This window comes from Legionella gratiana (assembly GCF_001467695.1).
Classification (GTDB): Bacteria; Pseudomonadota; Gammaproteobacteria; order Legionellales; family Legionellaceae; genus Legionella; species Legionella gratiana.
The window spans coordinates 336,681-394,351 of record NZ_LNYE01000020.1; the positions used below are offsets into that span (position 1 = coordinate 336,681).

Genomic DNA, 57,671 nt, shown 5'->3' on the forward strand with positions numbered 1-57,671 from the left:
CGATTCAGAGTAAAAGCGGGAATGCGCAGCATTTATACGGGATCCAGTATCACTTTATTTTTTATATCGAATTGACGTTAAGTAGTTCCAGGCAATCGCTCTAAAGCATTACATTTATCTAATGCATCAAGAAAATCTGCGGGAGATAATGCCTTTAGTTTTTCGTTAATAGGTAATTGCAGTAAAAGTGGGGGTATTTCTTGTACCCCTTTATTTTTTAGCTCCTGTGTAATCTGAGCATTTAACTTCTTGATCACCTTAACCGTACACATACCTACAAATGGAGAACAAATAAGCGTAGCAGGGTTTTTCTCTTCAGAATGAAAATGTTTCTCAGCGGACGATCCTTGCTGAATACTTACATGATGAATAGGTCCAATTAATTCAGCATCGTGGATTTCACGTTGAATCGCACTAAACTTCCTTTCTAATTGTTGCAACCAATTATCACCCAAATGTTTTTTTAAGTACCTTTTTGTTTCATCATCTTCAATCAATTTATCCAACTTAATTTTATATACTTCGCTATACAGAAACTCTGTTAAAACAAACTCATCTTTTCGATAATTCATACGTGGTACCATGGGCGCACCTTTCATCGCTTTAATTTCAAAAACCATATCAGAAGAAGCAGTAAGTTCTTTAGAAAAACCTTCTTCTGATGCCTTCTTAGCATCCATATAAATTTGGGACAAAGAAGAAGTATCGATTAATAACCCCATACGTTCAAATATCGCCAAATCAGATACAAGAGATGCAAGATCAAATAAAATCCCGCGTTTCGCTAAAGTTATATGCTCATATTGGCTAAAACGAAGTTTCTGCCAGTGTCTCGACTTAAATGTTAAATGCCGTACTATACGGTTCACATTAAAACTGATTCCTGTATCTTGTTGTTCTAATTTTCCCAACTCCAGTAGTTGTTTGTTTAATTCCATATTGCCTATCGATTTTTCTAAAAAAGCAATAGCTTGATTCTTTTCCTCAGCAATTAACTCATCCTGTTGCTCAGAGGTAATTGCCCTATCCAATAAACATAGGCTATCCAAATCATCGCTACTAAGCCCTATTGCCTGAATTATCTCTTCTCTTTTCATAAATCACCTGATTCAACAAATGAGTAATAACGAAGCATAATTTCTTCTACTAAATTGTTAACAAAATTAATAAGCAAGCTAGGGAATAGCTCATCATTAATGTTTTCTTGGGCTTGAAAAAGTAAGTACTGCTGGGCAATAAAATTAACCATCTCATTAATCCGTTCAGGTTTTGCCAAATAAAAAAAACAATCGGGTAATGCAATCACAATTTTATTAATTAATTTCTGAGCATCAGTATCTGAAATACCTAGAACAAAAGATATGGCAGAAATTGTGTGATACTTTGCATGTATATTTGCTTCGCAATATTGATCTACAATTTCATAAATCTCTCTGGCAGACTGCTCTTTTCTTGGGTGCATAGGCGTTACTCCTATTCACTTGCATCTATCCGTATAATAATCCCTAATAATTCAATTTTAGACCAAATTTCTGAAAATCCTACTTCGAGATTATCTGCATTGAACCTAGAAAAAGTAGTTGGTGCCGTAGCGAGCGAGTTAAAGATGCTGAAGATGTTTTTTCTAGGTTGAATCAGACTTAGAATCTTCCACTGCGAAAATCATCCATGGCCTGTATTATTTCTTCCTGGTTATTCATCACAAAAGGTCCATGTCGCATTATAGGTTCATGAATTCGAGCAGCTGCAATCATGATACATTGACAGGCGGTCTCTCCTCTTAAAAATAAAACCTCACCTGAACCCAACTTTGCCAAAGTATCGTGTTGAACCAATTGTTCGTCAATATGAACGGTTCCTGAGATAACAAGAAGAATAGCCTGGTAATCATTAGGAATATGTTGTCGCATACTCGCCCCAGGAGGCAAAATAATATCAAAAAATAAAGGATCTGTTGCAATGCCACTAATTGGTGAACTTGTACCCCTATCCGTTTGACCGGCAATGACCTTAATTTGAGCTCCAGAATCATTTGTTTCCACGGGCAATTGCCCGCTTAACATTTCTTGATACCGTGCTGGTTTCATTTTTTCTACTGCAGGTAAGTTCAACCATAGCTGCAAACCATGTAATCGACCATTAGCTGAAGGCATTTCTGAATGAACAATTCCTTTTCCAGCAGTCATCCACTGAACATCTCCCGCACTAATAACTCCTTTATGGCCTTTATTGTCTTCATGAGTAATACTGCCATCAAGCAAATAAGTAATCGTTTCGAAACCACGATGAGGATGAGCGGGAAATCCTGCCATGTAGTCCAATGGATCAGCACTATTGAAATAATCAAGCAAGAGCAGAGGCTCAAAATCATTGGTTTGTTCTATACCAATATAGCGGTGTAATTTTACACCGGCGCCCTCGCGCACTAGAATGCCTTTAATTAATCGCTCTACTTTAATTTCGCGCATGAATACACTCCATGTTGGCAATGACTCTAATTTCCTAATCCTTTTCTATAGCATAGTCCAAAATAACCAAAAATTTGAATTTACATACTAAAATTAATTACCTTTGATTCTTGCAAAATAATCCTAGAAAAAGCAGTTGGGTCCGTAACGAGCAAGCTAAAAATACGGTAGGTTCAGTGCTCTTAGCTCGCATAGTAGGACCCAACTGCTTTTTCTAAGATAATACTAAAGCTCGCTCCATTTAATATTTTCGAATCCTCTATTGAAAGCATCCCACCATGCAAACTCACTATGGATTTCGTAATCGATAAACCAAGTCCAATATGTTTTCCTGTAGTGTCACTTGAATTTAATGTTGTAAATGGCTCAACAATTTTTTCTCTATCTCGTTTACGTACTCCTGGGCCATCATCATCTACGCGGATCGTCGCTGATTTATTTTGATATTCCAAACTTACTCGTATCTCTTTATGGGCGTATTTAAGCGCATTACTAATGAGATTATTTACTGCGTGGTACAACAATTTAGGATCAAATAATATAAATTCATTATCATTTTGTTGGTAATTAAATAATACCTTTATTCCATAAGATTGATGATTTTTTAACAAATTCTCCAGCCATTGACGTAAATTAAGCTGCTCCTTGTTTATTTTAAGTTCGTTTGTGGCGCTTTGTGAGTATAGTAAAAAAGTGCTGACCAACCTATTCAATTCTTGCGCATCTTCTTCGATGCTTTCAAAGTGTTCTTGTTCTTCACTGGACTGAGTTTTTAATTTTTTTAAAGAATCAAGAGCTAATTGTATGGTATATAAAGGCGTGCGAATTTCATGGGCGACAAATCGAGCCATATTTTGTTGTGACTGCATGAGTTCATTTATTTTGTTACCCATAGCAACAACATTTTCATAAACGCCTCTTAAGGTTGAAAAGCGATTTAGGTTCACATCATAATTAAAGTGACCTTGGCTATATTCCTGCGTTAATTTATATATTTTTGCGCTGTTTCTACTAAATAACCAGGTGAGAAGCACCACAGCAAAAACAGTCAAAAAAGTTATCGTTATAACAAAATATAGTTGAATCTCAGATAATCGAAGTGAAAAATAGGGATAGTTTAATGGCCCCACAGTTATTATTTTATCACTATCAGGAATTTTAAAATAAACTGTTGTTATAGGATTTTCACCAGATGGAATATCATAAACTACATCATTATGTATTAACTTGTTTCTTGCTATATAAGAACTATTTTTATTATGAACTGATGTGAGTTTTAAAGGAATTTGATACTGATGCTGGAGCTTATCTACTGCCTCCTCCCATTTGCTCATTGGGATAGTCGTTAATGTGCTTAAAATAAGAGTTCGCATCAAATAGGTTGCACCTTGAACCATATCATTGATTGATGCCCCCATCCGTACTTTTAAAACAGAAGAACTCTTGTTAATCCGTTTGTAGGCATAAACATCATGAATACTATACGTCAAAAACATCAGATTTTTTGCATCTTTATAAACAATTTTACCTGCCAGCAATTGTTCTTTTTCTGTATCTGAGAAATGTAGGGAATTCAGATCAACAACTTGCGCAATATTCTGATTGTGTGAAAATAACTTTTTTAACTCCTCATTAGACCTATTTCGAAACGCTGCTGTAGCGAATGTCGCAACAGATTTATTTGACTCGTTTGACTTTAGTAGTATTTGCTCTAGCACGGAAAAATTACCTACTCCTAAAATGTCCTGAGTTTTTTGAGACATTATTCGTATTGAGTGCGTAAAGGATAGATAAAAACCTAAAAGAATAATAAAAAGGATTAACAAGGAGACGAAAATTGTTTTTAAGTATAATTTCATTATTTATCGTTCCATGAATCCGATAAAAATAGATATCCTTTACCATAAATCGTTTTAATTCGATAAGGATGATCGACATTATCGCCCAATATCTTTCTTAATCGTGAGATCTTAAGGTCAATACTTCGGTCTACCCCATCGTATTCTCTGCCACGTAGCGCATAAGCAATATTATCTCGACTCAAAACAGTATCAGCATTCTTTGCTAATAGAGTCAGTAGTTCATATTCACTTGGACTTAAATCAATAAGTTTCCCAGAATAACTTACGCTTTTTTTGATTAAATCAATAAATAAATTATCAAATTGAATTTTTTTAGGAGCTACAATTAAATTTGGTCTTCTTAAAAGCGCAACTATTCGTGCTTTTAATACCTCTTCTTTAACGGGCTTAGTTATATAGTCATCCGCTCCAAGTTTAAGGCTAGTTACCTCGTTTTGCGCTGTGTTCAAAGCAGTTAACATCAATATCTTACCGTGATATTCATCACGTACTGTTTCACAAATCTGCTCCCCATTCATTCCTGGCAGCATGATGTCAAGAATCACTAAATCGGGTTGCTCTCTAATAATACGGTAGACAGCGCTATCACCTCGAGACTCTGTAGCAATATCATACCCCTCATCAGTAAGCATTTTTTTTAAATACTTGACTAATTTGAGGTTATCTTCAACCAACAGGATGTTTGCTTTCATAGTTTCCATTTCGATGAGGATTAATATTATTGTAGTACTACTTTACCCTCAGATTTGGACAAGTGTACGGCATGAAACTCCTTAAGTGCTAGGCAATTCGATCTATATTTGCTCTTACAAAACAGTTAAATATTCTTGAAACAGCGTTGTAGGCAAATGCTGGCCTTGGCCAAATAGATTCATAAGAATAACAATAGTTGAATCGGTTTGAGGATGATACATCACCAATGAGGTATACCCTACAAATTCACCGGTATGTCCAATCCATTCATCAATTTCCCCAATACCCATCCCATACTTATCGTATTCAGGGCAATTAACTGGTCCTCGTCCAGGAACAGTATCGGCACAGGGTGAAAACACAATAGGCATCAAACTACCTAGGCGTATCGATTGCATCGCCGGGGTCAACAATAGACCTTTTCCTAAAGCAACGCCCCAAACGTGTAAATCTTCCAGACGTGAAATCATTGCACCTGAAGCGGCTGCGCCTGTAGGGCTGGTATTAGTAAGATCTTCAAGTGGATTAAAGCCATAACCATGAGCAAAAGGCTCAGGGATAGGGAGTGTATTTAGATAAAACGTATTCGATAATTTAAGTGGCAGAAGTAAACGCTGGGTAATTTCATTCGCTATTGGACGATTCGTCACCATTTCAATAATTATCCCTAAAATCACAGTGTTCGTATTGGAATAATGCCAATTAGCTCCGGGAGAAAAATAAGGAAGATTAGTATTTGCAATTGAAACAAGCTCCATGGGCAACCAGATTCGTGTTAAATCACTGACAAACTCATTCACAAAATTAGGATCTTCCGTATAATTAAATATACCACTGGTCATTTCAGCAAGTTGTGCCATGGTTGAATTATCATTTTGCAGACCAGGTATAAATTGACTTAAAGGAGTGGTTAATTGCAGTAATCCTTCTTCAATTAATTGCAACATGACTGTCACAGTAAATGATTTAGTGATACTGCCTATTCGGAAATGATCGGCGCGGCTTATCGGTCTTAAAGTTGCCAAATCCGCGACCCCTTCTTCTATAATTAGTTGCCCCTGTCCGCCAATCCAGACGCCAGATACGATCCCAGGAACCCCATATTGTTGTTTTATATGCTTCGTCATTGCACGTAATTGAGCAGCTGTCGTATCAGGTAAACATCGGCCCGGGAAACAAGGAGCAATATGGACACTCAATTGATCCTGGAAACTGGGTCGAGAACAGAGAAATGAACTCGGACTATTATCTCCTTCGCCTTTGGTTTTACAAATCACTGGTCCAGTATGTGTGGATTTCATAAGACCTGCATTTAATTGCAGAGTGAGCAGACAAGACTTTTTGGGAGCGAGTAAAAAAGGATTACTGCATAATCCATCGCCTGTTAGTTGCGTCACTCCACGAATTGGAGCCATAGTAAGTAATCGAGTTATTTTGGTGTTATTGGTAACCTGATACTGCGCAGAACTTATCTCATTGGCAAGTAGTCTATTAGGCGCTTTTTTTATAGCAACGATAGAGAATGTTGGTTTTGCAACTGTATTGCTTGTGCTTGCTTGCAGCATAAAAGAAGCAAGGAATAGCAAGCCGCCAATAAAATAGTGTAATCGCTTTTGATTCATTTTTCTTATACCAAAGTTGGATTCTATCAATCTTCTAAGCAGGATAATGGAGAACCAGGTTTTTGTTTTTCAATCCACGCTGAATGATTTCTCATTATTAATAATACAGATTATCTACGATTACCGAATATATCAATAATTCTTTCACCCAGTTTTGTGACAAAATAAGGCCAATTGATACAAGTATTATACAATTAATGATTTGTGTTTCAGTATAATGAATTTATCAACGCATTGAACAGTAACACCCAGGAAACATACATGAAAGAAAAAATTATCAAATTAGCAACTTCACTTGTTGACTTAAGTTCATTGACCTCTAAGCCGCAATCTGATGTAGAAAAAATTAGGAGGGAAGCCATGATATCGCAAGTAAGTGTGGCTACAGTGATAGGCAATGGCTCGCCTATAACCCATGGCTATGGAGATGTAGCCGTAGACACTGTTTTCGGAGCTGCATCACTGAGCAAACCCGTATTTACTTACCTTGTATTAAAGCTCATAGACGCTGGAAAACTCTCTTTAGATATGAATGGTCTCAATAACATTTTGCCTTTTAAGGCTTTTTGTGAAGAACATGGTTTTAAATGGAACAATGATGAAGAAATTAATGAAGAGGATATTTCACGTATTAATGCATTTACCCCTGCCATGATTCTCTCTCATAAAACTGGCTTTGATTTAAGCCGAACAAATCAAGTGAATCATCAATTTGAACCGGGACAAGAATATTATCGATATTCAGGGCTCCCCTTATTTTATTTGCAAAAAGTAATTGAAAAACTTCACGAACCGGAAAACCTTGAAGTACTTGCTCATAAATATGTGTTCGATCCCTTACACATGGACCATAGCAGTTTTGGTGAACAACCATGTGCCGCTAATAGCTTAACGACTACTGCTCAAGATTATGCGCTTTTTGTGCAAGCATGGATGAATGATAAAAAATTACAATATGCTTTTAATGAGCGAATTCGTATGACACAGGATCCCTGGGCGAAAGAGACTGTGTCCGATCAAAGGGATTTAAACTACGTGGCTGAATGTTTGGGATTTCAACTTGAACTAGATGAACAGGGTAAACCTCTTACTGCGTTTAAGACAAGCGATATGGGACCGTGGAGAGGATGGGTTGCAATCGATTTAAGTGATGATTTAAAAGAAAGAAAAGCAACCGTATATTTTGCAAAGGGCCCAGATCCTGATGGCAACGGACATATCCTCGCTGAGGCATTAATGAAACCGAATTTTCAATTAGACCATGGGCTTAGGTGGTTTAAAGAAAAATATGGCTTTGCCACTGGTTGGGAAGAAAACTGGGATGTGCTGCAAAAGGTACGATGTAACCGCGGAATGAACTATCAAGAACAATCACCGACATTGCCCAAATCAGAGCAAAAAGTCATTGAACCTATTGAGAGCACTCAAAAAATGTTTCAGTTAATGCCACCTACCCCAAAACCAACACTAAAAACGATGCAATCTCAAGAGCAAGAAGCAAATTCAAATCAACCTATTCAAGAAGTTGAGGAAACAAGAAAGGATAATGAAACACTAGAGGAGCGAGAATTTAATCTCACACTATCCTTTTGATCCTTGAAGTCAACTTTTTGTCGTTATTTACTTAATCCTCTAAGGGCGCAGAACCTAAGCGCCCTATTAAAATTTTAAAAATTACGGAGTTTAGGAGTTAAAACCTGCTACAAGAGCCGTGTTTTACTGTAAGCAGCAATTCTACCTCCAGACTCTTTATCTAATGAAGGTGTTAAACTAATCACCAATTTACCAGACTTAATGTCCTTTAAAGTTTGATCGGGGGCATTTTTTATATTTTCTGCAAATTGGTGCACTAAAAATTCAATAAGCTTTTCACGTTTCATCTCATCATACCTTATCTATACTGCATCAAGAATAAATTCATGATGTTCTACAACGGACAACTAATAGATTAAAAGCCTTCGCAGCTTCAACAATCTATACCTATATCAGTTTTAGTATAGCCTATACCATTGAATAATGCTGAAGAAGCCAAACGAACGTTCATTTATTTAACTGCGAGTGTCGGATCAAATCTAAATTTTTATAAGCCGTTCGCTACTGTAACTCAGTCTCCCACCTGACTCTTTATCGAATGAAGGTGTTAAACTAATCACCAACTTACCAGACTTAATGTCCTTTAAAGTTTGATCGGGAGCATTTTTTATATTTTCTGCAAATTGGTGCACTAAAAATTCAATAAGTTTTTCGCGTTTCATCTCATAATACCTTATCTATACTACATCAAGAATAAAATTCACGATGTTCTACAATGTACGTAGATTAAAAGCCTTCACAGCTTCAACAATCTATGCCTATATCATTTTTAGTATAGACAATACTACTAGTAATGCCTGGATCTCGTTTTTTAAAATGCTTACGACATGTCGATGAATACATATCATTACCCCCAATCACGACCTGATCGCCTTCGGTAATAACCTGTCCTTGTGCACTTAATCGTAAGATCATCGTTGCCTTGCGACCGCAATGACAGATCGTTTTAAGCTCAACAAGTTCGTCAGCCCATGCTAAGAGATACTGGCTGCCTTCAAATAATTCACCACGAAAATCGGTACGTAAGCCATAAGCAAGAACGGGGATTTCCAATTGATCAGTAATTTCTGTTAATTGATGTACTTGAGCTCTTGTTAAAAACTGTGCTTCATCAACCAAAATACACGCATATTTTTGGCATTGTTTAACCAATTTCTGGTACAGATCATCGTTTGCATTAAAAATTAAAGCCTCTTCAGACAATCCAATACGAGAATGCACTACTCCTTGTTGATAACGATTATCTATAGCAGGCGTAAATAACAAGGTTTGCATGCCTCGTTCTCGGTAGTTATAACTGGATTGCAAAAGTACCGTACTTTTTCCTGCATTCATCGCTGCAAAATAAAAATAGAGTTTTGCCATGAGAGATTTCTATTTTTTTTAAATTGCAGCCATCATAGCATTTCTCTGATATAGTGCAAAAAAATATATTTTTTATTGTTACCCTATCTTTTGCACACATGAGTTAGCTATGAATACAAAAATAAAATCTTTTTTTGCTGTTTTAATTTTAATGGCCGTATCATCAATATGCCAAGCAGATGTGCAGCTTAAAGACATTCAAGGGAACACCATTTCATTTTCATCTTTAAAAGGGAAATGGGTTCTTATTAATTACTGGGCAGGCTGGTGTAAAACGTGTATTGATGAAATTCCTGAACTCAATCGCTTTTATCACAAACATGAAAAAGATCCTGTTGCATTATTTGCCGTAAATTATGACGAATTACCCTTACATAAACAAAAAAAGCTCATCAAAAAATTCAATATCCTCTATCCTTCGCTAGCATTTAATCCTGCATTCGCATTAGGTTTAGGAGACATTATCGGCGTTCCTGTCACTTTTATCATCAATCCAGAAGGCAAGCTCGTTAATACACTGTATGGTGGGCAAGATATAAAAACTTTAGACTCAGCGATAGAAAAAACTTAATCCATTGCTGAACAAGCTTTTGTCCCTCGTCAGGCTCACTACTTTTGACTTAAAGAGCTTGTCGTCGTCCTTGCGAAAACGGTGACCCATTTTGATGTAGGCACAATGCTCCAATAGAAATGGATTTCCGCTGTCGCTAAAATGACAAATCCTTAAGCCAATGAAGAGCTCCGATGAAAAAATAAAAACCCAAAACATACAAGGAGTTTAAAATGCCTTACTTAGCTACTATGTCTCCAGAAGATGTCATTAATGTCGTTAAACCAAAAATGGATAATCTTCAAAGAATAATGACACTCAATACTCAGATCATCGTCGATACCAATTATGATATTAATATTGGTTTAAAGAGACTCTTCAAAAGTGGAAAAATAGAAGAGTCTCGTTATGAAGAAGAGCTAAAGCAAAATAAAAAAGAATTAAGTCTTAGGCAAAAGGCTCACAATAAACTAGAGCTCCAATTACAACGGATTAACCGACTCCAAGAAGAGGCTCAAGGTGAAACGCTTAGTTTTGTTATAGAAAAGGATATCCATCCAGATGAGTTAAAAAACTTAATTGTGCTCACAAAAATGAAAATCGCTGGAACTGAAGATAAAAATGAGAAACTATTTTTAAGCATTATGCTGCAAACAGCCCTATCCTGCAAAACGCAATTGAATGAACAAAGAAGCTTAACAACACAAGAGATCCCTATACTTAAAAATGAAAAGAGATATGCTTCTAATTTATTAGAAGAACTACAAAACTTTGGACTTGATCAATCAAAACCACCAGCAATTATCCCCAAACTGGGTAATATTGGCTTGATTAAACCTGCCGCTAACGAAGAATCACTCCCCGAAATAAGTGCATTAGAATCACAAATGACCTCTATTAGCACTGGATTTAAAGAATTCATTAATAGGATTTGCACCACCATAAATAAAGAACCTGTTTTTAATATTCCTGATGACTCAATAAGCACTAAAGTACCGGACTTTAAAGAGCAACTGAAATTAATAAAAACAGAAACCGATCACATGGAACAAAGCGGTGAGATAAGCAATGTTATGGGATTAAATTCTAAATAAAATCAGTTCGATATAAAAAATTGCATTTATTTTTTATATCGAACTCACGTTAAAATAAACACAGAAAGTCGAATATTAATCATATAAATTGAAGGATATACCCTATAGGGGACATATCCAACACTTCGTTCATACTCAGTTTATAGATGACTTCCTCTATTGCTCAGAGTGGGCCAAAAACTTATTGGCGTTGAGTATATACTTACAAATATCCATACCTCTTAATTTCTAAAAAGGACACCTAGGATATATCCAAATATTCTAGGAGCAATTGGACGGACCCCCATTGTAAAAATTAATCGTCTTAGCTCAAGACTGTGTTGTGATCTCTATGCAAAATGTGAATTTTTAAACCCTGGAGGTTCATTCAAAGATCGAGTTGGATATGAGATGGTCAAACATGCTCAAGCTAGGGGAGAAATTAAGCCAGGTGATACTTTAATTGAACCTAGTTCTGGCAATACAGGTATTGGCATAGCTCTAGCAGGTATTGTAATGGGTTATAAAGTTATTGTGACCATGCCGGCTAAAATAAGTTATGAGAAACAAATTATTTTAGAGCGCTGTAATGTGGGCCGCTTTAAAAGCAGCTAAACATTTAAAAAAAGATCAAAAATGCTTGGTAATTTTTCCTGATTCCATTCGAAATTACATGTCAAAATTTGTAAGCGATACTTGAATGAAAGAAAATGGATTACAATAAGCCTAGAACAATTTAGATTCGATTAAATTGTTCGCTTCTTTCAGAGGCATTGAGGACACTAAGAAATAAGGAGATAATGTGTGAGTATATCAAAATTAGCTCAAGCTTATTTAAGAGGAGGCGATTTTTCTCATCCAGGAGAAATCGAAGCGATACACTATACTATGAATCCAATCATTAAGAACCCAAAGCAATTATTACTTGATGTAGGATGTGGATTAGGTGGAACAGCTTCTTATATCCAACAAAATGGATGGGGAAAAGTCACAGGGATCGATATTGATCAAGAAGTATTGGATTATGCTAGAAAACATTATCCAGAGAGTTCCTTTTTTAAATGCGATGCATCACAATCTCATAATTTTTTTCAAGATAAAAAATTTCAAATTATTTATTTATTTTGCTCCTTTTTCTGTTTTTCGAAACAGGAAGAAAGTTTATCATCTTTGTCTCATGTTGCTGCAAGAGATTGTAATTTAATTATTTTTGATTATCGTCAATTCGTCGATTATCCACTCGATGATCCATTTGTTTGGTCAAAGAACTCTCCTCATTTTTACCCCATTGATTCTTCTATTGAAACGAAATTAAAAACTTCTGGATGGTGTATGAAGAAACAGGTGGATATCTCAGATAAATTAAAAAAATGGTACGAACATTTTATAACGGAGTTTGATAAAAAAAGAGAGGGCTATATTAAACAATTCGGAGAAGAGCTTTTTAACAAGATGCATTATGGTTATAGTTGTTTGCTCGATAATATTTGCCAAAGGAAAATTGGTGGCTCCATCATCTATGCAAAACTTATCAACTAGAGCATACTATGGGCTTTCATTGGCAAACAGGCGTTGTTTTTGCGCCTTTGTAATACGAATTTTTAATAGCCAATCACCCTCATCATTAATTGATTCGCTTAAAACAGAACCTAATTGGTATAATTGTGCCCGTAACTTTGCTTGGGTCGCTTTAAGTACTACTTCTTCAGTAGAAATTTCACCATGTAATTGAGTACTAATTGCCTCTTTTAATAAATCCAATCCCAAATTTGATGCAGCAGAGATCCAAACTTTACATTTTTCTTCTTGATAATCAACTTTAGGCTCGTATCCTTCTTTTAAATCAATTTTGTTGAATACCTGGATTATTGGAACATCATGAACATCTAACTCATCCAAAACTTGCTGAACTGAAAAAACGGTATCTCGCCAATGAGGATCAGAAATATCAATGACATGGAGTAATAAATCAGCTTGTTGCGTTTCCTCCAAAGTAGCACGAAATGCTTCCACTAATTGATGGGGTAAATCACGAATAAATCCAACTGTATCCGTCAAAATCACTGAGGAAGATCCAGGTAAATTAAGTTGGCGCATAGTTGGGTCTAAAGTAGCAAATAATTGATCCGCTACATAAATACTTTCTCCAGTTAATGCATTAAATAAAGTTGATTTACCTGCATTGGTATAACCCACCAAAGATACCGTACGTAAAGAGGCCTTTCGTCTTGACTGGCGATTTTGATCGCGGCTACTTCGCACTTTTTCCAACCGTTTATTAATGTATTTAATGCGTTCTCGCAATAAACGACGGTCTGTTTCCAACTGCGTTTCACCTGGTCCGCGGAGTCCAATCCCTCCTTTTTGTCGTTCTAAATGGGTCCATCCGCGAATCAAGCGGGTTGATAAATGTTGCAATTGAGCAAGCTCCACTTGCAACTTTCCTTCAAAAGTTCGAGCCCGTTGTGCAAAAATATCGAGAATTAGTCCACTTCTATCAACTACCCGACATCCCAACAAGCGCTCTAAATTTCTTTCTTGTGATGGAGATAATTCATGATTAACAAGAACCAATTCTGCATCATAAGCCTTAACCTTTTGGGCAATTTCCTCAGCCTTGCCTTGACCAATATAATACTTAGCATCAGGGGTTGCACGAGTACCTAAAACACAATCTAAGACTTCGGCATTGGCTGAAAGTGCTAATTCTTCAAATTCTTGCAATGCTTTACCTGCATCAATTCCTGGTAACGCTAATTGTACCAACACGGCTCGCTCACCACCTTGAGGACGTTCAAACACTAACCACTGCTCCTTAATTTAAATGACAAGCATCACTCTAATGCCTAATTCTCAATAAATCCGGGCGAGCTGTCTACGTCTTTATTAATTTATCATATCAATTATCATTTTTTCTTGATAGCTCAGAATAAAAAAATTAAGCCTTATTGTGTTGATGTAAATTGAGTATTAACGAACTTCTGATACTTTTGAAAAGAATTTATACATATAAATGTGCCGAGCAATTTTACATGATAAATTACTAAATCATTAGGATTTGATAATGATTTATTGGACTATAAAATTCCATATTGGAATGGATCAATACAACTCCTTTGCCCATTTTCAGGAATAGATGCTTGAATAACCTTGATCTCCTAATATGCTCTGTAACACATGTTAGACTCAGAATAAAATTTCTGAGTCTAACAACTAAAGATACAAGCAAAATTCAACCTATAAATGAACTATTTTTCTAGTCAGCGATCGTTCCTTCAGTTCCACCAGCTTCATCGTCTGCAAGCATTTTTATTGCACGTGAAGGAACTACCGTAGAAATCGCGTGCTTATAAACCATTTGAGTAATCGAATTCTTTAACATCACTACATACTGATCGAAAGAATCCACGATTCCATGCAACTTAATTCCATTTACCAAAAAAATGGATACAGGCACCTTTTCTTTACGTAATTCATTTAAAAAAGGATCTTGTAATAAATGATTTTTAGACATTGCCCACTCCTTATTGTTATTGTATTTATTAAAGGCAAAACATGCATCTGATCAGTAATTCGACATTTTTTCGTAAAACTTTAGATTAATTTCATGACAGTTCAATTTTAATCCGTTACTATTTGCAATTTAACCTTGAAGCCTAAAGAAAAAATACATGCAGAACAGTTTTCTAAAAAATCATGGCAGTAAAATAAATTTCGGTGGTGTTCACCGAAAAGGACAAAGGAGATGATACGAATGATTTGTACGGGGGTGACTCCTTTGTATTGTTGTTTAGTACCCCTTTCCCATCTTTAAATTTAAGGAGGATTAAATGCCATTTACTTATGAAGAAATCATTGAGCTAGAAAATCCCTATGAGCAACTTAGCAACGGTGATGCATTAGCTGAACATGCAAAAGTACTCAATCAGTTAAGCGAAAAAGAACAAAAGACGCTTGCTACAAAAATCATTGCAGCCTGTCCTGATTCAAAATTTAAACAATATGGCCGATACATTGATGCATTGAGAATTTTTGAAGCCGACGGGTTTCATGCGGTACTGTTTGACGCTTATCAAGTAAAGCACAGGATTTTTACTTTACTCGATCCTAGAAATAAAAGACCTCAGGCCTTATTTTTAGAAGAGTTTAACCCCGATATTTTTAATAATTTTAGCGAGCTCGCCAAAGAAGTATTAAAAGGCAATGAACAAGCAATTGCAGAACGGTTAGCGCTTTGTACACCAGAAGGATCGCGCAGCAAACTCGCTCGAAATATAGAGATTACTTTCCCCCACAGTACTTTTGCCACAAAATCAAAAGCGGCTTTTGCCATACGTCACAATATCGATATATTATTAGGAGAAAATCCAGAACAGTTTTTTGAAAGTCGCGATTTTAATAAAGATGCTTACAATATGTTCCCAGGCATATTTCAAACTTTATTAAAAGGACAAGAAGAACAAATTGGTAAAAAACTAAAATCTGTTGATAGTAAAGTCAATATTAGACACCAATTGGAATTACTTCACACTGAAGTATTTGATGAAGCCAATCCCTTTAAACTCATTGCCGAAGCAATGGGACCAAAAGTAGAACAAAAGAAGGTTTCATTTCAAGACACAAAGCCACATCATATGTTTCACCATTCACGAAGATCGTCTGTAAGTCCAAAATTCTTTAATGAAACGCCTAAGGTGAGTAATGAAACAGATGATAAAAAATCTGAGGAAGAACATGAAAAATCTTCTTTCAGTTGCTAATTTAAAACTCAATCGCCCTTACAATAAAGTAAGGGCTCTTTTCTTTGATCCTTAATTATAGAGGTAACTTAATGACACACGAAAAACTCACAGTTGCATTAGTGCAAGAAAAATGGCACGAAAACCCCAAAGAGCATCAAGACAAACTGGCTGCCGGAATTCTTACTGCAGCACAACGAGGAGCCAACGTTGTTTGTTTACAAGAACTTACCTTAAGTCCTTATTTTTGCACTCGCCCAGACGTAGATCCAACTCCATTTATGGAAGATATTCATACCGGCCCTACTGCGCAATTTGTCAGTAAACTAGCGAAGGCAAACAATATATGCATTACCGCCTCTCTCTTTGAAAAAGCAGGTTTCAATACCGCTGTAGCTTATGACAATAAAGGTGATCTTTTAGGAATAACTCGAAAACAGCATATTCCCAGTGGGGAAAAATACCATGAAAACTTTTACTTTAAACCCGGAGACTCGGATTATCCCTTACATCACCTCGCAGGCCATCAATGGGGGTTACCGACGTGTTATGATCAATGGTTCCCAGAGCTATCCCGAATTTACGGTTTAAAAGGAGCAGAAATTTTAGTTTATCCCACTGCGATCGGAGGTGAACCTACCGCTCCAGATGTCGATACTCAACCTATGTGGCAAAAAGTAATGGTTGCTCAAGGAATTATGAGTAATACATTTATCATTGCAGCAAATCGAATTGGCTGTGAAGATGGATTGGAATTTTATGGAAGCAGCTTTATTAGTACACCTATGGGTGAAATTTTGGCGCAAGCACCACGTAACAAACCAGCGGTATTAGTCGTCGAGTTAGATTTTAGCCAACGCGCATTGTGGGGAAGATTATTTCCTTTTGGACAACAACGCGAGCCTGAAACCTATCACGAACTAGTAAAAGCACGTTAACCCCTTTGGAATATCGACATTATGAAAATCAGCGCACCATCTGAAGAAAATTTGTATAATATTAAAAACTGGGGTGAGGGGTACTTCAGTATTAACGCCAAAGGAAACATAGAAATTAGTAAGTCTCCAGGCAAACCTGGTGTTGAACTGCAAGCTATCGTCAATGAAGCAAGCAGAGCAGGATTGCACTTACCCTTACTTATTCGTAGTCCAGATATTTTACATGATCGGGTACATCGTATTTATGAAGCTTTTGCCCAGGCTAAAGAGGAAAATGAATATACTGGGAATTATAAGCTTGTTTATCCCATTAAAGTAAACCAAGAACAAAGCGTGGTTAGGGAACTATTAAAATCACCCCGTCACACTATAGGTCTAGAGGCGGGTTCAAAACCTGAACTCATGGCAGTCATTGGTATGCTCAGTAATCATCAGCACAGCACGATAGTCTGTAACGGCTATAAGGACAGCTATTACATACGCACTGCATTAATTGCCCAACAAATGGGGCATAAAGTCTTTATCGTTGTCGAAAAAATCTCTGAGCTTGCTATTATTTTAAAAGAATCTGCCCGCCTAAAAATAAAACCAACTCTTGGCGTTCGTATTCGCTTAATCAGTAAAAGCGCAGGAAAATGGGAACATACGGGCGGGGTCAAATCGAAGTTTGGCCTCAATGCAAAACAAGTTCTTGAGTTAATCAATCAATTAAAAACCCATGATATGCTTGACTGTCTTCAGCTCATGCATTGTCATCTGGGTTCACAAATCGCCAATATTCATGATATTCGTCATTGCATGCAAGAAGTTTCCCGCTACTATGTCGAATTACGCCAATTGAATGCACCAATAGACACTATTGATGTGGGTGGTGGGCTCAGCGTGGATTATGAAGGAACGCACTCTAATCATGGCTGTTCGATGAACTACAGTTTACATGAATATGCCACTCACATTCTTTTAGCGATTCAATATTTATGCCAGGAATACAATGTTCCTGAGCCTAATATTATTTCTGAATCAGGTCGAGCGCTAACAGCGCATCATGCTGTCTTAATTGCCGATATTAGCGATATAGAAATGATCCATAAGATGCCTACTCTTCCGGAGATTACGAGTGAGGACTCACATGTGATTCGCGATATTTATGATACGTATCAATCAATTACCGATAGCTCACCTATAGAAATCTACAATTATGCAGAACACTCCTTAAATGAAGCTCATTCTTTGTTTAAACATGGAGTAATTAGTTTGCAAGAGAAAGCTAAAGTTGAGGCATTCTATACAAATATTTGCATGGAACTCAAAGAGCGACTTAATCTAGAAATTCCTACAGAAGAGGCTTTATTAGCAAAAATCAATGAAGATATGGCAGTTAAAGTTTTCTGCAATATTTCATTTTTCCAATCCATTCCAGATGCCTGGGCTATAGGACAAATTTTTCCTATAGCGCCTATTTCTCAGCTTACAAAAACCCCATCTATGCACAGCGTATTACAAGATTTAACCTGTGATTCAGACGGTACTATTAAAGAGTACTTAGGAAGCTCTTGTGTGAATTCCACTTTAATGCTTCCTCTTTATGACACTAGTAATCCTTATTCCTTAGGTTTCTTTCTTGTAGGCGCTTATCAGGAGATATTAGGCAATCTGCATAATTTATTTGGTGACACCAATTCCTTGGATGTCAAACTCTTTGATGATGGGCAATTTGAACTGAATGATTTAGTCAGTGGCGATACAGTAACTAATGTACTTAATCTTGCTCATTTTGATACTAAAAAATTGGTTCAATCCTATGAGAAACAACTCATTCATGCAGAATTATCCAAAGAAAAAACGCTACTCTATTTAAATGAATTAAGAAGTATTTTTTCTCAATTAACTTATTTAGATGAAAACATTCGGAGAAGATAAGATGACACCAAAACAAAGTGGCTTTTTTATGCCCGCTGAATGGTATCCACATGAACGATGCTGGATGGCTTGGCCTTGTCACCTTGAAACCTGGTCTAAAATAGGGTTACAAAAAGCACGCATAGCTTATGCACGCGTTGCGCAAGCCATAGCACAATATGAACCCGTTACTATGCTTGTTAATCCAGGAGATGAAGAATCCGCTAAAGACTTATGCGGGGATAGTATTAATTTATTTTCTCTTCCTATCAATGACTCCTGGACTAGGGACACGGGTCCCACCTTTTTGTTACATCCAGAGCATCACTTAGCGGGGGTAGATTGGATTCATAATGCATGGGGAGGAAATTATCAGGATTGCGCACTCGATAATCAAATTGCGTCCACAATTATAAGGCAAACTCATGCTTTGTCTTTTCGTGCCCCTTTGGTTATGGAAGGTGGATCTTTTCATGTCGATGGAGAGGGAACTATTCTGACTTCTCGTGAATGTTTACTTAATGAAAATCGTAATCCACAATTGAGCCAACAACAAATTGAAAATTATCTGTATGATTTTCTTGGAGGACAAAAAATCATATGGCTCAATAAAGGGTTACTGGGTGATGAAACAGACGGCCATATTGATGAGATCGCTTGTTTTATTGCGCCGGGCAAAGTGTTATGTCTTATGACACAGGATAAAGAAGATCCTAATTATGTAAATTTACATGAGAATTTTGAAATTCTTAAAACCACAACCGATGCAAAAGGGCGCAAGCTTGAAGTCTATACGGTAGAACAACCACCCGCTACTTATCTTAACGGCGAACGACTCACTTTATCCTATATTAATTTTTATTTAGCAAATAAAGGAATAGTGATGCCTGCATTTGGATATGAAAAGCAGGATAAAGCAGCATATGAGTTGTTCACTCAGCTATTCCCTAATTATCAGATTACTCAAATTGATGCGTTGGATGTATTTGCGGGAGGCGGTGGAATTCACTGTATAACGCAACAACAACCTAAGACAATGTCTTCTACTCTTTGAGATATTTCTTACATTCTGTTGCTCTATTCACGCAATGACAACAGCAGTGAAAAGGCTATACTGTATTTCATAGGGATGACACGGATTTGTCTGACAGGATGTCAACTAAGGGACCAGCACATAGGATGTGCTTCGCTGCAAGGATGCAGCACCGCTTAATATATCTTATTCTCCGTAACAAAGCACTACGCCCTTCACTTTGATTTGGTGAAGGGCTATCCGATTGAATGAAACAAATAGTTCTGTCGAACTCACGTTAATTAGGTACTCGAACCATAGACCGTACCATTAGGACCAGCAGTTTGACCACCACTTGAACCGAACATTGTTGTGCCAGTAACTCCTAAAACGGAAGGCAGAAACAATAAAGCCGCAGCGATAAAAACTAACGCAATTGGAGTTCCTATAGGAATTTGGGTGGGGTTATCTTTATGCTGTTTAAATTTCATAATTGCACCAATAGAAAACGCCAACCCTGCCAAATAGGAACCTGCGGTTATTAGTTTGGTCAGATTTGTAAATGATGATGTAATTTGTGATGCCATACCTCCCACGCTCATATCACCACCTGCAGCTGCACTTTGACTTACTAAAGCCAATACGCCCATGCAAGCAATGCTAACAAACCAATTTTTATAACTTACTTTACTCTGCTTCACTTTTTTCTCCTCAACTTAATCTTCATAAGTTTATTTACACCAATATAGTCAAATTTATGACTAATTTGTGCATAATTACATCATAACTCTCTAATATTAATTCATCATTATGTTTTTATTCCATTCACGAATGCAGAATTCTTTAGCACACTAATTGTGCGAATTGGTTGTTCATTGAAAAATGGTTAGAGGGATAAACTTTCTTTGATATCCATAGGCTCACGGAATTCATTCAATATATGCTTTTTTAGTACCTTTATAGCTCGATGATAGCGACAACTACTGTAACTTTTGAATAAACATTATTTTAGTCCAACAAATAAACTTTGTTATGTAATTCATTGGAATTATTAGAAGTAGCAGGAAAATGTTTTGCTAGCAATGCTCCCATTTCTAAAATTGCTTTTTTCAATCCGTACGCTAATTGATTTTTCTTAATGTCATGAATCACCAAATTTTTGATATGTTGCCAATCTTCTTGTGATAATTTTTCACTGATGGCGGTATCTCCTTGTACACAAACAATGTGTTCAAATAGAGATATATAGATCACCACACCGGTACTCGTGGGTGTTTTTGCAACGTGTAAATTAAAGAACGCTTGATGTGCAGCACGGGTTACCTCCTGCTGCATTTCTTTTTGCGAAATAAAAAATAATTTCAAATGGGGAATTAGTTCCGCAAAAAACAATCCTAAAATAAAAGAAGCCATTTCTGTAAATAAAAAAATGGGTAAACCAACTGAGAGAATATGATCGTCACTCCACGTAGAGCCAGGCTTCATTTCGGTCATACACCATAATGCGGCAAAAGCAATTAAAGAAAAAACAAACCCTACCATCATATTTGCATGGTGATAATTAGCAGAACAAGTAGCAATCACAGGAACAATTTCACCACTGGTGTTGTGTTCAGCATTAGTAATTGCCGCTTCTAATTCTTGAATTTGCTCGGCAGTTAATGAATGACTGGCCTTTTTCATCTCTTACTCCTTAATTATTATGAACCTATCATCACCAAGATCCTGTTGAACCACCACCGCCTGAAGATCCTCCACCAAACCCACCGCCGCTCCCACCTGCTTTAGCAGCAGCCCACAACAGATAGCCTATGAACGTAGCCAATATGATGATTAAGGCCCATCCCCATCCCCTTCGACCATTTTTAAATAATGAAACAATAACAGCAGTAATTAAAATGACACTGCCAATCATTAACGGCCAAGCCCACCAAGGTTGTTTTGGTAAGGGAATGCTTTGACCTCTAACGAGGGCAGCTAACCCACGCACACCTTCTGAAATACCTAAAGCATAATCATTATTTTTAAAATTAGGAATAATCAGATTTTGCATAATGTCTCTTGCTTCATTATCGTAACGATGATCATAGGCTTTCCCTAATTCAATACGCGCTTTTCGATCGCCTTTTGAAACCAACAATAAAATACCGTAGTTACGATCTGGTGAACCAATACCCCAGTTATTAAATAATTCTGATGCATATTGTTCGATGCTCACCCCTGAAGCCTCATAGTTAGCAAGAGAAGGAATGGTCACTACATAAATTGGAATGCGTTGTTCATTCCATACCTGAAAAATCAGCTCATTAATTTGTTTTGTTGTAGTGGGATCAATAAGATTTGCCTCATCAACGATGAAGCTATCACTCGCTGGCTTATTAGGAAAATTCATCGCAAAAACAGATGTCGTGATCACTAAAGAAAGCATAATAAACAATAATTTCTGCCAAGCCTGATAGTATTTTAACATCACGACTTTCTCCCTGTGAGCACACTGATATTATTATAGCATGTAGCATTTAATAATGATTAAATAGGGTGGTGAATTAGAAAACACTTAATTCAATGCGGTGATTCTTTGAAATATAATTAGCAAGTTGATCCACTACCCCATCACCCCAAACTGATAAAGTAATTTTATTGCTTATATATTCTCCAATTCGCCAGTATATCTTCGGTTGTTAGGTGGGCAATTGGGTCAAATAAATATTTTTAAAAGTCTAAAAATCAGCCTGATTAATACCTGAAGAAACGCCCCCTAATGAGAGAAACTTCTGTTTATTAGAAATAACTTATCCTAGAAAAACTACTATGCTAGTATCAAGGACTACGTCGTCTAACTATCTGAATTAAATATGGAAGATTCAATAATTAATAAAATTATTCAACAAGAAAAAAAACTCTTAGACAAAACGGACTCTTTATCAATTTTGGTCGATCTAATTGATGACGAGTTTATTGAAATCGGAAGTAGCGCAACTGAGTACAATAAAACAGCGGTAGTAGACTGGCTTAAAAGCAACGATCAATCTGAACGGACAGGTTCTTCTTTCAAAGCACATCAGCTTTCTGAAGACATGATTTTACTAATCTATATTAGTTCCATTAAAGATACACCTATTTCTGAAACTAAATACGCTACCAGATCATCTATTTGGCGTTTAAGAGATAACCGATGGCGTATGATTTTTCATCAGGGAACGCCTATTAAATAATCTTATCTATCACCAATAAAACTCAGAAAATGCAAGCAAATTTATCTCTGTTTGAAAGATACAAGGAGTAATAAATAAATGGATTTGCTCTTTCACGAAAATAACAAAATCTTGAAGGCAAAAAAACGACAGGATCGGGTATCCTATAAGCCTCAATTTTGACCTATTTTATAGGTTTGATTTATGAGAGGATATTGATGTTCGGGCCGATTCGTCGAAGAAAAAAATCGAAAAAATGAGGAAAAATATCCTGTTCTATTTTTACCTGAAGATTTTATCTCCGCGTTATCTTTTGTTTCTACCTCTAGATTATTATTTGTATCTAATTTGTGAAGATTATAAGCCATCATGATTTCAGGAACATAATTAGCATGTTTTTTTTCAGTTAAAAACGTAGTATATAGATGCTCAAACATATGGTGATTAGGATGAGAGAAAAAATAATCACGGTAATTATCATCCGATATTTCGTATCCAGTTAACTCGTACAAACTAAATTTTGTAAAAGGAATTTTCTTATCCTTTATTTTTTTATCTTTAAAAATAAACAGGGATGAGTGTTCTGTATCCAGAGATGTTATGTATTTTTTGGCAGGAGGATTTTTTTCCTGGTTAAAAATATAGGAAAAATAATTGCCGATGCCTATGTAAAGATTTGTTTTTAAATCAGCCGCAGGCCCTGTTGAATACATAATTAAACAATCATTATTGTGATTTAGCAACTTAGGGATTGAATCAAATAACGCTATATTTTTTACATAGTGATGAATATTAGTAAAATTACATAAAGTTAAACAGGCATTATATTGTCTGAGCAATTCAGCCAATTTATTACATGCGAATGGATCTCCCAAATCAAGCTCAATTTGTAAGATCGAAAGCTCTTGCAGAGCCCTTTTGCATTTTAAAAAATTTTTGACGCTGTGTAAAAAGTGATAATTTAAGAGAGATTGTGCCGGATAGTTTGCATTATTAAATACCCGTTTCAAATTATCTTTCGACATATTTATTAACTGAAAATCTGATGACTTATCTTGCCACTGGCCTCGATATAATGGATTGTTACTTTGTGCATACCTATCTATAAATTGTGCTGGCGAATCTGACTGCTTTAAACAATTTAACATAAACTTCAGATGCTTATGCTGACTTGGTTCTATATCTGCCAACAAAATCAAATCGGCCACGCCTGTTAATGCCGGTAACATCGAAATAAAGTTTGATTCACCAAATAACAAAGCCACTTTTATCTGCTGAGTATTTTGTGTTTGAATCCGCTTTAATTTTCTCATGACATTTCTATAACCCATCTCATTACAAAAAGGATAAAGATCGAATTGTTTTGTATCAAAATGAATAGGAAATTTTTGTGCAATAGCAGAAAGTAAACTGTTGCTGCGATTCAAGATCGATTCATTCAACGAATTTATATTAAACGTCTCATAATTAGCTAAAGGTTTCAACATATAGAACATGTCATCCAAAAGCACAATTCTAGACCATAAAGATAATAATAAGTACTGTCATAAAAGCACAGTTACGAAAATAATGATGAAAATATTCAAGAAGACATATACCCGCTAAAAGATAATTATTAATTCAACAGAAATAAATGAGCTTAATACCCTGAAGCCACAAAATAAAGTTTTTGAAAAACAAATAACCTTAGCTTTTTTAATCTATAAAGAAAAAACTCAAGCTAGAACAATCGCTCTTAGTGTACCTGCAAATGCAGAAGGTAAGCTTGCACTTTGTCCTGGAGTAGGGATATAAGAAAGAGCTGGTTCTACATAAATATTAGTGATTAGTTTTGCCTGATAGTAAATTTGATACATCAATTCGGTCGGCCGATTAGTACTGCGTTGGTTCAGCCATGCTAAAGAAAAACCAAATCCTATTGAATCAGCTTCTCGATTGGCAATCATTCCAAATGCCGTTAAACCTGCGCCAATAGATTTGCTCATGGATAAAGCACTTGAATTATTAATACTCAATTGGTAAAAAGCTGAAATTCCGCTAATATCATATCCAGGATGACGATACCATAAACGTTGTGATCCGAATAAATAAGCGCCTGTTGCTCCTGTTTCGATAAGATTATGCTGCCGAATAAGTCCTGTTTGATGCCATATTCCTATTCCAGAGGTTCCAGGCAAATGTTTTTTTCCTAAAATCCAGGCCCCACCTGTTTCAGCAACTTGGAAATAGTTTCCATTAAATGTTGGCCCAGACAAACCGGTTTGTTTGCCACTGGCTAAATTACCATCATAAATACCATAAGCCAGATACCATTGCTTCATTGGTGTAAAATTCAAGGTTAATCCATAAGCAGAGTTCGTATAACCGGGCATAACTCCATCTACAGCGGGATTGATAAAAATTGGGGTATAAATCAAACTGGTTACGGCAGGGATATTAGGTTCACCGGCACTCAGAGGAACAGGCTTGATTACGTTATTAAAATCAAGCGTGGTAATTGTTTTTCCAATACGTACAAACAACTTATCATCAAAAAGTGCTTGTCGATACCAAAGCGCGTAAAGTTCCGAACGATTAAAAGGAGGAACATCAGGTAACGAGTTATATCCTTGAAAAAGTCCGGCTTGTGCATTAGTATTTTGTGCATTTTGTTGTAAAAATTGAGCGCTAAATAAACCTCCCCTCCATCCATTAAATTGTTCCATTTCAACAGTTAAATCAAGCAATAATACACTGTTTGAAGTGACACGTTTTGCATTAGGTATACCGCCAGAAAATAAATCGTTAGTATCTCCGATCCAGGCTCCTTGGATCATAATTCCATGATTATTTTCAATGCCAAGTTTTTTCTCAATATAACGTTGAATTGTGCCTGTTCCAGTAGGTACATTAATAGCCGCAGGGTTGGAACTGATACTTGTAGTTCTTGGATTGTTTATAGGTGCTGATTTTTTGGATCCAGACTTGATTGGCTCTGCACATACGCTATGAGTTGTACCAATTAGAATAAACAAAAAGATACGATTTATCATTTTCTTTGCGTTCCTAGACAATAATCTCGGCAAAGACGGTCCATTGCAAAATGTTTTTAAATATCGATCAACTGTTTAGCAGCCTGATCCAGCCATAAGCCTCTTATGTACCAGTTGATTTTGGTTCACAACATAGGTTTTATTGGAGATAATATCTACCCAGTTTGTAAAAAGGTCCGGTTCATGGTTACCACTTGACCATACTACTAATCTAAAGTACCGTGCGTTTTTAGGCGAAGTTAACTGAATTTTCCCTTTTTGAGTAAGCATCGTTAAAGAATTTGAATTTAATGTTGAGTCATGAAGAATACCCTTATTTTCTTTCTGTACTTCCTTAACTGAAACCGCCCATTGCACTGCAATTTTGCCTAACTTACCCTTTTCGGGGTAATATGTTTTATTATCAAGTACAATGCCATCTGCAAAAACAACAAAAGTCATGAAGTTTAAGCATAAATAAACTAAGATCTTTTTCATTATTTCACCCACTGGTTATTGAATAATTTTACCTTCTTGAGGCTCACAGATTGCATTTTCATCGATCTTCGTTGTTGTTAGAGGAAACGTACCTGCAGAAGAAAGTGTAGTTGTCTTCTCAAGATTTTTGACTGATTCTTTAGGAATATGTACCGCCACATTTTTGATAACATTGACTGCCTCAGGAATATCGAAATCACCTACCATACTTAAAAATTGATAACTTTCTTGGGGTGAGAACCCTTGAGTGCGCACTAAAAATTCAATGGCATTCTTAGAAGCAAGCTGCATAGCTTCCAACAGATCCTCATTCAATCCCATCACGATCCATTCCTTCGAATTCTCGACAATTGGCCAAGTGAATAAACTGTTGCCATTTCGTTTCGTTTTGTCAAATACTCCTTCAGCTTTTAGATCTTTCCTTACAATGAATTGCAGCGTGATTCCTTCATAAGAAGTTTCAAGTGCAGTGACATCAATTTCACCATTACTTTGCATCGCATGGGAGTCACCGGTCCAGACTAAAGCACCTTTTTGAAAAACTGGCAAATAAAGAATGGAGCCAACCTGTAAGCTTGGTTGATCTAAATTGCCTCCAAAAGGACCTGGCGGAACAGAATTAAACTGCCCTGGAACAGGTTGGCCCATATGTGCTTCTAAATTTACAGGCCAGCCATCAGGCCAATCGCTTGGAGGGGCTACTGCAATAATTCCCGGAAACGGCTTTAGATGCAAGCATACACCCTTTGTGAATTCGGTGGTGGTTTTTTCTTTATTATATTTAAAGTACATAATTCTTGGTTGGATAAATTCTGATAAAATTCCTTGTGTAGGACTTAAAAAATTATATCCAAAATCATTTAATTTTATGTCTAATATCCGAATCTCCAACACATCTCCTGGCTCAGCGTCTTCAATATAAACAGGACCGGTTAAACTATGCATACCACGTCTTTTTTGGATGTCATATTTTGTATAAAATTTTGCAAGTTCAGCAGGTGTTGTTTTATTAAAAACCATTTCATGCAAACAACTGTTCCAAGTTTCTAAAGACACAGAATCTCCAGAACGAACTTTAATTACAGGTTGCTTATCCAAAGTAAAGAGACCTAGAGTCACCGTGTCTTTTGTTGCTGGTACTCTGTACGTTTCCGCTGACACAGTGGAAAAAATGGTCATTGAGATTAATAAAGGGAAGATTTGGAGTTTGTTTAGCATTTCTAGTCCTTAAGAATGGCTAAAATTAGAAAACATCAAACTATAGTTTTAATATAAATGTCATAAAAAATCAAATAGTTGCGCCCTACCTTTGCAACTCTCAATAAGCCTAAATTTTGTGACTATTCTTCAGGGATTGTCCGCAGGATCCAGAGATCCCAACCCTGAAGCTCGGATTAAGATTATGATAGTTCAAAATCAGATTAGGGAGTTAACTGAGCTTCTTTTATTTCCTCTTCACTAAATTCTCTAACATAATTTCCTTTAAAATCAGTAAATACTCCACTAAAGTACCCTTCAAATTTACGTGGATGAAATAAAGTTCCTGCCCTTAAATGACTTTTAGCAACCACTTCTTGGACCTTTGGGCAGGGCTTTTTCGACAGAGGCTTACCTGATTCAAGTTCCAGACGTTTTTCATTTAATACAGTAAGAATTTCATTGGCTGCGTTATCTAACATTAATTGTTGTTCTGCATTTCCTTCTCTATGTTCATTGTTAATATAAACATCTGCTCCTGTAGCACTATTAGCGGTATATTTTAAGAATCCAGGCCCAACGTATTTTTTTTCCTGTTTTATACTGTCAATTCGGATTCGACCGCGTTGTTCTATATCACGTTTAATCCGTCGCTCAATAACATCCGTATAATTTTCAGTAGCAATATTTACTGTGACTACTGGCAATTCTGATACTCCGTATTTTTTATAAAAATATTGAGCAAATATACCTTCCATAATAATCACATCGGTTGGATGAACTGTTTCTTCACCATTTCTAAGGTTTGACTTGAAATCAAAAAGTGGTTTTTTAATTGACTTTCCATGGTTCAATTCAGCGATATGTTCTTGCAATAAATCCAAATGAAGCATGTCTGGTGTATCAAAATTTGTATTTTTTCGATAGTCCTCGAGATTCCTTCCTTCAGGTATCTCATGGTAATAATCATCCATATTTAATAGTTGCGCACTTATCCCATCTTTTTGCAACTTAGCGAGAAGTTGGTGGGATAAACCTGTTTTTCCAGAACCAGATGCACCACCAATAATTACAAAAAGCATATTAAACCTCGTATAAAGATAACAAAGATAACAAAAGATGCGGATTATATAGTTATATAATTAGATGCAGCAAATAAAAGCAGGGAATTCTTTATTAAATCACATTAAATCATTATTAAGCTTTATTAGTTCTTGATTGAACTTAAACTTAAGAAAGAGTTTTGGTACACAGTAATGAACTCTTGAGCATAGAAATCACACCCAAGAGTTTTTACTTTTTGTGGAGAAAAGTGCTTGAATCTATTTAAAACCATCGTTTCATGGTCTAATAGTAGACCACCACGTATTCTGTTTTGTATAAAGACCAATGGTAGACCTTATCAAATTCAGAAGCAATTAAGTGATCCTTTATACTATCACTGTAACCGAACAGAATTATATCCTGGCATAGGTGGTATCATTTGTCCAGAAATGTTTTATTAGATTATAATAATTTGATTTGATATTTTTAAATCAATTCGTTAATTACAAGAAATAACCCATTTGTGGAAACTTTACATGATCAGTTAAACTTAGATCACACAAACATAATATCATACATCGATATTCTCAGCATCAAGTGCATTAAACTCAATAAACTCTCTTCTAGGCTCAACATTATCCCCCATAAGCGTAGTAAATATTGCATCAGCGGCAACTGCATCCTCAATACTTACTTGCAACATCCGCCGTACTGTCGGATCCATTGTTGTTTCCCAAAGCTGTTCAGGGTTCATTTCTCCAAGACCTTTATACCGCTGGATGGTTTGTCCCCTTTTAGCTTCTTCCATTAGCCAATCTAACGCTTGCTCAAAGCTTTCCACAGGCAGTGCTTTATCTCCGCGTTTGATGTATGCTCCTTCTTCTATCAAGCTTGCTAACTTGGAACCAAGACTAACTAATTCTTTATAATCTTTAGAATAGAAAAATTCAGCATTCATAGGTATATAATTTTTTGCTCCATGTTGAGTCACAATGATTCTGGGTATAAATTGATTCGTATCAGGTAGCAAATGTACATCAACATGATACTGCTCTGTTTTACTTCCCAACTGCTGTAAGCTAGAGTGCAATTGTTTGCACCAGTTTGCTATTTTTTCTTGCTGATGGAAATCTTCATTATGAAGCATAGGTAAATAAGCAATGCGTTTCAAAATGTCAGTGGGATATCTCCGTTTATAACGTTTGATAATTTTTTCAACACGCCTGAACTGATGTACCAATTCTTCAAGAGCTTTGGAGGTGATAGGAGGAGCATCTTTTGCTGGAAAGAATGAAGCAGCATCTAACGCACTTTGTGTTAAATATTCAAACAAAGCTTCATCGTCTTTAACATATTGTTCTTGTTTTCCCCGTTTGACTTTATACAATGGTGGTTGAGCAATATAAATATACCCTCGTTCTATTAACTCTGGTGTTTGTCTGTAGAAAAAAGTGAGTAACAATGTTCTGATATGTGAGCCATCAACATCAGCATCAGTCATAATGATAATTCGATGATATCGTACTTTATCAGGATCATATTCATCTGGCCCTATGCCACACCCTAATGCGGTAATAAGCGTCGCTACCTCTTGCGAAGAAAGCATCTTATCAAAACGTGCCTTTTCAACATTGAGTATTTTTCCTTTGAGCGGCAAAATAGCCTGGAATTTTCTATCACGCCCCTGTTTCGCTGATCCCCCCGCTGAATCACCCTCTACCAAATAGAGTTCCGACAAAGCGGGATCTTTTTCCTGACAGTCAGCTAATTTCCCGGGTAATCCTGCAATATCCAATGCGCCTTTACGTCGAGTCATTTCCCGAGCACGTCGAGCAGCTTCTCTAGCTCGAGCTGCGTCAATAATTTTTCCAACAATAGCTTTTGCACTCGATGGATTTTCTAAAAGAAAATCATTAAATTTTTCTGCAACACTGGATTCAACTACTGATTTTACTTCAGAAGAAACTAGTTTATCTTTTGTTTGTGAAGAAAATTTGGGATCAGGTACTTTTACAGAAAGTATTGCTGTCAATCCTTCGCGTGCATCATCTCCAGTTGGCGATACTTTAGCTTTTTTAGCATATCCTTCACTTTCAATATAGTTATTTAAAGTTCGAGTCAGTGCGGCTCTAAATCCTGCCATATGCGTTCCACCATCACGCTGAGGTATATTGTTAGTAAAACAATAAAGCGTTTCTTGATATGAATCATTCCACTGCATTGAAAGCTCAACAACAATATTATCTTTTTCAGCGGTCATAGAGAAAACAGTTGGCATAATCACGTTTTTATTCTTATTGAGATGCTCGACAAAAGCTTTTATGCCACCTTCATAGTGAAAAGTATCCTGTTTTTGCGAGCGCTCATCAAATAAATGGATACAAACACCGGAATTTAGATAAGATAGTTCTCTTAGACGTTTCGCTAGAATATCATAGTGGAATTCTATATTTGAAAAAGTTTCAGCACTTGGCTTAAACCAAATTTGCGTTCCTGTCGTTGTTGCATCACCAGTTTCGGCCATTGGAGCATCTGGAACACCATTTCGATAGCTTTGCTCATAAATTTTGCCATGACGCCGTACAGTCAAATGCAACTCTTCGGATAAGGCGTTGACTACTGATACACCTACACCATGTAAGCCACCAGATACTTTATAAGAATTATCATCAAACTTACCTCCTGCATGCAAGACAGTCATAATCACTTCAGCAGCAGAACGTCCTTCTTCTTTATGGATATCAACAGGTATACCACGTCCATCATCTTTAACACTAATTGATTCATCAGAATGGATAGTAACAAAAATCTCTTTGCAATATCCTGCCAGTGCTTCATCAATCGAGTTATCAACAACCTCAAAAACCATATGATGTAGACCAGTACCATCATCAGTATCTCCAATATACATTCCTGGTCTTTTCCTTACTGCATCTAACCCCTTTAGAACTTTAATATTATTTGAATCGTAACTGGCATCAACGCTCATTAAGTGGTCCTCTTAACCCTGTTATGGTATTTTAAATACCTTATCATAGCATAGTTTGCATTGTGTTTATATGTGATTTAGGAACTTTGACTAAGGTAGATCATCTATCTTTTAATTCTTACTCGCCATGCTGTTTCTTCTGATGGGAAAGAGCCCTTATACTTTTTGTTTCACGTGAAACATTTTACTTTAGTTTATTTAGTCCCTGTTCTATAAAAAATGAAGCGATTTCTTATCTCGTGATTTTATTTAAATTAAAGCCGTATAAATGCTAAGCTGTGCCTTGCTGGAAATGTTCGATTACTTACATAAATGACATACTATTTATGTAGGACTCACTATAATATACCGTTATTGATTTGATAGATTGCACTGTTATCGCTAGAAATGAGCTCCAGTAAACTATTAGAATTACTATTTGAAGTGATTACATATTGTCCGTTTCTTTTTAATAAATAGGACATCACCTTTATTTGATGAGCCTCATCCAGTTCGGCGGCTAGATCATCAATTAAATATAAGCAGTTCTCTGCAACAAGATTTGCTTGAGCCAGTTTTAATGAGATTAAAATAATTTTTTGTTGACCTCTTGATAGAAAGTACTTAGCTTTATTATGACTGATTTCAACAATAAAATCCGCCTGATGTGCTCCATGTTGCGTATACAATTTTTGCCTATCGCTTTCAAAGTTTTCAAACAATATCTGTTCTAAATTTTTGCCCGTATTTTTTTTATCCCATCCTTTAACATATCTTAACTTACAATCAAGTTCACTGAGCTCAAGAAGCACTAAAGTAAATTCACGTTCCCATTGAATAAAATATTCCTCTCTCAATAAATGCAGTTGATTAGCTAATTGATTTAATTGCTTATCCCAAGGAATAAATTGAGTATAAGGTGCATGTACTTTTAATAGAGCATTGCGCTGTTTAAGAACTCGCTTATATTCTTTCCATATAGAAAAGTAATCGTGTTTCACGTGAAACAATCCCCAGTCCAATAAATTTCTTCTTACAGAAGGACCTGCATCAATAATTTGAAATAGATCAGAGTAAAAAATCTGACAAGGTAATGCATAAGCTAATTGACTGGTAGTAGAACAAAATTGATTGTTCAACTTAACTTGAGTAGCTCCAGAATAAGACTTTTGAATACTAATTGTTTCTTCATTTATACCTCTAGCAAATACAGTCAAAGAAGGTTGACCATGCGAAATAATCGGTGAAATTTCTCGAGTTCGAAATGAATGACCACAACTTAAAAGATAAAAGGCTTCAAGAACAGAAGTTTTTCCACTTCCATTGGGTCCAAGAATAAAATTAAATCTCGAATTTAATTCGAGATGAGCTGATAAAATATTGCGTAAGTGATGAATCTTTAATTCAGTAAGGATCATATTTTCATAGGCATGATAATATATTGATAATGATCATCATCTAATGATTCGATTAAAATACTACTGTCCGTATTTGATAAAGACAAACGAATTCGCCCTTCACCAAAATGAGAAAGAACATCTAATAAATAAATTGCATTCAAACCAATTTTTAATTCATCACCTTCTGTTTCAGCAGTTAATGACTCTACAGCCTCTTCTTGTTCATTATTGTTAGCAATTAAAGTGAGCATCCCTGGTTGCAAATGAAGCATAACAGCCTTTGATTTTTCATGTGCTAAAATAACGATACGCGATAATGAACGCTTAAGAACAGAACAATCAATAAGAATATGCTTATCTTGATTTCTTGGAATTGCTTTAGTATATGGTGGAAAACGTGCCTCAATAAGTTTTGATAAAAATGTAAACTGCCGAGTTACCAATTTAAAATGAGACTTTCCTGCCGCTAATAAAATCTCTTCATCATCAATATAATTAAGAATCCGTAATAACTCTTGAACTCCCTTTTTAGGTACTAATAATTTTTTGTCACTAGAATTAGAACATGGATAACGGCAAATAGCCATTCTATGTCCATCCGTAGCAACAGCAGAAATAAGATTAGGTTCAAAATCAAGAAACAAACCATTGAGAAAAACACGAACGTCTTGTTGAGCCATTGCAAAATGAGTTGACTGCAATAATTTCAATAAAACCAAACGCGGAAGAGTTAATTCAACCTCATTGCATTCATCTTCACTGAGGGGATAACCCTCTGCAGGTAAAGTAGTAAGCTTAAAAGAACTACGTCCTTGTTTAATGGTTAAAAGTGCATTATTAACAAGCACATCAGGGCTTGTTTCATCATCAAGAGAACGAATAATATCAATGAACTTTTTCGCTGGAACAGTGATACTTCCTGAACTCTGTTTGGATTCACAAGCGACTTGAGCCGAAATTTCGATTTCTAAATCCGTTGCAGTAATATTTAATAAACCATCAGACAATTTAAGAAAGAAATTAGACAATATAGCTAAAGATTGCTTTTTATCTACAGCCCCAGCAACAGTAAGTAACAGGGGAAGTAAGTCCTCTTTTCTAAGAGTAAATTCAAACAAAATAGAACTCCTAATTAATCACAGAAATAAGTAAAATCTCTAAGAGAATATTCACATACCCTCAATCCATTAAGAAGATAGGATACGCATTAAATTCTTATAGTCTTCAGCAAAATCACTGTCATCTTGAATTAATTCCTTAACCTTTCTGCATGCATGAATTACCGTTGTATGGTCTCTACCACCAAAATGATCCCCAATCTCAGGCAAACTATGGTTCGTAAGCTCTTTACTTAAAGCCATCGCCATTTGTCGAGGTCTTGCAATAGAACGACTACGGCGCTTTGATAACAAATCAGCCACTTTAACTTTATAATACTCAGCAACAGTCTTTTGAATATTCTCAATTGTAACTAATTTATCTTGTAATGCGAGAAGATCGCGCAAAGCTTCATGTACAAATTCAATAGTAATTGGTTTTCCAGTAAAATGAGCATTGGCAATAACTCGACGTAATGCTCCTTCAAGCTCTCTAACATTGGATCGAATCCGTTTCGCGATAAAGAAAGCCACTTCATAAGGCAATTCAATATTTGACTGTTCCGCTTTACTGATTAAAATAGCAACTCGAGTTTCTAGTTCAGGAGGTTCTACAGCTACAGTTAATCCCCAACCAAATCGAGATTTCAACCGCTCTTCCATACCTTCAATTTCTTTAGGATATCGATCACTGGTTAAAATAATTTGTTGTTGTCCCTCCAGTAATGCATTAAAAGTATGAAAAAACTCTTCTTGAGATCGATCTTTACCCGCAAAAAATTGTATATCATCAATAAGTAATGCATTTAATGAGCGATAAAAACGTTTAAACTCATTGATTGAATTCGTCTGAATCGCTTTAACCATATCGGCAACAAAACGTTCTGAGTGTAAATACAATATCTTGGCATCAGGGTTATTTTTTAATATGGAATTACCAATAGCATGCATTAAATGAGTTTTTCCTAAGCCCACACCACCATAAATAAATAGTGGATTGTATGCGTCACCAGGACGCTCAGCAACTTGCATTGACGCAGCACGAGCCAATTGGTTGGAGTTCCCCTCCACAAAACTTTCAAAAACGAATTTTTTATTTAAATGGCTGCTCTTATAATCAACAGCCTTTTTAGGTGTCGCCTTAACAGTAGAATTGACAGGGACTGTTACTTGCGATCGAAACGTTCCAGAAGAACTTGAATCAGAATCTGTACTTTTAGTTTTACTTCCAATTTCAATAGAAACCGATTTAATTTCATCACCACAAAGCTGATTAATTAACTCTTCAATTCGAGAAAAAAAATGCTTTTTAACCCAATCTACAACAAATCGATTAGGTGCCAATAAAATCAAACGCTGCTCATCTGTATGAGCTTGTAAAGGGCGCAACCAAGTATTGAATTGTTGAGCAGAATACTCATCTTGCAATAGACCTAAACACTTTTGCCAAACAGATGCTGACACAACGTAACTCCTCATCAAAGAAGAATGATAATAAGAATAGTTAAAACCAATTAACGTGAGTTCAATATAAAAATATAGTGTTTTTTTATACCGAACTGATTTAATTTAGAACTGGATCCAGTATAAATGCCGCGCATTTTACGAGATAACGTTCGTTTAGCGATAGTAAAGTCATACAAATGCCTTCTATATCGAACTCACGTTAATTATCCACAGTATTAAAAATATGCCACTGAAAGTACCTGGACAGCAAGATAATTAAGCATGAAAAATTTACATGAAGCTAGAAAAAGATTTCTTCAGTTCACTAAGGGCAGCTGCAGGTGAATTATACTCAGGGTTTACTATAAAGGAAAGTTATCCACAAAAAAAGTATGGGCCATTCTAGAAACAGTAACGATAAGTTTTAAAATGGTGTGAAGTTATCTATGAATAAATAGGATCAAAAAACGAGTATAAGTTGATAATAACACTGTGCATAAATCAAATCAGAAAATTACATACAGATAGATCACAAGAATAAAAAGAGGTTGTGAACAGAATTAAAGTATAAAAAACTAATTGATTTTTATAGAAATTTAACACTTATTAACAAATTTTATGTTACTAATAACAATAAAAAATTTTTAAATAAAAAAATAATGTTACTAATGGCAACCGAAAAATTATCAGTAGATAATCTATAAAGAAACAAAAAATAATCAATCGCAAAATTGACAGTAGAAAAAAAGTTCTCTATTATTGCGAGCCTTAGAATTTTATTAACAGGTTCATCATGAAACGCACCTTTCAACCCAGTAATTTAAAGCGCAAACGCGATCACGGTTTTCGTCAGCGTATGGCTACTCGTGCAGGTAGATTAGTAATCAAGCGTCGTCGTGCTAAAGGTCGCAAACGTTTGACTGCTTAAGTGTTTGCATTTAAAAAAACACAGCGATTACTCACGAAAAATGACTATAATCATGTGTTTGAAGAAGCGAAAAAAATTGTAACAACCGAATTCATTATTCTTTATAGAGAGAATAACCTAGGTTATGCAAGACTAGGGCTTGCGTTATCAAAAAAAGTGATAGCCAAAGCCCATGATCGGAATCGTATCAAACGGCTGTTAAGAGAAAGCTTTCGTCATGAAGAATTACCAGCAGTCGATGTAGTTTTTTTAGCAAGACAAGGCGTTGCAAAACAAACAAATGCATATATAAACGCTAAATTGGGCAAAACATGGAAAAAAATAACCTCACTTTACGAAAAGTAATCTGTTTACCCGTTAAATTATATCAATATTTGATTAGCCCCTTGTTGAGGCCAAGCTGCCGTTATTATCCGAGTTGTTCACAATATGCTGAAAGTGCTATCATGCAATGCGGCATAACCAAAGGTTTATGGATGGCTCTTAAAAGAGTATTACGCTGCCATCCATGGTCTAAAGGTGGTTATGATCCTGTACTTCCTAACAATGAGAATTTTTGATGGATATACGACGAGTTATTTTATATGCGGCGCTTGCGCTGGTAAGTTTATCACTTTGGAATGCTTGGCAAATAGACTATCCTACTAAGCCAGTGCAAACAGAAAATACCGTCAACAATGAACAAAGCGGTGCATCTTTGTTACCACAAATGGTTCCATCCAATGTTTCTGCCGCAACACCAATAACCCCAACTACGGAAACACAAACAAATAACGCGTCACAAATTCATGTTAAAACAGACGTTTTGGATGTAACTATTGACTTACAGCAAGGCGATGTGGTTTCAAGTGAGTTGCTTGCTTATCCACAAAGTGTTGATGAAAAGAACAAACCTTTTCTTCTTTTACAAAATCAACCTAATGAGCGCTATATTGCGAGTAGCAATCTTTTTGTAGCTTCGAAACAAAATGTACAATCACTTAATTTTAATTTTACATCGTCACAACAACAATATGAGTTAGGTCCTGATCAACAGCAATTAGTTGTAACTCTTAATGGTAAAAATGAGGACGGACTTGATGTAAAAAAAGAATTTATTTTTACTAAGGGCAGTTACCTTATTGATGTGAATTACACGATTGAAAATAAAGGAGGTAGTGAATGGACTGGGTACATGAATACTCAATTGATACGCAGTTCTCCAAAGGAAGATAAATCAAGTGTATTCCATGTAGGATCCTATACGGGTTCTTCTTATTCTGAGCCTGGAAAACATCGTTATCAGAAAGTAAGCTTTAGTGATATGAATAAGGCTAATTTAGATGTTGATAGTAAAGGTGGCTGGGTTGCTATGCAGCAACATTATTTTTTAAGTGCCTGGATTCCTGATCCTAATTCTACAAATAAATTTTATACTCGAGCTGTCAATAATGATTACACCATAGGTGCTGTAAGTCAGCCAATAGTTCTTCAACCTAACCAACAGAAAACAATAGGTTCTAAGCTTTATGTTGGTCCAGAAATTACGAGTGTGCTTAAAACCATTGCTCCTTCGCTTGATCTCACCGTTGACTATGGCATTTTATGGTTCTTATCTTCATTACTTTTCTCTTTGATGAAGGTTATCAATAATTTTGTAGGTAATTGGGGATGGTCTATTGTCTTAGTAACAGTTTTGATTAAGTTGGCATTTTATCGTTTATCCGCAGCGAGTTATAAATCAATGGCTGGGATGCGAAAGCTACAGCCAAAATTACAAGCATTACGTGAACGTTATGGCGATGATAAAGCAAAAATTAGTCAAGCCACTATGGAGTTGTACAAGCAGGAGAAAGTTAATCCATTAGGTGGTTGTTTGCCAATTTTAATTCAAATTCCAGTTTTTATTGCTCTTTATTGGGTTTTATTAGAGAGTGTTGAGTTAAGACAAGCACCCTTTATTTTCTGGATTAAAGATCTATCTGATGCAGATCCTTACCATGTGTTGCCATTGATTATGGGAGCAACAATGCTAATCCAACAAAAGTTAAATCCAGCACCACCTGATCCAATGCAGGCGAAGGTAATGATGTTTTTACCTGTACTATTCACAGGCTTATTTTGGGGGTTTCCAGCCGGTTTAGTGTTGTATTGGATTGTGAATAATACTTTGTCTATATTGCAACAATGGTATATTACACGTAAATTTTCTGACGAAAAGCCCACTAAAAAACTTGTTACTGTCAAATAAATGGTTACAGAAACGATTGTAGCTATAGCAACTCCACCTGGAAGAGGTGGGGTTGGTATTCTCAGATTATCGGGACCTGAAGCATATTCGATTGCAGTTACTTTAAATGGTAATAAGCTCTTACAGCCTCGATTGGCTACCTTTTGTTCTTTTTATTCTTGTTCTCAAATACCGAAAGAAGAGTTAATCGATCAAGGAATAATGATTTATTTTAAAGAACCTCACTCGTTCACTGGTGAAGATGTAGTCGAAATCCAAGCTCACGGCGCTCCAATTGTTCTTGATAGGTTAACTAAAGAATGCATCAATTTAGGTGCTCGCATGGCGCGGCCCGGAGAGTTTTCCGAACGAGCTTTTTTAAATGATAAAATCGATTTAACTCAAGCAGAAGCTATAGCTGATTTAATTCAATCCAGTTCACAAACAGCAGCAAGAATGGCATTAAAATCATTACAGGGAGAGTTTTCACAAAAAATTAATCAGTTAAATGAGCAGATTATTCATTTACGTTTGTATGTTGAGGCTGCGATTGATTTTCCAGAGGAAGAAATTGACTTTCTTAATGATGGTACAGTTGCTCAGTTGTTACAAAATATTTTAAATGAATTAGATATTATACGTTCCCAAGCCAATCAAGGTGTTCTTTTGCGCGAGGGACTATCTGTAGTTATTGCTGGGAAACCTAATGCGGGTAAATCAACACTCATTAATAGTTTGGCGGGTCGGGATGTTGCTATAGTAACTGAAATTGCTGGTACTACTCGTGATGTAATGCGAGAACATATTTTACTCGATGATATTCCGTTACACATCATTGATACTGCGGGTTTACGTGATTCTGATGATATAGTAGAGAAAGAAGGAATAAAGCGAGCTTGGCAAGAGCTAAAAAAAGCTGATTGTGTTTTATTAGTTGTCGAGATCAATGATTTAGAACATCATTACGATTTAACCCAAGAAATTCGGATGGCTTTACCAGCAGAAGTCCCTATTATTACTCTATTTAATAAAATCGATACTTTAAATCGCTCCCCACAAGCTGAAAATTATTCAGTATATCTCTCTGCAAAATCTGGTGAAGGAATTGATCTTTTAAAGCAATTGATAAAACAGGTTGTAGGCTATCAACCTAATGAGGGGCAATTTCTTGCACGAAGACGTCATTTACAGGCTTTAGATGAAGCAAAAAATGTACTGCTTATAGGACAACAACAATTGGCGGAACATCGAGCAGGAGAATTACTTGCAGAGGATTTGCGCCTTGCTCATCAAAAACTAGGTGAAATAACCGGAGAATTCAGTTCTGATGATCTATTAGGGCGTATTTTTTCAAGCTTTTGTATTGGTAAATAACGTTCTAAATAAAAACAGTTCGCTATAAAAAAAACACTTTATTTTTTATGTGGAACTCACGTTTACCAAAAACAAGTTACTCAATATTTTAGGTCTCGTAAAACTGCTCTGGACGGAGTGGAAGAATTTTCTTATGTATTATGGATAAAGAATTTATTTCTTTTAACTAACCCATTATAAATCATTCGCTTACAAAACTAGGGACAGGAAAATAAGCTGAATTCCTTTTCTTGCAAAATAAGTCAACTCCTCAAGAAGATTTAATGTTGACATAAAAATCGCATCGATCAATAATTATACACATAGAATAAATGATGGTTCTCTTATGCATCCAGGTATAGAGCTCCAATCTGACGGGGGAGGCTATATGCAATAATAATCTTGTTCATTCTTTAAGAATGTCTATCAAACCTACGTGTATATTCCAAGTAGATTTTGTGGTGTGAGAAAGTTCGGTTGAATGATCTGCGCGGGGATTGGATATACAAAAACCGATGTGTCCTTGGAGATCCTTCATAGAACTCGGAGATAACGAAGGTTACTCATAACGCTCACACAAGACTAAATATATCTGAGGAAAAAAAATTATGAAAGATGATAAGTCAGAAATTTTGCCAATTAGACGCTCACCACGTCGCTCGCCGCCACGTGAACCCGTTGGGGAACACGTTGACCCAGCAATATCTAGCAAGGATGATGATAGCGAAACACTAACTCTCGCACTCAGCCAAACCATTTCAGCTCGTGCAAGCCTCTATTGGCCCTCGACAGAACTAAGAGATGAGCTAGGCGTCGCTGCTTCTGGGCTGATAGGATACCTAGATTTCCTTAAAACCCAGGAAGATGGCAATGAACTGATAATCGGCTTATGCGCTCGCGTTCTTGGCCCAGAAGGTCTGGATCCTCAAGAGCTTTTTATCGAGGCAACTAAAAAAGGCAGCGTGGATAATCCTGAAGAGTTAGCTAAGTTCTGCCGAGGAACCCTAGAGCGTCATCTATCAAGTGTCCAAGATGAGCTTGAAGGTCCGGAACTTGGACACTCGCGTGCAATAACGATCGCGCTTCTTGGCGACATTGGTGCGTTTATGACTGCCACGGGTGCCACCACAGGAACTGTACGTGATGAAAAGGTATCGCGGAGACTTAAAGAATCATTCAGTGATTATGCGCTCCAACTCGAAGGGAAGACTAGTGAATATAGGGATTTGGTTGATGAGTCCGCACAGCGCGGTAGAATGTTGGGTGGTGGAGGAGTTATTGGCCCAACAAAAAGCAAAGAACGAAAGCGTGTTGAGGAAGAGGAGTTAATACCTAGGACAGGAATACATGACTGTGGCAAAGACGCAGACGAATTGCTTGGACGATTTGAGAAAGAAGGGCACTTGGTACCCACGAAATGGGCGTCGGCTCGACTGCACGAAAAACGGGTGACAACCATTGAGGAACCTCTGGCAGGGCATATGTCTGCTTCGCCGTCTGAGATTCTTTGGACCTGGGATATACTCGCAGGTAGGGGGATCGATTCTGCATACGTAGGTAACCCTGGTAAGGAAACAGACTTTTTTTCATCAGCTCGAGCTGCTGGGGCATGTGCATTTCTAGTGGGTTGCGGGTACCACAGCGCACTTGAGGTACTGCACGGGACGATGATCTATGTGGGCCAGGACCCTCAACATGTGTTACCTGAGGCTGTGGAAATGAGGTGTGAAGAGACAGGATTTGTAGAGCCAATGGACGCAGGAGCACTTTTTCACTCTGGTGCTGCGACGAGTTTAGTGGATGAGCTGCTCCATGATGTGACTTCAGGGGTTGGACGCAACAAGGCACAGTCTTCCATAGAATTTGTGCACAGAGAAAACTCTTCCATAGAAGCTGAGCACAAAGAAAGTTCTTCCATAAAAGTTGAGCGCAGAGAACAGCCATCCAAGGAAGAATCTGTTGAGCCTAAAACATCTACAAAAAGACGACTGTGGCAAGTATTGCAAGATATTGGTTTCAAAAGTGTAGCAGTTCCTGGACCCCATGTAGCGGCGAAACTTGAAGAGTTGAGTAAGACAAACCCGCAAATGGCTCTTAAGTGTGCAGAAGAATACTTGGCATTTAAAAAAAATAAAAAATCGTCAAGTGATAAAAGTAGACCACCAGAATACATTCAAGACATAAAAAAATTGGTCGCTGAATTGAGTCCGAAAGAAGCATTGATTCATTCTTTCAGGAGTGGTGGTTCGAGTACATTTTTCAAGAGGAACGACACAGAGCCTAAAAATCAACAAGGAAATCAATTTAATAAAGACGTTCAATTGAAATAGTAAACTTTTGGAGAGGCAGCTATCTTGAAAATTGGTAGCTGCCAGACTTAATGAGTTCAATATAAAAAAATAACGCCATTTCTTATTCTCGATAACTTGCGAAGATATTTGGATTGTTTTTATCTATATTGTTTATATTTAGTTCAATTGTATGATATAATTCAGAACTTAAAGCTCTAAAATTGATCTTTAAGAGGTAAAATGTTAGCCTCTGAAAAGAGATGGATCACTTCTGTAGGCGTGTTACAGCGATTACTCGATCATCTAAACAGCGGCGAATTTATTAATTCGCCATATAAAGACCAGGGACCATGGGAGTTCTTTCACCCAAATAATTGGAGTTTATTGTGATGCCTAATGACAGAACAAAAAAAGCTAAATATAAAACTAAAACTAAAGATAAAACAAGTTCAGATGATTCAGGATATGATTCAGGATATGAAAGCGATGAAGGAACAGAGTATTCTCCGGTAAAGACTATTGGAAAAGGGAGTTATGCTGAAGCCAGACTGTTTCAATCTAAAAACAAACAAAAATCTGTTGTTGTTCTAAATCCTGTGGAGTTACCTGGAGATATTGGCGAGGCTAGAATTAAACAGAGATTTTTTCAAACGGTTTATCCTGAGAAGCGCTCTCCTTTATTCCCTCTGAGAAAGAAGGACTATAGACTAATTATACCCTATATTTCACATGTTCCGTATGAAAAGCTTAATGTTGACACGGAAGAATTTCAAAGAACTATTTTTCGCTCCGCTATCCGAGCATTAAAAGATTGTCATGACAAAGGAATGGTCATGGTTGATCTCAAATCAGATAACATTTATTACGATTCCAGTACGCAAAAAAGCTATTTAATCGATGGCGGTACTTCGGCACCTATAGGAAGTCCCCTTGATCCTTTGTCGTTTCAGAAATCCAGTCGAAAGAAAGTAGAAGAGTGCAGGAAAGACTATTCCCACATCGCGCCAGAATGTTGGTCCGTAGCGCCAACTGAAGTAATAGCTACTCCAGCAATGGATGTTTACTCTCTTGGGATACTCATGCAAGACATAATGGCTCCAAATTCTGATGTGCAAACGTTAATCGATAACTGCTTAGCAAAAGATCCAAATAATCGTCCCACGCTTAAGAACTTAATAGATTCTTTAGATTCTTTAGATTCTTTAGATTCTTTAGATTCTATCCCAGAAAGCGATATGGAGTTGAGAGCTAGGATTCTTTAGAGATTTATTTTCCGGATATTCTTCAACCTAAAAGAAGTAGTTGACCTCTATTACGGGGCCTACTATTTCTTTTAGGTTACAACTCCATTCAGAAAATTGCCTTATGTACGGTGAGTTCACATCAAAGGCATATTTATGCCTTTGATGACACTAAACGAACGTTCCGGTTCTAAAGAGTTCGATATAAAAAATCATTTTATTTTTTATATCGAACTGATGCTATCTATACTTTTAGTGTTGGCAGTTGAGAAGAAGGAGATGGGGGCTCTGATGATTTATGATCAGCTGTTGAAGAAAAAAATCCAGGACCAGAAGTTACACTTTCCTTAACTTGTACGCTTTTTACGTTTGGATTGTCAAAAGAAATCTTCACAGAATTTCCAAATTCATCCAGAAACTCTGGTGATTTAATATAGTCATCCAATAGACTCTTAAATGTATCGAGACATTTTTGCAACTCTTCCTTGTTAGGTTCTTTTTTTGCCCTTAAATCAAACATTAAACCTGGTTTAGGTCCTCTAAGTGGCACTCCCGGAATATATTCCATTTCAGGATCGCCTCTACCCCACATATGAAGATGTAAAAGACTTGGTTCCTCATCATCACCTACATGTACGACGCGAGTGTTTGGATCAAAATGATGAGAATTATTTCCTAACTGTGAAAATTGTGCAATGACTCCTAGTTTTTCGTAAACTTTAGTCATGATCGCAGTCACATCATTAAGAGCCCTTTGTTCCGATAGAGTATAGGTACGGTTAAACGCAGAAGAAAGGCTGGAGCTATCTTCATTAAGATAACGAATAATGCTGCGATACCCTTGACAATCAGTGGGATTAAGAATCACTGAAAAGTGGTATTTATTACGAACATTAAAAGTTGCCACTGAAGTGCCGGCCCTAGTAAAGTCGATTGACCAGTGGGAAGGTGAATATTCGTGCTTGTGAAACTCTATCTTATTTTTCATGAGTAACCCTTTAAATATCTGATTTTTATATACCTAAAATGGCTATAAATTATTTAATTTGTTAAATTATAACCCTCAATTAATTAATAGTAAAGTATCTATTGTATTATCTAAATTGACAATATAATATCAATTTGTTTAAAATATATATCTTTTAATGACAGTTGGGGTGCGGGTTATGCAAGAGAAAGACGAATATATCGATAAAAAAGAGCAAAATAAGTTTTCTCTAATGCATGGTGATTTTTATAGACCATTTTTTTCTAAGAGCCAAGACGTTTCTCTTAAGAGAGGAAATGCAAAAATTGTAATTATGCGCCATGCAGAAACACTATGGAACGAGCCTAGAAAACGAATACAGGGACAATCCTCTAGCTCTGAAATAGTTTTATCGGATAAGGGTAAGCAGGATATTATTGCTACAATGAGTTCTACTAAAACCCCTGATTTACTCATATTAAGTCCTTTGCTTCGATGTATACAAACAGCAGAAACATGGTTTGGAATGCAATTCAAAGAAATTAAAACTCCAACAGTTTTTATTGATGGTTTAAAAGAAGTCAATGCGGGTCGGTTAGAGGGTCTTTATGTAGATGAACTCTCTGAAGATTCAAAAAAAATATGGGAGCACTGGAAAAATGATCCTCTTACCTTTCCTGGCTTTCCTGAAGGCGAAACATTAGCAGAATTTCAAGATAGAGTTTTACATACGTTTTCTGAAATTTGCAATAACTATGGTGATAATCCTCAAGATATATATATTATTGCTCATGGTGGTCCTATGCGCGTATTGGGATGTTTTCTTAATAATAAAGATTTATCCCATCTATGGGACCATGCAGTTTCTAATCTTGAAAAGATAGAGCTAACCCACGATCAAATCATTCGTTTGCAAGACTACGGACAGGAAAATAACAATAACAAGCACGTGACTACCTTATAAATTCCGGGACATAGTCAAGTCCGGATAATTCTCTCACCAACGTGACAGGCTGCTATTTACTCCACTCCCTTCGGGTTGTCTGTTTAAATAGCAGCCTATCGTGACTCTTCGCAGCTTCCAGTTTTTTCTTTAGGAGCAGTATCTGAATTTTTTTCCGCAAAATCTATCTGAATGTCCCCAGCAAGTTGGAAGATCTAATAATGTTGACAGATGTGTCATAACGATCAATAATTATACACATAGCTTAATCAAGGCTCTTTTTGCGTGTAAGTATAGAGCTCCAATCTGATGAGGGAGGTTAAATGCAGTAATAATCTTGATTCATTCTTTAAGAATGTCAATCAAACCTACGTGTATATTCCAAGCAGATTTTTTGGTGGGGGATGCTGGATATACAAAACCGATGTGTCCTTGAGATTCGTCATAAAACTCAGAGATAACGAAGGTTACTAATAGCGCCCACCAAAGTCTAAATATATGTAAGGAGAAAAAAATTATGAAAGATGATAAGTCAGAAATTTTGCCAACTAGGCGCTCACCACGCCGATCACCGCCACGTGAACCTTCTGGGGAACACGTTGACCCGTCAATTTCTAGCGTTGAAGATGACAGCGAGACACTAACCCTTGCACTCAACCAAACCATTTCAGCTCGTGCCTGCCTTTATTGGCCCTCGGAACCACTAATAAATGAGCTAAGCATTGCTGCTGGTGGGCTGATAGGATACCTAGATTTCCTTGAAAACCAGAAAGATGGCAATGAACTGATAATCGGCTTATGCGCTCGTGTTCTTGGCCCAGAAGGTCTGGATCCTCAAGAGCTTTTTATCGAGGCAACTAAAAAAGGCAGCGTGGATAATCCTGAAGAGTTAGCTAAGTTCTGCCGAGAAACGCTAGAACGCCATCTATCAAGTGTTCAAAAGTCGGTTGAAGGTCCGGAACTTGGACACTCGCGTGCAGTAACGATCGCGCTGCTTGGCGATATTGGTGCATTTATGACTGCCACAGGTGCTACCACAGGAACTGTGCGCGATGAAAAGGTATCGCGGAGACTTAAAGAATCATTCAGTGATTATGCGCTCAAACTCGAAGGAAAGACTAGTGAATTTAGGGACTTGGTTGATGAGTCCGCGCAGCGCGGTAGAAAGTTGGGTGGTGGGGGAGTTATTGGCCCAACAAAAAGCAAAGAACGAAAGCGTGTTGAGGAAGAGGAGTTAATACCTAGGACAGGAATACATGACTGCGGTAAAGACGCAGACGAATTGCTTGGACGATTTGAGAAAGAAGGGCACTTGGTACCCACGAAATGGGCGACGGCTCGACTGCACGAAAAACGGGTGGAATTAACTGAAGAACCCTTAGCAGGGCATATGTCTGCTTCGCCATCAGAAATTCTTTGGACCTGGGATATACTCGCAGGTAGAGGGATCGATAAGGCATACGTAGGCGGTACTGGACCAGGGTATTCAGCAGCACGAGCCGCTGGGGCGTGTGCATTTCTAGTAGGCTGCGGTTACCACAGTGCATTGGAGGTTGTGCATGGGACGTTGATTTATGGGGGCCAGGATCCGAAGGAGGTATTAGTTGAAGCCGTTGAGCAAAGGCTTAAAGAGACAGGAGTTGAAATTCCAGACGCAGGGGCTCTTTTTTACTCCGGTGCTGCGACGAGTTTAGTTGGGGAGTTTCTTGATGATATGACTTCAGAGGTTGGGCGGGAAGCTAAGTCTAACGCAGAAGAGACTCTTGAAGAAGACACCCTTGAAGAAGATTCTGTTGAAGAAGAACAATCTTATTCTTTGCTAAATAGTCTTAAATCGAATCTTGGTAAATTTGCTGTGGGTGTTCTTTTTGTTGTGGCTGCTACCGCTACGGTTGTTATAGCCACGCAAAATAATAAAACTCTATGAGGATTAGATTATGAACACACATAAACAAGAGCTTCAGATGCTATTGAAAAATTTAGATTCAATACTCGATGAGATGAAACAGGTGCTTGTTTCAACAAAACCTGTTCCTAGTAACAAAAAAGAAACACCTTACTTTTTAACGAAAAATGAAAATTCGGATGTGGAACGCATTTTAGTGAAAATTAATAAGTATAAAAAACTAAGGAAAGAAACCAAAGACTCATCTAATAGAGAGTTGGAAGTGGCTACTTTAATGGATATTTTTACAAATGCTGAAAATTTGGTTAAAAATATATCTGAACGAAAGGATGTTTCTGAGTATATAGAAAAGGGTTTTTTTAATTCTTTTTCTCATATTTCTCACGAAATTCAACGACTTATTGCATAATAATCTCGCTCAAGGAAGTAAAAGGAAATTATTATGGAACTAAATAGTAGGTGGGGGTTTAGGCGCGGCTGTAGGTCTGATGTTACGGTCCGTGCCCTAAGCCCCCTAATTTCTAGAAAATAGGGTATGCCTTTCGCTTTTTCTCTTTTGTAAAAACATCCGATCAAAATAGATATCTTTTTTGAAAACATTGTGTAATAAAAGAATACATAAACATCTTGTCAAAAGCAAAATCAAATGGTAACGTACGATACTTACTGTATATTTTTTGTGAGGTTTAGGATGGTTTATTCAAAGCAAAATAGCGCATTTAAAAGTGACAAAAACCAGTTTTTTCTACAACTTCCTAAAAAAGATATGGTTATAAGTAGTGCTATTGAGAAGGTAGAAACCCGAGCGAACCATATTGGTTATACATTTCTGTTACAAAACCAAAAGGCGCTTGAAGATGAATTTGTACATACTTTTGCCGTATTGCAAAAACAAAAAGATAACAATAATGAAGCTTTTTGGTTGTACTGTTATTATTGCGCCACCTTATTGGAAAATTTTTATAAAGCCTATTCACAACAAAGTAAAGAGGAAGAATACAAAAATTTAAGGCAAAAAATTAAGAATCGTTTATTAAAAGTTAAAGAGGATGCGGTAGCAGAAGAAGTTTTTATCGAATCACTCAAAAACAGTTATATCAGTGGTTTTCGTAATTTAATGTCTTCACCTTTTCATATATCGCGAATTCGTGATTATGTGGCTTATTCTAATTTATGTCGTGTGTACTGGGTTTTTTGCAGGTTGACCATGACAACAGGTCTTGCGTTGGCAAAGGATCTGCAAATTATTGACAAATTGGATGCAATTTTGGGAACGCATACAGATGTCGATAAAATAATTTCAGTTATTCAAGCACCAAATGGCATACTTAATTACTTTAGTGTAGGCTTTTTCCTCATGCGTTTTATGATTGACGCTGGCCTATTGATAAGACATACTTTTTTTCCTACCGAACAAGAAAAAAAAGATAAAACGACCGCTCTCGAGCGTTTTAAATATGAGCTCTATAAACGGCATTGCAATTTTGCAAATGACTTAGTATGGGCAACTGTTAATTTCTTAACTAATTTTAATCATATTACTCACATTCCAGGTCCTATTGCAGGAGCAATTACTGCTGTCTTTTTAGGATTTGATGTGTGTATGACTTTGTATAAATGTCAATTAGCAAAACAAGAATACCTAATTAAGAAAGCGCAATACGAGCAAGAAATCGAAAAGTACAGTAAGCAATTAAAGAAATTAACCGATATCAATGAAGTAAAAAATGCAGCAGCACATATAGCTATGCTACAGGCTCAGCTTAAAGAGTTGGAAATTGGTTGGCGAACCAAACAAGGAACTTTTTATTTTGTTGCTTCAGCAGCAGCTTTATTGATGCTTGGATTTACCGCTGCGTTGTTATTTACTCCTCCTGGTATCATTGTTGCGAGCTTTTTTGTGTGTACGCTTGCTACAGCAATGTATCTTTCAGCAGGCGCCTATTCAACATTTCAAGAAAAAAGCTTGCGTTTAGAGCAAGCACAGCTTTCAGGGAACGATCTTGATATGGCTCTTAAAGAGTACCAAGCGGCACGTAATGATTTTATCTTTACCATGGTGAAAAACACAGTGATGCCTGCTCTTTTGATCACTACTTTTGCTATCTGTTGGCCTGCTGCAATAGTATTAACAGCGATGTATGTAGGCTATGAAATTTATCATGCTTATGATCAACATAAGAGTAAAAAGGAAGCTGCGCAGTTGGCTTTGGCTGCTCCTTTTGAAAAGAAAACATCGCAGATCCCTTTAACTACTCTTTCTGAAGATAAAGAATCTGATGTCAGTTATTGCTATTCTTAGGACAATTTACCCAACATCTTTGAGTAAGAACAGAACACTATAAATTATCTTATGCATCCTTTTGGGATGTATAAGATAATTATTTGTTTTTTAATATTAATGCTTTTTCATATAATTCATTTTTACTGGCATTACTAAGCTTACATGCAATAGCAACGGCTTGTTTTAATGGGAGTTCATCTAATAAGACCTTGAGTAATTTCTCATGAGCATTATGTTCTGGAAGCGCGGGACGGGGCGGAATAATCAAAACAAATTCCCCTTTTGTATGAGCAGGTTCAGCTAATAGCCAGCTTTTTACTTTAATTAAAGTGCCAATAAGAAAACGCTCGAATGTTTTGGTCAACTCCTTTGCTAACACAATGTCGCATTCTTCACCGTAAATTTCAGCTATATCATTGAGACAATCAACAATGCGATGCGTTGATTCGTAAAAGATTAACGTATGAGGTTCAGTACGCAAAGACTCAAGTTTTACTTTTCTTGCTTGTTGTTTTGCAGGTAGAAAACCTAAAAAGAGAAATGAATCGCAAGGAACTCCAGCGGCACAAAGTGCTGTAATTAAAGCACAAGCACCAGGAATAGGAGTAACAGGAATACAATTTTGGTGTGCTAGTTTTACTAATAAAAAGCCAGGATCACTAATTAATGGGGTACCTGCATCACTGATTAAGGCTACGGATTTTCCTCCTAAAATTTGTTCAATTAAATCCATACTTTTATTGTTTTCGTTATGTGCATGCAAAGATTCAAGATGATTTTTTATTCCTAATGAGTTTAATAATTGTGCTGAATGACGTGTATCTTCAGCTAAAATAAAATCAACGGACTTCAGTATTTCTAATGCTCTAAGCGTAATATCCTCACGGTTTCCTATTGGAGTTGCAACAATATAGAGAGTTCCTATGCCTGTTGCTAGTGAGTTAGTCATGGTTTATCCTCTTGCGTTATTGCTTACTCAATGTCATTAAACATGTTAATAAAATCAATAAAAATGCGGGCATTTTTTTTACTGATATCAACGTCCTTCCTTTGTCAGTGCACTACAGCAGTTACTCCTCCTGAAATGACACCACCTATATCAGTGCCTGCACCCAAAGTAGAAAAGAAAAAATTAGTAAGCCCATATTCCAAATCTACTTCAAGTTACCTTGCTCAAGCCAAAACTCAAGAGGGGGTTGAAAAGCAACAATCGCTACTTAAAGCTGCAGGCCATTTGATTTCAGAAGGCAAGTGGCGGCAAGGTTCTGCTATTTTAACACAGACTTCTGATTTAACACCGGTACTTGAGGATGAAAAAAATCTTTTATTAGCACAAATAGATTTGATTCGTGAACAGCCACAAACAGCGTTAAGTAAATTAGCTAAAATTACCGAGCAAGACAAGTTATCTCTTTATCAACAGATCCAATATCATGAGTTTCTAGCAAAAGCTTATGGTGCAACGGGTAGATCTTTAGAATCAGTAAAAGAACGCATAAAACTTGAATCTTTAATCACGGATGATGAAAGCCAAACCAATAACCGTCGTGCGCTTTGGTTGATGCTTATGCGAATCCCTCAGCCTGAGTTAACTGCTTTAGCTGCGGAGTTGCCCGAACAATCTGTGTTACAAGGATGGATTCAGTTAGCTTTGGTGTCACACAAATATCGTGATCATTCAAAGTCGTTACTCGCATCTTTAGATCAATGGCAATCTCAGTTCAGTAATCACCCCGCAAATCATATTCTACCTGATCCGTTGGATTCGATTGCCAACAAAATACATGACCAACCCAAACAAGTAGCTCTTTTGTTACCTCTAAGTGGTGCATTACAAGGACCAGGAACTGCTGTACGTGATGGATTTATGGCTGCATATAAAACCAATCAACAGGACACTACAATGAATATAAAAACGTACGATACTAATAACGGTGATGCGACGGTATTGTACCAAAAAGCAATAGAAGATGGTGCAGATTACATTGTAGGTCCTTTAACAAAATCACAAGCAGCTGCAGTTGCAGCATTATCCCATCCTGTTCCTACTTTGCTACTGAATGATTCGGATACTCCTATTCAAGAAAACTCTTATTCATTTGGCCTCTCACCAGTCAATGAAGCAGTTCAAGTAGCAATAAAAGCAAAAAATAAAGGATACAGTCGCGCCTTAATTATTGCGCCTGAAAATGCTTGGGGTACTGAGATCAGGAAATCATTTAATCAACAATGGCAAAAAGATGGAGGACATGTTGTTGATACGTTTTTATATGGTACTAATGATGATTTAAATAAGAAAATGAAAGATTTTTTACAAATCAGCAATAGCCAAAAACGCGAAAGCAAAATAAAAGAATTGTTAGGTCAAAAAATTCAGCCGATGACTAGTCGAAGACAGGATTTCGATATGATTTTTTTATTGGCCTATCCATCCAAAGCACGACAAATTATGCCTTTGTTGCATTATTATTATGCTGGAGATGTCCCCGTCTATGCTACCGCGAGTGTTTATGGAGGTAGTGCCAATCCATTGAAGGATAAAGATCTTGATGGAGTCATTTTTTGTGATATTCCTTGGGTGTTTGCACATCAAGCGGGTACACGAAATTGGCCAGAACAATTTAATAGCTATAATCGATTGTATGCTTTGGGAGTAGATAGTTACACTTTGGCAACGCAACTCAATCAGCTGATGCTATTTCCAGCAGATGAAGCACGCATTGGAGAAGGTATTTTATACCTCAAGCCATCACAACAAGTAGCACGTGTATTAGAATGGGGACAATTTAGAAATGGTCTTGTACGTTCTTTAGGTGAGACAGTGTAATTGATGACTCAAGAGAAAGGGCGTGTGGCTGAAGAAAAAGCTTTGGCTTACTTAACAAAACAACGCCTTAAACTGGTAATGAAAAATTATCATTGTCGTTTTGGCGAAATTGATTTAATTATGAACGACAGTAATTATCTGGTTTTTATAGAAGTTCGTTCACGAGCTTCAAATCAGTTTGGTGGGGGTATTTCAAGTGTTACTTATACGAAAAGGCAAAAAATACTAAAAACCGCTGGTTGTTTTCTGCTTGAACATCAAAAGTACAATCAATTTGCTCTTCGTTTTGATGTTGTCAGTATTGATGGAAAATCAGCATCCATCAGCTGGATAAAAGATGCTTTTGGGACAGATTATTGATTTAACATTAGTTTACTGAGATAGAGGTTTAATATTATGGTACAAATGGAAGAACGAGTGAGGCATTTATTTGGTGTAAATATTGAAACCAAAATTGCTCTTGCCGATGCTTTATCCGATTCAATTGCCAGAGCAGGACAACGTTTAGTAAATTGTTTGCTGACTGATGGAAAGATATTACTTTGTGGTAATGGTGGTTCAAGCGCTAATTGCATGCATTTTGCAAGTGCCATGCTTAATCATTTTGAAGTAGAAAGACCATCACTTCCGGTAATTAATTTAAGTACGGATGCAACCACTTTAAGTTCTTCAGCCAATGACAACCATTACAGTCAGTTTTTTGCCCGGCAAATACAGGCTTTAGGCCAAGAAAACGACGTATTGCTTTTATTAACTACCTCAGGGAACTCGGATAGCATGTTACATGCACTCCATGCAGCAAATGAACGAGGCATGGATGCGATTGCTTTAAGCGGTCGTGATGGAGGGGTTCTTGCTAATCATTTAGGACCTGAGGATATTGAGTTACGTGTCGCCTCCGATAATTCTGCTCGAATTAGGGAAATGCATTTGTTCATCTTACATTGCTTTTGTGATTTAATTGACCAATCGTTATTTGGCCAACTTTTGGGGTAAAAAAATGCGTTTAAAGTTAAAATCAATCTTTTTTCTTTTAATAGCGTCTTTATTAACAGGGTGTGTTGCTGCTGTGGTTACAGGTGCAGGGGCGGTTGCTGGTATGGTGTATGACCGGCGTGGTGTAGTCACGATGGAAGCGGATGCACGTTTATTTCATCTCATTCATAAAGCCATAGTGACAAATCGTCAATTTAGTGATTCGCATATTGTCGTAACGAGCTTTAATCGCGTGGTATTACTTGTAGGAGAAACTCCAACGCCTTCTTTGCGTAGTTTAGCTGAAAAAATTGCCCGGGGAACTCCAGGAGTTTATCGAGTTTATAACGAAATCTCGGTAAGCAATCCTATTCCGCTTACAGAGCGCTCTAAAGATAGTTGGATTACCAGTCAAGTGCGTAGCAGAATGTTAACTAAAAAAGGTCTTGAGTCAGGATCAATACGTATTGTAACCGAAAATGGAGTCGTTTATCTGATGGGTATTGTTCATAATGAGCAAGCAGCTCTTGCAGTTGATGCAGCACGTCGAGTTAATGGTGTACGTAAAGTTGTTAAAACGTTTCAATACATACACTAGTTAATATGTTAAAACAAGGACGTTTGATTTTATTTATAGTGGGGATTCTCTTATTGCTCTCAGGCTGCATTAGCGGTTTATGGACAGGCGCAACCTTGGTTTACGATCGGCATGATGTTTATAAAAAACTCGATGATTACAGTTTATTTTTAAAGGTAAATAACGCAATAATGGCTGATAATTTATTTAAAAATAATCAATGTGTTATCGATATAGCTGTTTTCAAAGGAGATATTTTATTGGTAGGTCATGTACCTACTCCTGAAATGAAAAAAGAACTACGTCGACGATTGGCTGCAGTAAAAGGTTATAGACGTTTGTTCAACTATGTAGGTGTAAACTCTTTATTATCTAACTCGATGGAAGATAGTTGGATAACTACCAAAATTAGAAGTCAAATTTTTGCTGATGGATCTATCGATCCCAATGCATTTAAAGTGGTTACTTCTGATAGAGTTGTTTATTTAATGGGAGATGTGCATGGGGATCAAGCTGTAAAAGTAATTAATATTTCGAGAACAACAGCAGATGTTGTTCGAGTCGTGAAATTGCTTCAATATTTTACTTATCAAAAAAATCAACTTGTTTGAGAATCCTAAAAAACAATTGAGTTATAGAATAAACCTCAATTGCTTTTTTAGGGTATATCGTTAATGAAACTGTCCTCTATCAGGTCGTTTACGCATTTTTTTCAAATTAAATTCACGCAACAATCCCGTAGAGCCATTGATACTTTCTAGCTCATCAAATTTACTGTTTGGATTACAAGGGTGGGTTCTACAGTGTTGTCGGTATTCGAGATGATTTTTGTTATGTTTATGGTGTAAGCCATCGCCATAACGAGTATGCATTTTTTGTTGCAGATTAGCTGCTGTATGTTGGATCTTATCAGGCATGTTTTTTCCTTTTTCGAGGTTAATAAACACTACTTATTACCTGAATGGTGATAATAAGCTCCACACTTTAAGTATAGACGGTAAATTCAAATGAGGACTTTCTGGTTTACAATTAAAGGATCATTTGTTAGTGTCTTGACTCAAAGTCGATCACTGCTCCAGCGGTGATCGAATTATCATCGTTTTAGGGAAAAAACAAATGAATTACTTGCATACCATGGTTAGAGTGTCAAACTTAGAACAATCGCTTGATTTCTATTGCAACAAATTAGGTCTTATCGAAGTAAAACGTACAGAGCATGAACAAGGTCGATTCACACTCATCTTTCTCGCAGCACCTAATGATTTGGAGCAGGCAAAGCAGTCTAACGCTCCCATGTTAGAGCTCACTTATAACTGGGATCAGGAAATGTATCATGAAGATCGCAATTTTGGTCATTTAGCTTATCGTGTTGATAATATTTATGAAACTTGCCAACGATTAAAAAAACTAGGTGTTATCATCAATAGACCTCCACGTGATGGTTATATGGCATTTATTCGCTCTCCAGATAATATTTCTATAGAATTACTTCAAAAAGGAGAAGCTCTTCCTGTCCAAGAGCCATGGGCATCTGCACCAAACATTGGGCATTGGTAATAATCTAGAAAAAGCAGTTGAAACCTATTATACGAGCCAGTTAGACTGATCTGTTGGATTTTTGAGAACAAAAAATTCAAAAAAATCCAGCATCTTCAACCCTTTTAACGCGCTCGTTATGAACCGAATTACTTTTTCTAGGATAATTCGCAAATAAAATAGGGCGTTGATTATTCATCCGGGTTGCATTATAATTCGCGCGGTGAAACTTAGGTGAATATGTGAACAAACAACTAAGTAAGCGTGGCATTGTTCGGCTTTGGCTTGTACAAATAAGCGCTACATTGGTCCTTGCAGCTTTTTGTGCGTTAGCATATGGCGTTAACGCAGCAATTTCGGCATTGCTTGGTGGCATGGTTTGTATTATTCCCAATGCATATTTCGCAAGCAAACTATTTAAGTATCAAGGTGCACGCTCAGCCCGGCAAATTGTGAATAGTTTCTATAAAGGCGAAGCGCTAAAGATAATTATATCCATATTCCTATTCACTGCGGTGTTTCTTTTCTTTAAAATAACACCGCTTGCGTTTTTTGGATCATACATCATGATACTCATGACGCATTGGTTTGCCCCGTTGATTCTTATTAATAAACAGAATAGGCCTGAAAGTGACTGAAATGGTATCTAGCACAAACTATATTAAGCATCATCTAACCTATCTGAATTACAATGTTAGTGATATGACATTTGGTTCAGGTGGCTTCTGGACTTTACACCTGGATACTCTATTTTTTTCTATTACATTAGGAATTATAGTTTGTGCTTTAATGTACTTTGGTGCACGTAAGGTTACAACAGGTGTTCCTGGTAAATTGCAGAATTTTGCGGAAATCATGCTGCATTTTGCGGATAACCAAGTAAAAGATTGCTTTCACGGGAAAAGCAATTTAATAGGCCCTTTAGCATTAACCATCTTTTTATGGGTCTTTCTAATGAATTTCATGGATATCCTGCCAGTAGATGTCTTACCCGATCTTGCTCAGGCTGGAGGTATTCATTACCTTAAAGTAGTACCTACAACTGACTTAAATTTGACTTTTGCGCTATCAATTACCGTATTTATGCTCATTATTTTTTACAGCATTAAAATAAAAGGTCCTAAAAAGTTTATAAAAGAACTCACATTACAACCTTTTAATCATCCTGGATTCATACCTTTTAACCTGTTACTTGAACTGGTAGGTCTCATTGCCAAACCCATTTCATTAGCACTCCGGTTATTTGGAAACTTATATGCAGGCGAATTAATTTTCATATTAATTGCTCTGTTAACCTTAAATGCTGCAACATCATCACCATTGAGTACTGCGACTTTAGGCTCAGCTCAATTTATTTTGGCATTGGCTTGGTCAATATTCCATATTCTGGTGATCACATTGCAAGCATTTATTTTCATGGTACTAACTATTGTTTACCTTAGTTTAGCGCATGAAGATCACTAACCGATTTTAATTTTCATCCATTGTAAAGGGGATAAATATGCAAGCCGCTAGTTTAATAGCACAAATTCAAAGTATGACCGTCATTGCGGTTGCCTTGTTAATTGGTTTGGGTGCGTTGGGTACAGCGATAGGATTTGGTTTGCTTGGTGGCAAATTCCTTGAAGGCTCAGCTCGTCAACCTGAAATGGTTCCAATGTTACAAGTTAAGATGTTCATTGTTGCTGGTTTATTAGATGCCGTAACTATGATTGGAGTAGGTATTGCTTTGTTCTTTACTTTCGCAAATCCTTTCCTTAGCGGTATAGGTTCTTGATAACACATAGTTCAGGGCGCAAGGCGCCCTAATTGTTACAGGAGATAAACGGTGGAAATTAACGTAACACTAATAATACAAATGCTGGTATTTGCAGCTTTTGTTTTGTTTACCATGAAATTAGTCTGGCCTCCATTGGCAAAAGCGATGGAAGAAAGGCAAGACAAAATTGCTGATGGTTTAGCATC

At 36.7% G+C, this 57,671-nt stretch carries 56 protein-coding genes and 1 pseudogene (1 of these 57 only partly in view); 31 read left to right on the forward strand and 26 right to left on the reverse strand.

Annotated features, from left to right (window positions below):
* Positions 1-77 precede the first annotated feature (77 nt).
* The 6 genes from Lgra_RS06275 to Lgra_RS06300 all read right to left on the reverse strand — a co-directional run bounded on the left by Lgra_RS06275 (position 78) and on the right by Lgra_RS06300 (position 6,645).
* Complete coding sequence (locus Lgra_RS06275) at positions 78-1,097, reverse strand: hypothetical protein (RefSeq protein ID WP_058498404.1); 1,020 nt, start codon at positions 1,095-1,097, stop codon at positions 78-80.
* Positions 1,094-1,462, reverse strand: a complete 369-nt coding sequence (locus Lgra_RS06280) for a hypothetical protein (RefSeq protein ID WP_058498405.1) — start codon at positions 1,460-1,462, stop codon at positions 1,094-1,096. Before Lgra_RS06280 ends, Lgra_RS06275 begins: the two co-directional genes overlap by 4 nt.
* Positions 1,463-1,640: 178 nt before the next feature.
* Positions 1,641-2,468, reverse strand: a complete 828-nt coding sequence (locus Lgra_RS06285; RefSeq protein ID WP_058498406.1) for a pirin family protein — start codon at positions 2,466-2,468, stop codon at positions 1,641-1,643.
* Between the two features lie 182 nt (positions 2,469-2,650).
* Positions 2,651-4,327, reverse strand: coding sequence for a sensor histidine kinase (locus tag Lgra_RS06290; RefSeq protein ID WP_058498407.1), 1,677 nt, complete (start codon positions 4,325-4,327; stop codon positions 2,651-2,653).
* Entirely contained in the window at positions 4,327-5,022 is a 696-nt protein-coding gene (locus Lgra_RS06295) for a response regulator (RefSeq protein ID WP_058498408.1), read from the reverse strand. The genes Lgra_RS06290 and Lgra_RS06295 overlap by 1 nt, the downstream gene beginning before the upstream one ends.
* Before the next feature lie 114 nt (positions 5,023-5,136).
* A complete protein-coding gene (locus Lgra_RS06300) occupies positions 5,137-6,645 on the reverse strand; it encodes a serine hydrolase domain-containing protein (RefSeq protein WP_058498409.1) in 1,509 nt (502 codons plus the stop codon).
* Positions 6,646-6,906: 261 nt separating this feature from the next.
* On the opposite strand from Lgra_RS06300, the gene Lgra_RS06305 reads away from it, so the two are divergent.
* Positions 6,907-8,238, forward strand: a complete 1,332-nt coding sequence (locus Lgra_RS06305) for a serine hydrolase domain-containing protein (RefSeq protein ID WP_058498410.1) — start codon at positions 6,907-6,909, stop codon at positions 8,236-8,238.
* A gap of 107 nt (positions 8,239-8,345) precedes the next feature.
* Here the strand turns inward: Lgra_RS06305 and Lgra_RS06310 are convergent, their stop codons facing one another.
* The 3 genes from Lgra_RS06310 to Lgra_RS06320 form a co-directional block, all read right to left on the reverse strand.
* Positions 8,346-8,525: a hypothetical protein gene (locus tag Lgra_RS06310; protein ID WP_058498411.1), complete on the reverse strand. Its 180-nt coding sequence runs from the start codon at positions 8,523-8,525 to the stop codon at positions 8,346-8,348.
* Between the two features lie 192 nt (positions 8,526-8,717).
* Positions 8,718-8,900 (reverse strand): hypothetical protein, encoded by a 183-nt coding sequence (locus Lgra_RS06315; protein WP_058498412.1) that lies wholly within the window; start codon positions 8,898-8,900, stop codon positions 8,718-8,720.
* Positions 8,901-8,982: 82 nt separating this feature from the next.
* Entirely contained in the window at positions 8,983-9,603 is a 621-nt protein-coding gene (locus tag Lgra_RS06320) for a thymidine kinase (protein WP_058498413.1), read from the reverse strand.
* 109 nt (positions 9,604-9,712) lie between these two features.
* Between Lgra_RS06320 and Lgra_RS06325 the strand changes: the two genes are divergently transcribed.
* The 4 genes and pseudogenes from Lgra_RS06325 (at position 9,713) to Lgra_RS06340 (ending at position 12,765) form a co-directional block, all read left to right on the forward strand.
* Positions 9,713-10,174: a TlpA disulfide reductase family protein gene (locus tag Lgra_RS06325; RefSeq protein ID WP_058498414.1), complete on the forward strand. Its 462-nt coding sequence runs from the start codon at positions 9,713-9,715 to the stop codon at positions 10,172-10,174.
* Between the two features lie 212 nt (positions 10,175-10,386).
* Positions 10,387-11,247, forward strand: coding sequence for a hypothetical protein (locus Lgra_RS06330; protein WP_058498415.1), 861 nt, complete (start codon positions 10,387-10,389; stop codon positions 11,245-11,247).
* A gap of 246 nt (positions 11,248-11,493) precedes the next feature.
* Positions 11,494-11,811, forward strand: a pseudogene (locus Lgra_RS06335) (pyridoxal-phosphate dependent enzyme); the annotation flags it as partial.
* A 219-nt stretch (positions 11,812-12,030) separates the two neighbouring features.
* On the forward strand, positions 12,031-12,765 hold the full coding sequence (locus Lgra_RS06340; protein WP_058498416.1) for a class I SAM-dependent methyltransferase: 735 nt from the start codon (positions 12,031-12,033) through the stop codon (positions 12,763-12,765).
* A gap of 6 nt (positions 12,766-12,771) precedes the next feature.
* On the opposite strand, the gene hflX is transcribed toward Lgra_RS06340, so the two are convergent.
* Together hflX and hfq are read right to left on the reverse strand one after the other, a co-directional pair.
* Positions 12,772-14,028 carry a ribosome rescue GTPase HflX gene (gene hflX / locus Lgra_RS06345; RefSeq protein WP_058498417.1) on the reverse strand — a complete coding sequence of 419 codons (1,257 nt, stop codon included), beginning with the start codon at positions 14,026-14,028 and terminating at the stop codon, positions 12,772-12,774.
* Between the two features lie 454 nt (positions 14,029-14,482).
* Positions 14,483-14,740, reverse strand: a complete 258-nt coding sequence (hfq, locus tag Lgra_RS06350) for an RNA chaperone Hfq (protein ID WP_058498418.1) — start codon at positions 14,738-14,740, stop codon at positions 14,483-14,485.
* A gap of 316 nt (positions 14,741-15,056) precedes the next feature.
* Here hfq and Lgra_RS06355 point away from each other — a divergent pair, with 316 nt between their 5' ends.
* The 4 genes from Lgra_RS06355 to Lgra_RS06370 all read left to right on the forward strand — a co-directional run bounded on the left by Lgra_RS06355 (position 15,057) and on the right by Lgra_RS06370 (position 19,856).
* Entirely contained in the window at positions 15,057-15,986 is a 930-nt protein-coding gene (locus Lgra_RS06355) for a lpg0008 family Dot/Icm T4SS effector (RefSeq protein WP_058498419.1), read from the forward strand.
* A gap of 71 nt (positions 15,987-16,057) precedes the next feature.
* Entirely contained in the window at positions 16,058-16,903 is an 846-nt protein-coding gene (locus Lgra_RS06360; RefSeq protein WP_058498420.1) for a carbon-nitrogen hydrolase, read from the forward strand.
* Between the two features lie 21 nt (positions 16,904-16,924).
* Positions 16,925-18,823, forward strand: a complete 1,899-nt coding sequence (speA, locus tag Lgra_RS06365) for a biosynthetic arginine decarboxylase (protein ID WP_058498421.1) — start codon at positions 16,925-16,927, stop codon at positions 18,821-18,823.
* 1 nt (position 18,824) lies between these two features.
* On the forward strand, positions 18,825-19,856 hold the full coding sequence (locus tag Lgra_RS06370) for an agmatine deiminase family protein (RefSeq protein ID WP_058498422.1): 1,032 nt from the start codon (positions 18,825-18,827) through the stop codon (positions 19,854-19,856).
* Positions 19,857-20,116: 260 nt separating this feature from the next.
* Here the strand turns inward: Lgra_RS06370 and Lgra_RS06375 are convergent, their stop codons facing one another.
* The 3 genes from Lgra_RS06375 to Lgra_RS06385 all read right to left on the reverse strand — a co-directional run bounded on the left by Lgra_RS06375 (position 20,117) and on the right by Lgra_RS06385 (position 22,284).
* Positions 20,117-20,464, reverse strand: a complete 348-nt coding sequence (locus tag Lgra_RS06375) for a hypothetical protein (RefSeq protein WP_058498714.1) — start codon at positions 20,462-20,464, stop codon at positions 20,117-20,119.
* A 358-nt stretch (positions 20,465-20,822) separates the two neighbouring features.
* Entirely contained in the window at positions 20,823-21,497 is a 675-nt protein-coding gene (locus Lgra_RS06380) for a TPM domain-containing protein (protein ID WP_058498423.1), read from the reverse strand.
* 31 nt (positions 21,498-21,528) lie between these two features.
* Positions 21,529-22,284, reverse strand: a complete 756-nt coding sequence (locus Lgra_RS06385; RefSeq protein WP_058498424.1) for a TPM domain-containing protein — start codon at positions 22,282-22,284, stop codon at positions 21,529-21,531.
* Positions 22,285-22,669: 385 nt separating this feature from the next.
* On the opposite strand from Lgra_RS06385, the gene Lgra_RS06390 reads away from it, so the two are divergent.
* Positions 22,670-23,029: a nuclear transport factor 2 family protein gene (locus Lgra_RS06390; RefSeq protein ID WP_058498425.1), complete on the forward strand. Its 360-nt coding sequence runs from the start codon at positions 22,670-22,672 to the stop codon at positions 23,027-23,029.
* A gap of 152 nt (positions 23,030-23,181) precedes the next feature.
* Here the strand turns inward: Lgra_RS06390 and Lgra_RS06395 are convergent, their stop codons facing one another.
* The 9 genes from Lgra_RS06395 to dnaA all read right to left on the reverse strand — a co-directional run bounded on the left by Lgra_RS06395 (position 23,182) and on the right by dnaA (position 35,687).
* The gene (locus Lgra_RS06395) at positions 23,182-24,495 is read right to left on the reverse strand and encodes a hypothetical protein (protein WP_058498426.1); all 1,314 of its coding nucleotides are present in this window, start codon (positions 24,493-24,495) and stop codon (positions 23,182-23,184) included.
* A 228-nt stretch (positions 24,496-24,723) separates the two neighbouring features.
* Complete coding sequence (locus Lgra_RS06400; RefSeq protein ID WP_058498427.1) at positions 24,724-26,040, reverse strand: carbohydrate porin; 1,317 nt, start codon at positions 26,038-26,040, stop codon at positions 24,724-24,726.
* 75 nt (positions 26,041-26,115) lie between these two features.
* Entirely contained in the window at positions 26,116-26,517 is a 402-nt protein-coding gene (locus Lgra_RS06405; protein WP_058498428.1) for a hypothetical protein, read from the reverse strand.
* A gap of 15 nt (positions 26,518-26,532) precedes the next feature.
* Complete coding sequence (locus tag Lgra_RS06410) at positions 26,533-27,735, reverse strand: acetamidase/formamidase family protein (protein ID WP_058498429.1); 1,203 nt, start codon at positions 27,733-27,735, stop codon at positions 26,533-26,535.
* Between the two features lie 203 nt (positions 27,736-27,938).
* Entirely contained in the window at positions 27,939-28,796 is an 858-nt protein-coding gene (locus Lgra_RS06415; protein ID WP_058498430.1) for a uridine kinase family protein, read from the reverse strand.
* Positions 28,797-29,329: 533 nt separating this feature from the next.
* Positions 29,330-31,747, reverse strand: coding sequence for a DNA topoisomerase (ATP-hydrolyzing) subunit B (gene gyrB / locus Lgra_RS06420; protein WP_058498431.1), 2,418 nt, complete (start codon positions 31,745-31,747; stop codon positions 29,330-29,332).
* A 338-nt stretch (positions 31,748-32,085) separates the two neighbouring features.
* Positions 32,086-33,144, reverse strand: a complete 1,059-nt coding sequence (gene recF / locus Lgra_RS06425) for a DNA replication/repair protein RecF (RefSeq protein ID WP_058498432.1) — start codon at positions 33,142-33,144, stop codon at positions 32,086-32,088.
* Entirely contained in the window at positions 33,141-34,244 is a 1,104-nt protein-coding gene (gene dnaN, locus Lgra_RS06430) for a DNA polymerase III subunit beta (RefSeq protein WP_058498433.1), read from the reverse strand. The genes recF and dnaN overlap by 4 nt, the downstream gene beginning before the upstream one ends.
* Positions 34,245-34,313: 69 nt before the next feature.
* Positions 34,314-35,687, reverse strand: coding sequence for a chromosomal replication initiator protein DnaA (gene dnaA, locus Lgra_RS06435; RefSeq protein WP_058498434.1), 1,374 nt, complete (start codon positions 35,685-35,687; stop codon positions 34,314-34,316).
* A gap of 775 nt (positions 35,688-36,462) precedes the next feature.
* Here dnaA and rpmH point away from each other — a divergent pair.
* The 7 genes from rpmH to Lgra_RS06470 all read left to right on the forward strand — a co-directional run bounded on the left by rpmH (position 36,463) and on the right by Lgra_RS06470 (position 43,712).
* Complete coding sequence (gene rpmH, locus Lgra_RS06440) at positions 36,463-36,597, forward strand: 50S ribosomal protein L34 (RefSeq protein ID WP_003633859.1); 135 nt, start codon at positions 36,463-36,465, stop codon at positions 36,595-36,597.
* Positions 36,598-36,942 (forward strand): ribonuclease P protein component, encoded by a 345-nt coding sequence (gene rnpA, locus Lgra_RS06445; protein WP_058498435.1) that lies wholly within the window; start codon positions 36,598-36,600, stop codon positions 36,940-36,942.
* Positions 36,909-37,157, forward strand: a complete 249-nt coding sequence (gene yidD, locus Lgra_RS06450) for a membrane protein insertion efficiency factor YidD (protein ID WP_058498436.1) — start codon at positions 36,909-36,911, stop codon at positions 37,155-37,157. The genes rnpA and yidD overlap by 34 nt, the downstream gene beginning before the upstream one ends.
* Positions 37,157-38,827 (forward strand): membrane protein insertase YidC, encoded by a 1,671-nt coding sequence (gene yidC, locus Lgra_RS06455; RefSeq protein WP_058498437.1) that lies wholly within the window; start codon positions 37,157-37,159, stop codon positions 38,825-38,827. Before yidD ends, yidC begins: the two co-directional genes overlap by 1 nt.
* Complete coding sequence (mnmE, locus tag Lgra_RS06460) at positions 38,828-40,180, forward strand: tRNA uridine-5-carboxymethylaminomethyl(34) synthesis GTPase MnmE (protein WP_058498438.1); 1,353 nt, start codon at positions 38,828-38,830, stop codon at positions 40,178-40,180.
* Between the two features lie 587 nt (positions 40,181-40,767).
* Positions 40,768-42,489: a hypothetical protein gene (locus Lgra_RS06465; protein WP_238584380.1), complete on the forward strand. Its 1,722-nt coding sequence runs from the start codon at positions 40,768-40,770 to the stop codon at positions 42,487-42,489.
* A gap of 350 nt (positions 42,490-42,839) precedes the next feature.
* Entirely contained in the window at positions 42,840-43,712 is an 873-nt protein-coding gene (locus Lgra_RS06470; protein ID WP_058498439.1) for a protein kinase domain-containing protein, read from the forward strand.
* Between the two features lie 223 nt (positions 43,713-43,935).
* Here Lgra_RS06470 and Lgra_RS06475 read toward each other — a convergent pair whose 3' ends face one another.
* On the reverse strand, positions 43,936-44,679 hold the full coding sequence (locus tag Lgra_RS06475; protein WP_058498440.1) for a hypothetical protein: 744 nt from the start codon (positions 44,677-44,679) through the stop codon (positions 43,936-43,938).
* A 178-nt stretch (positions 44,680-44,857) separates the two neighbouring features.
* On the opposite strand from Lgra_RS06475, the gene Lgra_RS06480 reads away from it, so the two are divergent.
* The 4 genes from Lgra_RS06480 (at position 44,858) to Lgra_RS06495 (ending at position 49,809) form a co-directional block, all read left to right on the forward strand.
* The gene (locus Lgra_RS06480) at positions 44,858-45,622 is read left to right on the forward strand and encodes a histidine phosphatase family protein (protein WP_058498441.1); all 765 of its coding nucleotides are present in this window, start codon (positions 44,858-44,860) and stop codon (positions 45,620-45,622) included.
* 496 nt (positions 45,623-46,118) lie between these two features.
* Positions 46,119-47,528, forward strand: a complete 1,410-nt coding sequence (locus Lgra_RS06485; RefSeq protein WP_238584381.1) for a hypothetical protein — start codon at positions 46,119-46,121, stop codon at positions 47,526-47,528.
* Between the two features lie 10 nt (positions 47,529-47,538).
* Positions 47,539-47,916, forward strand: coding sequence for a hypothetical protein (locus tag Lgra_RS06490; RefSeq protein WP_058498442.1), 378 nt, complete (start codon positions 47,539-47,541; stop codon positions 47,914-47,916).
* A gap of 282 nt (positions 47,917-48,198) precedes the next feature.
* Positions 48,199-49,809, forward strand: coding sequence for a hypothetical protein (locus tag Lgra_RS06495; RefSeq protein WP_058498443.1), 1,611 nt, complete (start codon positions 48,199-48,201; stop codon positions 49,807-49,809).
* Between the two features lie 79 nt (positions 49,810-49,888).
* On the opposite strand, the gene rsmI is transcribed toward Lgra_RS06495, so the two are convergent.
* Positions 49,889-50,740, reverse strand: a complete 852-nt coding sequence (gene rsmI / locus Lgra_RS06500) for a 16S rRNA (cytidine(1402)-2'-O)-methyltransferase (protein ID WP_058498444.1) — start codon at positions 50,738-50,740, stop codon at positions 49,889-49,891.
* 42 nt (positions 50,741-50,782) lie between these two features.
* On the opposite strand from rsmI, the gene Lgra_RS06505 reads away from it, so the two are divergent.
* Genes Lgra_RS06505 through Lgra_RS06525 form a run of 5 tightly spaced genes read left to right on the forward strand, consistent with a single transcriptional unit; the run spans position 50,783 to position 54,781 of the window.
* Complete coding sequence (locus Lgra_RS06505) at positions 50,783-52,618, forward strand: penicillin-binding protein activator (protein ID WP_058498445.1); 1,836 nt, start codon at positions 50,783-50,785, stop codon at positions 52,616-52,618.
* A 3-nt stretch (positions 52,619-52,621) separates the two neighbouring features.
* Positions 52,622-52,978, forward strand: coding sequence for a YraN family protein (locus tag Lgra_RS06510; protein WP_058498446.1), 357 nt, complete (start codon positions 52,622-52,624; stop codon positions 52,976-52,978).
* A gap of 36 nt (positions 52,979-53,014) precedes the next feature.
* Positions 53,015-53,614: a D-sedoheptulose-7-phosphate isomerase gene (locus Lgra_RS06515; protein WP_058498447.1), complete on the forward strand. Its 600-nt coding sequence runs from the start codon at positions 53,015-53,017 to the stop codon at positions 53,612-53,614.
* 4 nt (positions 53,615-53,618) lie between these two features.
* Entirely contained in the window at positions 53,619-54,191 is a 573-nt protein-coding gene (locus Lgra_RS06520) for a BON domain-containing protein (protein WP_058498448.1), read from the forward strand.
* A 5-nt stretch (positions 54,192-54,196) separates the two neighbouring features.
* Positions 54,197-54,781, forward strand: a complete 585-nt coding sequence (locus Lgra_RS06525) for a BON domain-containing protein (protein WP_058498449.1) — start codon at positions 54,197-54,199, stop codon at positions 54,779-54,781.
* Positions 54,782-54,841: 60 nt separating this feature from the next.
* Here Lgra_RS06525 and Lgra_RS06530 read toward each other — a convergent pair whose 3' ends face one another.
* Positions 54,842-55,087: a hypothetical protein gene (locus Lgra_RS06530; RefSeq protein ID WP_058498450.1), complete on the reverse strand. Its 246-nt coding sequence runs from the start codon at positions 55,085-55,087 to the stop codon at positions 54,842-54,844.
* 199 nt (positions 55,088-55,286) lie between these two features.
* Here Lgra_RS06530 and Lgra_RS06535 point away from each other — a divergent pair, with 199 nt between their 5' ends.
* The 5 genes from Lgra_RS06535 to Lgra_RS06555 all read left to right on the forward strand — a co-directional run.
* On the forward strand, positions 55,287-55,727 hold the full coding sequence (locus tag Lgra_RS06535; RefSeq protein WP_058498451.1) for a VOC family protein: 441 nt from the start codon (positions 55,287-55,289) through the stop codon (positions 55,725-55,727).
* 221 nt (positions 55,728-55,948) lie between these two features.
* On the forward strand, positions 55,949-56,344 hold the full coding sequence (locus Lgra_RS06540; RefSeq protein WP_058498452.1) for a F0F1 ATP synthase subunit I: 396 nt from the start codon (positions 55,949-55,951) through the stop codon (positions 56,342-56,344).
* Position 56,345: 1 nt separating this feature from the next.
* The gene (gene atpB, locus Lgra_RS06545) at positions 56,346-57,170 is read left to right on the forward strand and encodes a F0F1 ATP synthase subunit A (protein WP_058498453.1); all 825 of its coding nucleotides are present in this window, start codon (positions 56,346-56,348) and stop codon (positions 57,168-57,170) included.
* A 37-nt stretch (positions 57,171-57,207) separates the two neighbouring features.
* Positions 57,208-57,483, forward strand: coding sequence for a F0F1 ATP synthase subunit C (gene atpE / locus Lgra_RS06550; RefSeq protein ID WP_058498454.1), 276 nt, complete (start codon positions 57,208-57,210; stop codon positions 57,481-57,483).
* Positions 57,484-57,534: 51 nt separating this feature from the next.
* Positions 57,535-57,671, forward strand: the 5' end (the start) of a protein-coding gene (locus Lgra_RS06555) for a F0F1 ATP synthase subunit B (RefSeq protein WP_058498455.1). It continues 334 nt past the right edge of the window; the window shows 137 of its 471 coding nt (coding positions 1-137); its start codon is at positions 57,535-57,537; its stop codon lies off the right edge, out of view.

Coding starts and splice junctions, on each gene's coding strand:
- Lgra_RS06525 (WP_058498449.1), top strand. CDS start 54,197: ATGTTAAAACAAGGACGTTTGATTTTATTTATAGTGGGGATTCTCTTA.
- yidC (WP_058498437.1), top strand. CDS start 37,157: ATGGATATACGACGAGTTATTTTATATGCGGCGCTTGCGCTGGTAAGT.
- mnmE (WP_058498438.1), top strand. CDS start 38,828: ATGGTTACAGAAACGATTGTAGCTATAGCAACTCCACCTGGAAGAGGT.
- Lgra_RS06310 (WP_058498411.1), bottom strand. CDS start 8,525: ATGAAACGTGAAAAGCTTATTGAATTTTTAGTGCACCAATTTGCAGAA.
- rpmH (WP_003633859.1), top strand. CDS start 36,463: ATGAAACGCACCTTTCAACCCAGTAATTTAAAGCGCAAACGCGATCAC.
- Lgra_RS06380 (WP_058498423.1), bottom strand. CDS start 21,497: ATGAAAAAGGCCAGTCATTCATTAACTGCCGAGCAAATTCAAGAATTA.
- Lgra_RS06295 (WP_058498408.1), bottom strand. CDS start 5,022: ATGAAAGCAAACATCCTGTTGGTTGAAGATAACCTCAAATTAGTCAAG.
- Lgra_RS06410 (WP_058498429.1), bottom strand. CDS start 27,735: ATGCTAAACAAACTCCAAATCTTCCCTTTATTAATCTCAATGACCATT.
- Lgra_RS06285 (WP_058498406.1), bottom strand. CDS start 2,468: ATGCGCGAAATTAAAGTAGAGCGATTAATTAAAGGCATTCTAGTGCGC.
- Lgra_RS06535 (WP_058498451.1), top strand. CDS start 55,287: ATGAATTACTTGCATACCATGGTTAGAGTGTCAAACTTAGAACAATCG.
- atpE (WP_058498454.1), top strand. CDS start 57,208: ATGCAAGCCGCTAGTTTAATAGCACAAATTCAAAGTATGACCGTCATT.
- Lgra_RS06355 (WP_058498419.1), top strand. CDS start 15,057: ATGCCATTTACTTATGAAGAAATCATTGAGCTAGAAAATCCCTATGAG.
- atpB (WP_058498453.1), top strand. CDS start 56,346: ATGGTATCTAGCACAAACTATATTAAGCATCATCTAACCTATCTGAAT.
- Lgra_RS06360 (WP_058498420.1), top strand. CDS start 16,058: ATGACACACGAAAAACTCACAGTTGCATTAGTGCAAGAAAAATGGCAC.
- Lgra_RS06370 (WP_058498422.1), top strand. CDS start 18,825: ATGACACCAAAACAAAGTGGCTTTTTTATGCCCGCTGAATGGTATCCA.
- Lgra_RS06325 (WP_058498414.1), top strand. CDS start 9,713: ATGAATACAAAAATAAAATCTTTTTTTGCTGTTTTAATTTTAATGGCC.
- Lgra_RS06530 (WP_058498450.1), bottom strand. CDS start 55,087: ATGCCTGATAAGATCCAACATACAGCAGCTAATCTGCAACAAAAAATG.
- Lgra_RS06480 (WP_058498441.1), top strand. CDS start 44,858: ATGCAAGAGAAAGACGAATATATCGATAAAAAAGAGCAAAATAAGTTT.
- rsmI (WP_058498444.1), bottom strand. CDS start 50,740: ATGACTAACTCACTAGCAACAGGCATAGGAACTCTCTATATTGTTGCA.
- Lgra_RS06405 (WP_058498428.1), bottom strand. CDS start 26,517: ATGAAAAAGATCTTAGTTTATTTATGCTTAAACTTCATGACTTTTGTT.
- Lgra_RS06485 (WP_238584381.1), top strand. CDS start 46,119: ATGAAAGATGATAAGTCAGAAATTTTGCCAACTAGGCGCTCACCACGC.
- Lgra_RS06510 (WP_058498446.1), top strand. CDS start 52,622: ATGACTCAAGAGAAAGGGCGTGTGGCTGAAGAAAAAGCTTTGGCTTAC.
- Lgra_RS06415 (WP_058498430.1), bottom strand. CDS start 28,796: ATGCTTTTTGTAATTATTGGTGGTGCATCTGGTTCTGGAAAAACAGGT.
- Lgra_RS06520 (WP_058498448.1), top strand. CDS start 53,619: ATGCGTTTAAAGTTAAAATCAATCTTTTTTCTTTTAATAGCGTCTTTA.
- Lgra_RS06475 (WP_058498440.1), bottom strand. CDS start 44,679: ATGAAAAATAAGATAGAGTTTCACAAGCACGAATATTCACCTTCCCAC.
- Lgra_RS06275 (WP_058498404.1), bottom strand. CDS start 1,097: ATGAAAAGAGAAGAGATAATTCAGGCAATAGGGCTTAGTAGCGATGAT.
- Lgra_RS06390 (WP_058498425.1), top strand. CDS start 22,670: ATGGAAGATTCAATAATTAATAAAATTATTCAACAAGAAAAAAAACTC.
- Lgra_RS06495 (WP_058498443.1), top strand. CDS start 48,199: ATGGTTTATTCAAAGCAAAATAGCGCATTTAAAAGTGACAAAAACCAG.
- recF (WP_058498432.1), bottom strand. CDS start 33,144: ATGATCCTTACTGAATTAAAGATTCATCACTTACGCAATATTTTATCA.
- Lgra_RS06465 (WP_238584380.1), top strand. CDS start 40,768: ATGAAAGATGATAAGTCAGAAATTTTGCCAATTAGACGCTCACCACGT.
- Lgra_RS06315 (WP_058498412.1), bottom strand. CDS start 8,900: ATGAAACGCGAAAAACTTATTGAATTTTTAGTGCACCAATTTGCAGAA.
- speA (WP_058498421.1), top strand. CDS start 16,925: ATGAAAATCAGCGCACCATCTGAAGAAAATTTGTATAATATTAAAAAC.
- Lgra_RS06320 (WP_058498413.1), bottom strand. CDS start 9,603: ATGGCAAAACTCTATTTTTATTTTGCAGCGATGAATGCAGGAAAAAGT.
- gyrB (WP_058498431.1), bottom strand. CDS start 31,747: ATGAGCGTTGATGCCAGTTACGATTCAAATAATATTAAAGTTCTAAAG.
- Lgra_RS06505 (WP_058498445.1), top strand. CDS start 50,783: ATGTTAATAAAATCAATAAAAATGCGGGCATTTTTTTTACTGATATCA.
- Lgra_RS06330 (WP_058498415.1), top strand. CDS start 10,387: ATGCCTTACTTAGCTACTATGTCTCCAGAAGATGTCATTAATGTCGTT.
- Lgra_RS06490 (WP_058498442.1), top strand. CDS start 47,539: ATGAACACACATAAACAAGAGCTTCAGATGCTATTGAAAAATTTAGAT.
- Lgra_RS06385 (WP_058498424.1), bottom strand. CDS start 22,284: ATGTTAAAATACTATCAGGCTTGGCAGAAATTATTGTTTATTATGCTT.
- Lgra_RS06290 (WP_058498407.1), bottom strand. CDS start 4,327: ATGAAATTATACTTAAAAACAATTTTCGTCTCCTTGTTAATCCTTTTT.
- Lgra_RS06515 (WP_058498447.1), top strand. CDS start 53,015: ATGGTACAAATGGAAGAACGAGTGAGGCATTTATTTGGTGTAAATATT.
- Lgra_RS06470 (WP_058498439.1), top strand. CDS start 42,840: ATGCCTAATGACAGAACAAAAAAAGCTAAATATAAAACTAAAACTAAA.
- Lgra_RS06280 (WP_058498405.1), bottom strand. CDS start 1,462: ATGCACCCAAGAAAAGAGCAGTCTGCCAGAGAGATTTATGAAATTGTA.
- yidD (WP_058498436.1), top strand. CDS start 36,909: ATGGAAAAAAATAACCTCACTTTACGAAAAGTAATCTGTTTACCCGTT.
- Lgra_RS06300 (WP_058498409.1), bottom strand. CDS start 6,645: ATGAATCAAAAGCGATTACACTATTTTATTGGCGGCTTGCTATTCCTT.
- Lgra_RS06395 (WP_058498426.1), bottom strand. CDS start 24,495: ATGTTGAAACCTTTAGCTAATTATGAGACGTTTAATATAAATTCGTTG.
- Lgra_RS06400 (WP_058498427.1), bottom strand. CDS start 26,040: ATGATAAATCGTATCTTTTTGTTTATTCTAATTGGTACAACTCATAGC.
- Lgra_RS06305 (WP_058498410.1), top strand. CDS start 6,907: ATGAAAGAAAAAATTATCAAATTAGCAACTTCACTTGTTGACTTAAGT.
- Lgra_RS06375 (WP_058498714.1), bottom strand. CDS start 20,464: ATGGGCGTATTGGCTTTAGTAAGTCAAAGTGCAGCTGCAGGTGGTGAT.
- hfq (WP_058498418.1), bottom strand. CDS start 14,740: ATGTCTAAAAATCATTTATTACAAGATCCTTTTTTAAATGAATTACGT.